The organism is Companilactobacillus kedongensis (assembly GCF_003946625.1).
Taxonomy (GTDB): Bacteria; Bacillota; Bacilli; order Lactobacillales; family Lactobacillaceae; genus Companilactobacillus; species Companilactobacillus kedongensis.
This window is the reverse complement of sequence record NZ_RHOR01000017.1, coordinates 1-46,996: the sequence shown is the minus strand read 5'-3', so window position 1 is coordinate 46,996 and position 46,996 is coordinate 1. Positions and strand designations below refer to the sequence as shown.

Annotated in this window: 47 protein-coding genes, 1 pseudogene and 1 other annotated feature; of the genes and pseudogenes, 24 read left to right on the top strand and 24 right to left on the bottom strand. The window is 37.2% G+C overall.

Going from position 1 to position 46,996, the window contains the following annotated elements:
* Window positions 1–325: 325 nt before the first annotated feature.
* Window positions 326–1,243: an AEC family transporter gene (locus EKM60_RS09450; RefSeq protein WP_125714833.1), complete on the bottom strand. Its 918-nt coding sequence runs from the start codon at window positions 1,241–1,243 to the stop codon at window positions 326–328.
* 164 nt (window positions 1,244–1,407) lie between these two features.
* Here EKM60_RS09450 and EKM60_RS09445 point away from each other — a divergent pair, with 164 nt between their 5' ends.
* On the top strand, window positions 1,408–1,857 hold the full coding sequence (locus tag EKM60_RS09445) for a PTS sugar transporter subunit IIA (RefSeq protein WP_125714831.1): 450 nt from the start codon (window positions 1,408–1,410) through the stop codon (window positions 1,855–1,857).
* 52 nt (window positions 1,858–1,909) lie between these two features.
* Here EKM60_RS09445 and EKM60_RS09440 read toward each other — a convergent pair whose 3' ends face one another.
* Complete coding sequence (locus EKM60_RS09440) at window positions 1,910–2,476, bottom strand: TetR/AcrR family transcriptional regulator (protein ID WP_125714828.1); 567 nt, start codon at window positions 2,474–2,476, stop codon at window positions 1,910–1,912.
* A gap of 165 nt (window positions 2,477–2,641) precedes the next feature.
* On the opposite strand from EKM60_RS09440, the gene EKM60_RS09435 reads away from it, so the two are divergent.
* Window positions 2,642–5,233: a YhgE/Pip domain-containing protein gene (locus tag EKM60_RS09435; RefSeq protein ID WP_125714826.1), complete on the top strand. Its 2,592-nt coding sequence runs from the start codon at window positions 2,642–2,644 to the stop codon at window positions 5,231–5,233.
* A 271-nt stretch (window positions 5,234–5,504) separates the two neighbouring features.
* Here EKM60_RS09435 and EKM60_RS09430 read toward each other — a convergent pair whose 3' ends face one another.
* From EKM60_RS09430 to hisJ, 12 genes are all read right to left on the bottom strand, one after another.
* Window positions 5,505–6,188, bottom strand: coding sequence for a GTP pyrophosphokinase (locus EKM60_RS09430; protein WP_125714824.1), 684 nt, complete (start codon window positions 6,186–6,188; stop codon window positions 5,505–5,507).
* A 548-nt stretch (window positions 6,189–6,736) separates the two neighbouring features.
* Window positions 6,737–7,804, bottom strand: a complete 1,068-nt coding sequence (hisC, locus tag EKM60_RS09425; RefSeq protein ID WP_125714822.1) for a histidinol-phosphate transaminase — start codon at window positions 7,802–7,804, stop codon at window positions 6,737–6,739.
* Window positions 7,805–7,813: 9 nt separating this feature from the next.
* Entirely contained in the window at window positions 7,814–8,146 is a 333-nt protein-coding gene (hisE, locus tag EKM60_RS09420) for a phosphoribosyl-ATP diphosphatase (RefSeq protein ID WP_125714820.1), read from the bottom strand.
* Between the two features lies 1 nt (window position 8,147).
* A complete protein-coding gene (gene hisI / locus EKM60_RS09415) occupies window positions 8,148–8,465 on the bottom strand; it encodes a phosphoribosyl-AMP cyclohydrolase (RefSeq protein ID WP_125714839.1) in 318 nt (105 codons plus the stop codon).
* The gene (gene hisF, locus EKM60_RS09410) at window positions 8,465–9,217 is read right to left on the bottom strand and encodes an imidazole glycerol phosphate synthase subunit HisF (protein WP_125714818.1); all 753 of its coding nucleotides are present in this window, start codon (window positions 9,215–9,217) and stop codon (window positions 8,465–8,467) included. The genes hisI and hisF overlap by 1 nt, the downstream gene beginning before the upstream one ends.
* On the bottom strand, window positions 9,207–9,926 hold the full coding sequence (hisA, locus tag EKM60_RS09405) for a 1-(5-phosphoribosyl)-5-[(5-phosphoribosylamino)methylideneamino]imidazole-4-carboxamide isomerase (RefSeq protein WP_125714816.1): 720 nt from the start codon (window positions 9,924–9,926) through the stop codon (window positions 9,207–9,209). Before hisA ends, hisF begins: the two co-directional genes overlap by 11 nt.
* On the bottom strand, window positions 9,907–10,527 hold the full coding sequence (gene hisH / locus EKM60_RS09400) for an imidazole glycerol phosphate synthase subunit HisH (protein ID WP_125714814.1): 621 nt from the start codon (window positions 10,525–10,527) through the stop codon (window positions 9,907–9,909). The genes hisA and hisH overlap by 20 nt, the downstream gene beginning before the upstream one ends.
* Window positions 10,527–11,111: an imidazoleglycerol-phosphate dehydratase HisB gene (gene hisB, locus EKM60_RS09395; RefSeq protein WP_125714812.1), complete on the bottom strand. Its 585-nt coding sequence runs from the start codon at window positions 11,109–11,111 to the stop codon at window positions 10,527–10,529. Before hisB ends, hisH begins: the two co-directional genes overlap by 1 nt.
* Window positions 11,112–11,122: 11 nt before the next feature.
* On the bottom strand, window positions 11,123–12,409 hold the full coding sequence (gene hisD, locus EKM60_RS09390) for a histidinol dehydrogenase (RefSeq protein ID WP_125714810.1): 1,287 nt from the start codon (window positions 12,407–12,409) through the stop codon (window positions 11,123–11,125).
* Entirely contained in the window at window positions 12,384–13,040 is a 657-nt protein-coding gene (gene hisG, locus EKM60_RS09385; protein WP_125714808.1) for an ATP phosphoribosyltransferase, read from the bottom strand. Before hisG ends, hisD begins: the two co-directional genes overlap by 26 nt.
* A complete protein-coding gene (locus EKM60_RS09380) occupies window positions 13,033–14,181 on the bottom strand; it encodes an ATP phosphoribosyltransferase regulatory subunit (RefSeq protein ID WP_125714806.1) in 1,149 nt (382 codons plus the stop codon). Before EKM60_RS09380 ends, hisG begins: the two co-directional genes overlap by 8 nt.
* A gap of 338 nt (window positions 14,182–14,519) precedes the next feature.
* Window positions 14,520–14,747: a binding site (T-box leader), on the bottom strand.
* Between the two features lie 69 nt (window positions 14,748–14,816).
* Window positions 14,817–15,653, bottom strand: coding sequence for a histidinol-phosphatase HisJ (gene hisJ, locus EKM60_RS09375; protein WP_125714804.1), 837 nt, complete (start codon window positions 15,651–15,653; stop codon window positions 14,817–14,819).
* 116 nt (window positions 15,654–15,769) lie between these two features.
* Between hisJ and EKM60_RS09370 the strand changes: the two genes are divergently transcribed.
* The 5 genes from EKM60_RS09370 to arsA all read left to right on the top strand — a co-directional run bounded on the left by EKM60_RS09370 (window position 15,770) and on the right by arsA (window position 20,047).
* On the top strand, window positions 15,770–16,576 hold the full coding sequence (locus EKM60_RS09370) for an HAD family hydrolase (RefSeq protein ID WP_125714802.1): 807 nt from the start codon (window positions 15,770–15,772) through the stop codon (window positions 16,574–16,576).
* 9 nt (window positions 16,577–16,585) lie between these two features.
* On the top strand, window positions 16,586–17,545 hold the full coding sequence (locus tag EKM60_RS09365; protein ID WP_125714800.1) for a LacI family DNA-binding transcriptional regulator: 960 nt from the start codon (window positions 16,586–16,588) through the stop codon (window positions 17,543–17,545).
* A 109-nt stretch (window positions 17,546–17,654) separates the two neighbouring features.
* Window positions 17,655–17,957, top strand: coding sequence for an ArsR/SmtB family transcription factor (locus EKM60_RS11230; RefSeq protein ID WP_125714798.1), 303 nt, complete (start codon window positions 17,655–17,657; stop codon window positions 17,955–17,957).
* A gap of 17 nt (window positions 17,958–17,974) precedes the next feature.
* Window positions 17,975–18,307, top strand: coding sequence for an arsenite efflux transporter metallochaperone ArsD (gene arsD, locus EKM60_RS09355; protein ID WP_125714796.1), 333 nt, complete (start codon window positions 17,975–17,977; stop codon window positions 18,305–18,307).
* Window positions 18,308–18,316: 9 nt separating this feature from the next.
* Complete coding sequence (gene arsA / locus EKM60_RS09350; RefSeq protein ID WP_125714794.1) at window positions 18,317–20,047, top strand: arsenical pump-driving ATPase; 1,731 nt, start codon at window positions 18,317–18,319, stop codon at window positions 20,045–20,047.
* A 174-nt stretch (window positions 20,048–20,221) separates the two neighbouring features.
* Here arsA and EKM60_RS09345 read toward each other — a convergent pair whose 3' ends face one another.
* Together EKM60_RS09345 and brnQ are read right to left on the bottom strand one after the other, a co-directional pair.
* Entirely contained in the window at window positions 20,222–21,079 is an 858-nt protein-coding gene (locus EKM60_RS09345) for an aldo/keto reductase (protein WP_125714792.1), read from the bottom strand.
* Window positions 21,080–21,247: 168 nt separating this feature from the next.
* The gene (gene brnQ, locus EKM60_RS09340) at window positions 21,248–22,570 is read right to left on the bottom strand and encodes a branched-chain amino acid transport system II carrier protein (RefSeq protein ID WP_125714790.1); all 1,323 of its coding nucleotides are present in this window, start codon (window positions 22,568–22,570) and stop codon (window positions 21,248–21,250) included.
* 127 nt (window positions 22,571–22,697) lie between these two features.
* Here brnQ and EKM60_RS09335 point away from each other — a divergent pair, with 127 nt between their 5' ends.
* Window positions 22,698–23,279 (top strand): GNAT family N-acetyltransferase, encoded by a 582-nt coding sequence (locus EKM60_RS09335; protein ID WP_225427040.1) that lies wholly within the window; start codon window positions 22,698–22,700, stop codon window positions 23,277–23,279.
* A 526-nt stretch (window positions 23,280–23,805) separates the two neighbouring features.
* Here the strand turns inward: EKM60_RS09335 and EKM60_RS09330 are convergent.
* Entirely contained in the window at window positions 23,806–25,383 is a 1,578-nt protein-coding gene (locus EKM60_RS09330) for a peptide chain release factor 3 (RefSeq protein ID WP_125714788.1), read from the bottom strand.
* An 8-nt stretch (window positions 25,384–25,391) separates the two neighbouring features.
* The gene (locus EKM60_RS09325) at window positions 25,392–26,768 is read right to left on the bottom strand and encodes a hemolysin family protein (protein ID WP_225427039.1); all 1,377 of its coding nucleotides are present in this window, start codon (window positions 26,766–26,768) and stop codon (window positions 25,392–25,394) included.
* 110 nt (window positions 26,769–26,878) lie between these two features.
* On the opposite strand from EKM60_RS09325, the gene EKM60_RS09320 reads away from it, so the two are divergent.
* From EKM60_RS09320 to EKM60_RS09285, 8 genes are all read left to right on the top strand, one after another.
* Window positions 26,879–27,349 (top strand): hypothetical protein, encoded by a 471-nt coding sequence (locus tag EKM60_RS09320; protein ID WP_125714786.1) that lies wholly within the window; start codon window positions 26,879–26,881, stop codon window positions 27,347–27,349.
* Between the two features lie 257 nt (window positions 27,350–27,606).
* The gene (locus EKM60_RS09315) at window positions 27,607–28,266 is read left to right on the top strand and encodes an amino acid ABC transporter permease (RefSeq protein ID WP_125714784.1); all 660 of its coding nucleotides are present in this window, start codon (window positions 27,607–27,609) and stop codon (window positions 28,264–28,266) included.
* A complete protein-coding gene (locus EKM60_RS09310) occupies window positions 28,247–28,939 on the top strand; it encodes an amino acid ABC transporter permease (protein ID WP_125714782.1) in 693 nt (230 codons plus the stop codon). Before EKM60_RS09315 ends, EKM60_RS09310 begins: the two co-directional genes overlap by 20 nt.
* A complete protein-coding gene (locus tag EKM60_RS09305) occupies window positions 28,929–29,669 on the top strand; it encodes an amino acid ABC transporter ATP-binding protein (RefSeq protein WP_125714780.1) in 741 nt (246 codons plus the stop codon). Before EKM60_RS09310 ends, EKM60_RS09305 begins: the two co-directional genes overlap by 11 nt.
* Before the next feature lie 24 nt (window positions 29,670–29,693).
* The gene (locus tag EKM60_RS09300) at window positions 29,694–30,548 is read left to right on the top strand and encodes a transporter substrate-binding domain-containing protein (RefSeq protein WP_125714777.1); all 855 of its coding nucleotides are present in this window, start codon (window positions 29,694–29,696) and stop codon (window positions 30,546–30,548) included.
* A gap of 85 nt (window positions 30,549–30,633) precedes the next feature.
* Window positions 30,634–31,422: a transporter substrate-binding domain-containing protein gene (locus EKM60_RS09295; RefSeq protein WP_125714775.1), complete on the top strand. Its 789-nt coding sequence runs from the start codon at window positions 30,634–30,636 to the stop codon at window positions 31,420–31,422.
* A 37-nt stretch (window positions 31,423–31,459) separates the two neighbouring features.
* Window positions 31,460–32,155 carry an amino acid ABC transporter permease gene (locus EKM60_RS09290; RefSeq protein ID WP_125714773.1) on the top strand — a complete coding sequence of 232 codons (696 nt, stop codon included), beginning with the start codon at window positions 31,460–31,462 and terminating at the stop codon, window positions 32,153–32,155.
* Complete coding sequence (locus EKM60_RS09285) at window positions 32,155–32,901, top strand: amino acid ABC transporter ATP-binding protein (protein ID WP_125714771.1); 747 nt, start codon at window positions 32,155–32,157, stop codon at window positions 32,899–32,901. The genes EKM60_RS09290 and EKM60_RS09285 overlap by 1 nt, the downstream gene beginning before the upstream one ends.
* A gap of 47 nt (window positions 32,902–32,948) precedes the next feature.
* Here the strand turns inward: EKM60_RS09285 and ntdP are convergent, their stop codons facing one another.
* Both ntdP and recX read right to left on the bottom strand, forming a co-directional pair.
* Window positions 32,949–33,482 carry a nucleoside tri-diphosphate phosphatase gene (gene ntdP, locus EKM60_RS09280; RefSeq protein ID WP_125714769.1) on the bottom strand — a complete coding sequence of 178 codons (534 nt, stop codon included), beginning with the start codon at window positions 33,480–33,482 and terminating at the stop codon, window positions 32,949–32,951.
* Between the two features lie 83 nt (window positions 33,483–33,565).
* Window positions 33,566–34,342, bottom strand: a complete 777-nt coding sequence (recX, locus tag EKM60_RS09275) for a recombination regulator RecX (RefSeq protein WP_125714767.1) — start codon at window positions 34,340–34,342, stop codon at window positions 33,566–33,568.
* A gap of 64 nt (window positions 34,343–34,406) precedes the next feature.
* Here recX and rlmD point away from each other — a divergent pair, with 64 nt between their 5' ends.
* Window positions 34,407–35,786: a 23S rRNA (uracil(1939)-C(5))-methyltransferase RlmD gene (gene rlmD, locus EKM60_RS09270; protein ID WP_125714765.1), complete on the top strand. Its 1,380-nt coding sequence runs from the start codon at window positions 34,407–34,409 to the stop codon at window positions 35,784–35,786.
* A 355-nt stretch (window positions 35,787–36,141) separates the two neighbouring features.
* Window positions 36,142–37,074 carry an aldo/keto reductase gene (locus EKM60_RS09265; protein ID WP_125714763.1) on the top strand — a complete coding sequence of 311 codons (933 nt, stop codon included), beginning with the start codon at window positions 36,142–36,144 and terminating at the stop codon, window positions 37,072–37,074.
* Here the strand turns inward: EKM60_RS09265 and EKM60_RS09260 are convergent.
* On the bottom strand, window positions 37,071–37,499 hold the full coding sequence (locus EKM60_RS09260) for a MarR family winged helix-turn-helix transcriptional regulator (protein WP_125714761.1): 429 nt from the start codon (window positions 37,497–37,499) through the stop codon (window positions 37,071–37,073). The two genes, EKM60_RS09265 and EKM60_RS09260, sit on opposite strands and share 4 nt — an antisense overlap.
* Window positions 37,500–37,592: 93 nt before the next feature.
* Between EKM60_RS09260 and EKM60_RS09255 the strand changes: the two genes are divergently transcribed.
* Entirely contained in the window at window positions 37,593–38,969 is a 1,377-nt protein-coding gene (locus tag EKM60_RS09255) for an MDR family MFS transporter (RefSeq protein WP_125714759.1), read from the top strand.
* A 324-nt stretch (window positions 38,970–39,293) separates the two neighbouring features.
* On the opposite strand, the gene EKM60_RS09250 is transcribed toward EKM60_RS09255, so the two are convergent.
* Together EKM60_RS09250 and EKM60_RS09245 are read right to left on the bottom strand one after the other, a co-directional pair.
* Window positions 39,294–40,160, bottom strand: a complete 867-nt coding sequence (locus tag EKM60_RS09250) for a DegV family protein (protein ID WP_125714757.1) — start codon at window positions 40,158–40,160, stop codon at window positions 39,294–39,296.
* Window positions 40,161–40,265: 105 nt separating this feature from the next.
* Window positions 40,266–40,577 (bottom strand): hypothetical protein, encoded by a 312-nt coding sequence (locus tag EKM60_RS09245; RefSeq protein ID WP_125714755.1) that lies wholly within the window; start codon window positions 40,575–40,577, stop codon window positions 40,266–40,268.
* Between the two features lie 449 nt (window positions 40,578–41,026).
* Between EKM60_RS09245 and EKM60_RS09240 the strand changes: the two genes are divergently transcribed.
* Together EKM60_RS09240 and EKM60_RS09235 are read left to right on the top strand one after the other, a co-directional pair.
* Window positions 41,027–42,058 carry a branched-chain amino acid aminotransferase gene (locus EKM60_RS09240; RefSeq protein ID WP_125714753.1) on the top strand — a complete coding sequence of 344 codons (1,032 nt, stop codon included), beginning with the start codon at window positions 41,027–41,029 and terminating at the stop codon, window positions 42,056–42,058.
* A 21-nt stretch (window positions 42,059–42,079) separates the two neighbouring features.
* The gene (locus EKM60_RS09235; RefSeq protein WP_125714751.1) at window positions 42,080–43,012 is read left to right on the top strand and encodes an L-lactate dehydrogenase; all 933 of its coding nucleotides are present in this window, start codon (window positions 42,080–42,082) and stop codon (window positions 43,010–43,012) included.
* 480 nt (window positions 43,013–43,492) lie between these two features.
* Here EKM60_RS09235 and EKM60_RS09230 read toward each other — a convergent pair whose 3' ends face one another.
* A complete protein-coding gene (locus tag EKM60_RS09230) occupies window positions 43,493–44,509 on the bottom strand; it encodes a YeiH family protein (protein ID WP_125714749.1) in 1,017 nt (338 codons plus the stop codon).
* 107 nt (window positions 44,510–44,616) lie between these two features.
* On the opposite strand from EKM60_RS09230, the gene EKM60_RS09225 reads away from it, so the two are divergent.
* From EKM60_RS09225 to EKM60_RS09215, 3 genes and pseudogenes are all read left to right on the top strand, one after another.
* Complete coding sequence (locus tag EKM60_RS09225; protein WP_125714747.1) at window positions 44,617–45,480, top strand: LysR family transcriptional regulator; 864 nt, start codon at window positions 44,617–44,619, stop codon at window positions 45,478–45,480.
* 264 nt (window positions 45,481–45,744) lie between these two features.
* Window positions 45,745–46,275: a helix-turn-helix domain-containing protein gene (locus EKM60_RS09220; protein ID WP_125714745.1), complete on the top strand. Its 531-nt coding sequence runs from the start codon at window positions 45,745–45,747 to the stop codon at window positions 46,273–46,275.
* A gap of 5 nt (window positions 46,276–46,280) precedes the next feature.
* A pseudogene (locus EKM60_RS09215) lies at window positions 46,281–46,996 on the top strand (IS3 family transposase); the annotation flags it as partial.

Below are 46,996 nucleotides of genomic sequence, written 5' to 3'. Positions count from 1 at the left end.
CCCGTCCCCAAAGGGGACAAGGTTGCCACAGTAGCCTGCATGAACAAGACACTTAAGTGTCTGTTCTCCATGATTAGAAGCAAGACTAAATATGCTTATGCATATACGGACTCGAAGTCCACAGAGATACAATAATATCTCTATTTCAAATACTAACTCTTACCTTCATAATTTTAAAGCACAAGTTATGAAGTACTGTTTAGAATACTCTCATTTTCCTAGATCATACTTGACTAATCGTAGGAATCGAGTTCTCAGACCTTGGCTGAGAACGGTCCACACAGCAGGTCGACTCCCTCACGTTCGTAGGCGGAAGGCTCACCCTCTATACAAAAGCAAAAACCAACGGAATTGTAACCAAACTCAAAACCGTCGACAAACTCATTAATGATATCGCTGGCCCAGCATCATCATGTGCTTGCAATGTAAATAATACTACGATTCCCGCTACCGGACAGGCCGACATAATAACAGTCGTATACAGTGCGACTTCCGACACTCCTAACATTTTCAATAAAAATACCATCATAATAGGAAAAATAATATTCCTCAGTAAAATAGTCAAACCGATATTTTTATCCAACATCTCTCTTGAGAACTTAATATTAGCCAAACTATTACCAATAATGATCATCGACAAAGGAGTATTGACTGATCCAACATATTTAACGACTTGATTCAAGGTTCCCGGAATTCTAAACGAAGTTAGAAACATTATCAATCCCAAGACTATTGCAATAATATTGGGATTTAATAAAATCTGTTTCCAATTAACTGGTTCATCGTTATCTTTAGTTCTAAATAATGATATTCCATGTGTCCAACTGAAAATGTTAAATCCGGCTAAGGATACGACTGCAAAAAATACACCTTCAGCACCGAATAAGGAACTGACAAGTGGAATGCCCATAAATCCAGCATTGGAATAAACACTTCCATATTGGGTTATCCGGCGCAGATTGGAATTCTTGATCCTACCAAAAATAAAATGTGCAGCAAGAATGGCAATAATATAGAAGATAAGTATCCCGATTGCCACTAAAATGAACTGTTGAATTCTTTTGGCAGAATAATTTTGCTCAAAAGCATTGATGATCAAACATGGTGAAACAACATATAACAAAATATTAGTCAGATCATTTGAGGTTGACTCTTTCATGAAACCAACTTTATTGATCAAAACACCGACTAGCATCAAGCAAAACATTAGGACAATTTGATTAGTTAATTGTGCAACGTTCATGTAATTTCCTCTCTTAGTTATGAAACGGGTTCTACAATAAATTATAACTGAAAATTTTCTTTGCTTGTGTCTGTAAGGGTTTCCAACTTATTTTAAAATCACCCTTGACCTAAAACGCGTTTCACACCTTACACTTCAGTTGAACAAATTTAAAGGAGTGTTTTATGATGAAACTAAATAAAAATAACGTTTACGCAAACTTACCAATGTCAGGTTATGATGAGGTCAAGGCACTATCTTTAATTTCATACGCTGTGGCCAAGAAACTTAATATTTCCGAACAAGAAGTAAAAAGCAGCTTCTTAGCCCGTGAAGCAACTAATACATCATCTATCGGTCAAAAAATTGCTATGCCAAAAGCTAGTGCTAGTGAAGTTTCAGATCCGCAAGTCTTTGTCTTTACTTCAGAAATGCCAATCGATTGGTTAAGCGTCGATAAAAAGCCGGTCAATATCTTCGTTGCCATTGTAGCCGCAGCAGACGTAGAAATCGATTATGACGGTATCAAACAAAAATTATTAAATAATGCCAATGCATTACAAGATGCAAAAGTTGATCCTGATCAATTAACTGATACTATTAATGATTTACTATTACAGGGAGTTGAGAGTTAAACAATCCCACAATAATAAATCCCTCTCACTCATTACGAGTTGGAGGGATTTTTTAGTCTAAGAAGGTCTTTAATCCAGATTGATTCAAACGGATCAAACGATCTTTGAATTCATTTTTAGTTAATTTAACCTGCCCTTTTTCAAACAATCTAAAGAGCATCAAGGTATTTCTGATAATAAAGCTTGCACTGATATAGGCATCAATTTGACTAATATTGAATTCATCTTTCAAGGCGCTGGCAAAACCATCACAGACGATCCGCTCCACTCTTCTTGAGAGGAAACTGTAGTCATCTGACGTGATGATAAATGCATAGAAATCTCGGGATTGTTCAAAATAATCGACTACACTGTCAAACAAATCTCCAGGATGAGTTAATGTATCGTGTAACGGTTTACCAGCAATTATAACTAGTAATTGACTAGCCATTTCGTCAGCAAAGGTATTAACAAAATCATCGATAGAATCGTAATGCAGGTAAAATGTCTTACGGTTTATCTTGGCGTTATCGGTCAGTTCTTTAACGGTTATATCGCGATATTTATGGACTTTAGATAAATCCCTAAATGAATTTTTCAATGCTTGATTAGTTCTTTGTACCCTTTTATCTATTCTCATAATTCGACTCCCTGTAGTACCCACATTTTAACGATGTGGTTTAATCCACACTTTAAGCAAATTTGTTGTGGAATTTTAGTTTCATAGTTATTATTATTTATACTCATGTGAGTATTATATATTCACATCTATAATACAACACTTTTTTGAAATTGGGAGAAAAATATGATTAAAGCAGAATGGCAATATTTGCTGAAACACAAATTTATGATGCTTGTCCTGATTGTTATTATGTTTGTCCCATCGATTTACTCAGTTACATTCCTGAAATCGATGTGGGATCCATATGGAGAACTCAGCAACCTGCCCGTTGCAGTTATCGATAATGATAAATCAGTAACCTATCGTGGTACCAAGTTATCCGTAGGACAAGATCTGGCCAAAAACCTCAAAAAATCTGAAGCTATGGATTTCAAGGTCTTGGATTCTAAAAAAGAAGCCTCTAAAGGATTAGATGAAGGTAAATACTATATGGTAATTACTATTCCTAAAGACTTCTCCAAAAATGCAACAACTCTTTTAAATAAAAAGCCTGACAAAATGGTACTTGATTACAAAACAAGTGCTGGGCATAACTTTATCGCTTCAAAAATGACGGCTTCCGCCGCTAAAACAGCAGCCGAACAAGTTTCAAGACAAGTTACTAAAACCTACTCTAAAACTCTCTTTGCTGCTATTCAAAAACTCGGTAAGGGAATGCAAACTGCTGCTAAAGGTGGAGATAAGTTAACCTCTGGTAGTAAAGAACTAGCCTCCGCCAATGACCAAATAACTTCTGGTTTAAATACATTGGCAAGTAGTTCATTGACCTTCTCTAATGGTGCAACTACTTTAAGTAATGGCTTGAACCAATACATTTCCGGTGTTAATCAGGCTGCTTCTGGTAGTCAAACGTTGACTAGTGGACTTGATTCTTTAAATACTCAGTCGAAAACTTTAGCTGGTGGTGTCAGCCAATTAGCAACCGGATCAGGTACTCTAAGCTCTGGTGTGCAAAGTTATACATCTGGTGTTGATCAACTAAATTCAGCTGCCAATACTTTAAACACTGGAACTAACGCTTTAGTTAGTGGTACTAATACTTTGGCAAGTAGCTCAAATACCTTAAATTCTGGTATTGGACAGCTTTATACAGCCAGCGGTACACTTACTTCTCAATTACAAAAGGTCAGTGACGGCGTTAATAATAGCCAATCACAGCTTAAGCAATTGAGTGGCGCTTTATCCAGTGCCCAAAGTCAGCTTTCAAATTCAACTGCACAGTCAGCTGCGATTAAAACTGATATGCAAGCCTTGCAACAAGCAATTGCAGCACAATCCAACTCAAGTACTTCAAATATTGCAGCTAAAGTTTCTGCAGCCGCAGATGAACAAGGCCTAACCGCAGATCAAAAGGCAGCTATGGTCGCAGCTGTTAATAGTTCTAATACTGGATCTTCAGATACATCCGCTCTTCAAAGTGCTGCCGCAAGTTTAAATAGCGATCTATCAAGTTTGACAAGCGGATCGACTGGCCAATTGTCAGGACTACAGACTGCTTTGACAACCGCTGGTGATTCTCAAGCAGAACTTGCTGCAGCCTTAGCACAGCTTGCTAATGGATCACAAACGATCACTACTCAATTAGGAACCGCCTCAAGTGGTATGAATCAATTGACGCAAGGTATCGGTCAACTAAATTCAAGTAGTTCACAACTTGCCAGTGGGACAAACCAAATCGCAGCTGGTACTGGTAAATTAGCAAATAACAGCTCTACTTTAAATAACGGCGCTGCTACTTTGGCCAGTGGGATCGGTTCAATGAACGGTCAAATGCCAGCATTACAAAGTGGCGTTTCACAACTTGACTCTGGAGCTCATACTCTGACATCTGGTTTAAATACACTTCAATCTAATGGTTCACAATTGACATCTGGTGCTAATACATTAGCCAGTGGAGCAACTCAAATATCTAGTGGCTCCCAGACGCTATCTAGCGGTTCAGCACAAATGGGCAACGGGATCAATCAAGTTTACAATGGTAATAGAGAATTAGCATCACAGCTTTCAAATGGTGCCAAACAAGCCAAGGTAAACCCTACGAAGTTGACTTATAATCAAATATCCAAACCTACAACAACTAAGCATACAGAACGTGACGATGCACCTAATAATGGTACCGGTATGGCACCTTACATGCTGTCAGTTTCACTATTTATCGGTGCGTTAGCCTTCAATCTAATGTTTGATACATATACACCTAGAAAATTCCCTCGTAGTGGTGTTGCATGGTGGGCAAGTAAAGCTTCACTTAATACAGCCTTCGTTGTTGGTGAAACAGTCATCGTCTATTTCTTAATGAAATTCATCGATGGACTAGCACCAGTTCATCCTTTTGCAACCTTTATCATGATTTTCTTAACCGCATTAATGTTCATGATGATAGTCTCCTGGTTGAATCTAGTACTAGGAAAAGTCGGGTCCTTTATCAGTTTAGTCTTATTAGTTCTCCAACTGGGCGGATCAGCTGGTACTTACCCAATTCAATTGTCGGATAAATTCTTCAATGATATCAATCCATGGTTACCAATGTCATACACAGTTAGTGGACTAAGAAATACTCTGATGACAGGTAACTCGGCAATACCACAAATGATCTTTACATCTCTAGTCAGCTTAGCATTTGTCGTTCTATGCTTATTGTTCTTTATTCGTCGTAAGTCACGTATTAAAGAAATTGATTATACTAAAGAAGCATCTGAACATAGTCTTGTTTAAAAGTTCCGCCTACGTTTTAGAATAATTCCACCTGTTGTGCGAACGGAAAACCACCGTTCTACTCCACTTGCACGACTGGTTCCATTATTCTAAATCTCCGGCTCTTATGTGCTTTAATTTTACAAAATAGAACAATAAAAAAACTCCCTAAGAATACAGATTTTTAATAAAATTCTGTATACCTAAGGAGCTTTTTTTATTCTCTATAAACTTCAAATAATTCCGCAAATCTAGCCGAAGAGCGCGAGTGAGTCGACCAGCAGTTAACCACCTAAATATCATGGAAAATATTTTGCATATTCGATTCGATATTATTTATTTCGTCAGCATATCCTTGTAATTCCTCAGAATATTTAGCAACTTTATCAGAAGGTGCATCAGTCTTGTAACGTAATTTATGCTCCAAACTCCCCCACATATCCATTCCGATCGTACGAATCTGAATTTCTACTGGCGTCACTTGCACATTATCAGCTTGAAAAACCGGCACAGATACAACCAAATGCAAACTACGATAACCACTTGGCTTTGGGTTTTTAATATAATCTTTTCTTTTTATAAGTTTAACGTCATCTTGAGCCAATAAATTATCGGCAACAGTATAAACATCATCCAAATAATTAGTAACAACTCTTAGACCACCAATATCAAAAATATGATTAGGAATACTTTCAAAACGTCTGGGAAGTTCTTTCCTCTTTAACTTACCGAACAAACTACCAACATCCTTCATTCGAACTTCGATATGATGAATCGGATTGTGATCGTGGCGAACCTGATAATCAGCATCTAAATTCTCTAGTTTAGTTCCGAATTCTCCAACGGCTGCCCGGCAAAGCTGGTAATAACTGACCAAAGCACTGAACTCTTCAACTTCTTCATTACCATTAAGAATTTCTCCAAGTTCCTTTTTGATCTGGTTAATATTGATCATATTCTCTCGTTCTAATATCACGTAAATGCCTCCAAGGTTGTGTTATATCTACAATATAGCATTAATAAGAAAAGATAGTGGTTAAATTGCCGCCTACGAATTAGAGTAATTCCACCTGTTATGCGAACGTCCCCAGCCTTGGTCTGGGAACTCGATTCCAAGCTTTGCTATCGCAAATCTTAGAATCGTCGGTGTTGTAAGAAGGAAAATCACCTTCTAACATCACTTGCACAACTGGTTCCATTACTCTAATTCTCCGGCTTATATTGAAATATACATTAAAAAGAGAAAGCCATAATGATTGGTTTTCTCTTATTATTTAAACTTATATATTTAATTACAACAAACAGTCTAAATAACTATTTAAATCCAAAATAAACCTGAGCCGGAGGGCGAAAGAAAATTGGTCAGCAGTGAAAATTCCGTTACGGCGATGGTCTTCCGACGTTACGGAATCGACGATTTCGAGATTTGCGACAGCAAAGCTCTAAATCGAGACACGAAACCTCGGTTCGTGTCGGTCGCACAGCGGACCAATTTTCTTTCACTCGTAGGCGGCAAATAAAAGCCTAATAATCCTCAATTAAACTTCTAATTTCAGCATTATCCTCTTTAGTCCCAACCGTCATTCGCAACCAGTTTTCTTTTAAACCAGTCCGGATCAAATATCCATGATGCAACAAATAATCAGCAAATTTATCAGCTTCAGGATACTCAAAGAAAATAAAATTAGCCTGACTGTCGAGATAATGGATTTCTTTATCATCAAAGAAGTTCTGCATTTTTTGACGTTCCAAAGCATTCTTATCGACCACTTTTGTGACAAATTCTTGATCCTTAAAAGCGGCCACAGCCGCAACTTGAGCAATTGAATTTATATTGTATGGCAAACGAACTTTTTGAACATCGTCGGCAACGTCTTTAGAAAATACTGCATAACCGACACGATAATTTGCTAAACCGTATGCCTTAGAAAAGGTTCTCATAACGACAATATTAGAATATTTTTTAGTCAACTGCATAGCTGATATTGGTTCTTCACAGGTTACAAAATCAATATAGGCTTCATCAACTAAAACCATTACATTATCAGGAACTTGCGAAACAAACTTTTCAATTTCATCCACTGTTTCATAGGTTCCAGTTGGATTATTAGGATTACAGATCCAGATCAATTTAGTTTCTGGTGTAATAGCTTCTAACATGGCTGAGAAATCTATTCGACCATCTTTTTTTGTGGCGACTTTTTGAATATTTGCTTGTTCGATTTCAGCATGCAAGGCATATTCAGAGAATGTTGGTACGGAAACCATTTCGGCATCCCCAGGTGATAGAAAAACTCGTGACAGCATGACGATAACTTCGTCTAACCCCACGCCAAAAACTAATTGTTCTGGATCTAAATCAAATTTTTCAGATACCAATTGACGCAACTGATTAGCGGCACTGTCAGGATAACGATTACTGTGACCTGTTTTAGCCCAACTAATAACTGATTCTCTGACTGACTGTGAGGTTCCATATGGATTTTCGTTAGCTGACAAACGTACTAATTTATCCAAACCTAATTCATCTCGTAATTCATTCAAAGGTTTTTCGGGGATATATGGACTTAAATCTTGAATGATTTTTTTCATATTGACCTCCTATAAATCCTTGATTTCGGGACGATCTTTAAATTCACTCATCAGACCTTCACGTTTAGCTAATTCTTCTTTGATCTGATCAAAGGTAACACCTTTTTCAGCCCACAAAACACACAAGTGATACAAAAGATCAGCTGATTCATAAACCAACTCATCATCCCCACGGGGTTTATTTTCATTCTTAGCAGCGACGATAACTTCAGTTGACTCTTCACCAAATTTTTTAAGGATCTTGTCCAATCCTTTACCAAATAAATAATCGGTATATGAACCTTTTTGGGGATTCTTTTGCCTCTCTTTAATAACTGCATATAATTCATCTAAATTTTGCATCTTACTTACCCTCTTGTTCTACGTTTTGAAAGAAACAGCTGCGATGACCAGTGTGACAGGCTGGACCATGTGGATTAACTTTAATAAGTAAAGTGTCCAAGTCACAATCTAGTGTCAGATCAACAACATCTTGGAAATTCCCACTTGTTTCACCTTTGTGCCAAAGCTCTTTTCTGGATCGTGACCAAAACCATGTCTGACAACTTTCAAGAGTACGTTTGTAACTCTCTTCATTCATCCAGGCCACCATCAAAACATCTTTTGTCTTTGCATCTACCACAACAGTAGTTAATAATCCTTTAGAAAAATCTGGTTTTATCATCTGACAACTACACCTGCTTTTCTGACTGCCTGTTTCACATCATCAATGGACAACTCGCCAAAATGAAATACAGAAGCAGCTAAAGCCCCGTCGACATCAGCTTCCTCAAAAACTTCTGTAAAGTCTTCAACTTTTCCTGCACCGCCAGAAGCAATGATCGGTACATTAACTACTTCATTTATAGCTTGATAAAGCTCAATATCAAATCCATCTTTAGTACCGTCTTTATCCATACTTGTGATCAATAACTCACCAGCACCACGTTTTACCACTTCTTTGGCCCATTCAATAGCATCAATATCAGTTGCATTTTTGCCACCATGAGTATGGACTAAATATTTTCCAGCTGTTTTTTTAACATCGATTGCCACAACGATACATTGATTACCAAATTTCTCCGCACCCTTAGTGATAAGTTCAGGATCTGAAACAGCAGCAGAGTTAATCGCCACTTTGTCGGCTCCAGCTTTTAGTAATCTCTGAATATCTGTCACATCGTGTACTCCACCACCGATAGTTAAGGGCATAAACACTTGTGAAGAAACACTTTCAACAATATCTGCCATAGTTTTTCGATGTTCATTAGTAGCCGTAATGTCCAAAAAAACTAATTCATCTGCGCCTTGTTTTTGATATTCCGCAGCAATTTCAGTTGGGTCACCAACATCAGTCAAATTGACGAAATTAACGCCTTTCTTAACTCGACCATCGTCAACATCTAGACAAGGAATAATTCTTTTAGCTAACATTTTCTACCTCCGCAATCTGCTCTAAGGTAATTGTCTTTTCATATAATGCCTTGCCAATGATCACGTCACGAATTCCTAAAGCTTTTAATTGATGAAGGTCTCTAAGATCACGGACACCACCACTAGCTACTACATTTATCTGCGGTAACTTTTGGGTCAAACTCATCAATAAATCTAGATTTGGGCCAGTCATAGTTCCATCACGATTTACGTCCGTTACGATAAATGACTTAGCACCGAAGTTGACCATTTCTGAAATAAGGTCAGACATTTTTATCTGTGACTGATCCAGCCAACCATTGACGGCAACTTTACCATCTTTACCATCAATTCCGATTACAATGCGATCTCCACCATATTCATTCAACAATTTTTTAACCAGTTTAGGATCTTCAATAGCTGCCGAGCCGATAATAATTCGATCAATTCCCATATCGAGATATTCTTTGGCCGTATTATAGTCACGAATACCGCCGCCTAACTCCAAGAAACCTCCAAAATTTTGACGAATCTGTTTAATGATCTCAAGGTTTTCAGGAACACCTGATTTAGCTCCGTTCAAGTCTACTAAATGAAGTTGTTTTACAGTTTGAAAAATCTCCTTAGCCTGTGCGACAGGATCTTTATTGATCAAAGTTACTTCTTTATAATCGCCTTTAAACAAGCGGACACTTTGGCCCTTATATAAATCAATTGCTGGAAAAATCATTTGTCTTCACCATCTTTTGAAAAGTTTTTAATAACTCTAAGCCAACATCGCCGCTTTTTTCAGGATGAAATTGCATCCCAATAACATTTTTATTCTGGACGATACTTGGGATCAAGATTCCATAATCTACTGCTGAAATAATATTTCTCCGATCACAATTGGCATAATATGAATGAACGAAGTAAGTAAACTGTCCATTTACGCCATTAAAAGGACTATTTTGAATGATCCTATTTTGATTCCAACCCATTTGAGGGATTTTCAACCCGGTATCAGGAATCTGTTCAACACTACCAGTGATCAATCCTAGTCCGTTGGTTAACCCATATTCCTGACTGCTATCGAACAATAATTGCATTCCTAAACAAATACCTAAAATTGGAGTTTTATTAGCTGCTACCTTTTTTAAAGTATTTACTAAATCTCTCTTTTCCAGTTCCACCATAGCTGCCTTAAAAGCACCCACTCCCGGTAGAATTACTGCTTCTGCTTGTAAAATCTTTTCTTTATCATCTGTTAGTTCATTGTCGATCCCTAAATAATTAAGGGCCTTCTTTAAATTACGAGTATTGCCGGTATCGTAATCAACAATGGCAAACATTAGATGACACCCTTTGTAGAATTGACTCCGATAATATCGGGATTGATCGTCACTGCCTCACGCATTGCCCGGCCGAATGCTTTGAAGAGACTTTCAACTTTGTGGTGTGTATTTCTTCCATAAAGGATTCTTGCATGAAGATTCATCTCAGCTGCAAAAGCGGCCGCTTGGAAGAAATCTTCAACTGTTTCGGTGTCTAGTCCACCTAGTCTAGGATTAGTAAATTCAGCATCGAAGACCAAATATGACCGCCCAGATAGATCAACACTGACTTGTCCTAATGTTTCGTCCATTGGTACAAACTGCGTACCATAACGTTCGATCCCAGCTTTGTCACCAAGAGCTTGCTTGAAACATTCACCAAGTACGATCCCAGTATCTTCAGTCGTATGGTGCGGATCGACATCCAAATCACCATGAGCTTTAACAACTAATCCAAAGCGTCCATGTTTAGCAAAGAGATTCAGCATGTGATCCAAAAGACCAATCCCGGTATCAATGTCGATCCCCGTCTGTTCATCAAGGTTTAAACTGATTTTGATTTGAGTTTCCTTTGTCTTTCTTTCAATAGTTGCTTGTCTCATAGTGTTCTCTCCTAGTCGTAAAATTTTCCAAAGCGTGATTCGATAGCTCTAGCATGACCTTCCAAACCTTCGACCCGAGCCAAAGTTGTGATTGCTTTAGCTTCTTTTTGTAGGGCTGATTTAGTGTATTGAATAAATGATGTGCGTTTAACAAAGTCATAAACACCTAGTGGTGATGAGAATCTAGCGGTTCCACCAGTTGGTAAAATGTGGTTTGGTCCGGCTACATAGTCACCTAATGGCTCACTGGCATATTTTCCTAAAAAGACCGATCCAGCATTTTTAATTTGATTGAGATATTGAGTCGGATTTTCGACTTGAACTTCCAAGTGCTCTGGAGCAACGGTATTCATCAAAGTAAACATATCGTCAATTTCTTTAACAACGGCAATAAAGCCTTTGTCGTTGACTGATGCAGTAGCGATTTCTTCTCTTGGTAAAACTTTCAACTGACGATCAACTTCTGTATCAACTGCTTTGGCCAACTCCAAATTATCAGTGATCAAAATTGGACGTGCCCGTTTATCATGCTCTGCTTGTGACAATAGATCAGCAGCAATCTGTTTATAGTCAGCTGACGAATCAGCAATAATTCCAATTTCTGATGGACCAGCGACCATATCAATATCGACTTGTCCAAAGACTTGTTTTTTAGCCGTCGCAACAAAAACATTTCCTGGTCCAACAATTTTATCTACACGTGAAATTGATTCAGTTCCAAATGCTAAAGCAGCAATAGCTTGCGCCCCACCGACTTGATAAATCGAATCAACACCGGCAATTTTGGCAGCTGCCAAGACAGCTGGGTTAATACCATCTTTTTGCGGTGGTGTCACAATGACAACCTGATCAACACCCGCGATTTTAGCAGGTAAAGCACTCATTAAAATAGTTGAAGGATACGCAGCAGTACCACCAGGTACATATAATCCAACGCGTTTTAATGGCAAGACTTTTTGACCTCTCAAGACACCCTTTTGTTCAGAATCAATGAAACCAGTTGCCTTTTCCTTTTCGTGGAAACTAGTGATATTCTTCTTTGCTAATAACAAGGCATCCTTAACCTCAGGGTCCAGATTATCGTAGGCAGAATCGATCACCTCTTGAGATAATTTGAAATCAGAAATTTTTACTCCATCAAATTTTTCTTCATATTCTTTTAAAGCAGAATCTCCGTTTTCAATAACATTTTTTATGATGTCACTAACTGTTGTTTCTACCTTTAAGTCACTCAACTGCATCGTTTTTCTTTGAACGATCTGTTCCAATTCACTAATACTCTTTTGATAAATTTTCATCTTTAATGGCTCCTTCTAGTTTGTCTACTAACGCATAAATTTCTTTTGAGTGTTGTTTTAAAGACATCCGATTAACTACTAATCGTGTTGACACCTTATCTAAATAGTCATAAATTTTGAGATTATTTTCTTTTATAGTTGTTCCGGTTTCTGTTATATCAACAATGGCATCTGCTAAACCGGTTAATGGTGCCAATTCGACTGAACCTTCTATTTTAATGATCTCAACATCTTGTCCTAACCTGTCAAAATATTTCTTAGTGATATTAGGATATTTCGTCCCAATAATTTTTCGTTTCGGTTCATCGGGATCAAAGTTCTTAGTGGAAGCTAAAACAAACTGGCAATCTCCAGTTTTAAGATCTAACAACTCATATTGAGTACTGCGATGTTCTACTAAAATGTCACTGCCGACGATGCCAATATCAGCAGCACCACGTTCAAGAAAGGTAGTAACGTCTGGACCTTTGGCTAAAATAAATTCATATGGCTGTACCGGTGAGTCAAAAATCAGGCGACGCTTTTTTTGCCTTATCTGGTCACAATTGATACCGGCCTTTTCTAGGAGTGGCACAACTTGTTTTTCCACTCGCCCTTTTGTCAAAGCAATTTTGATACGATTTTCATTCAAGTCTGTCATCTCCTGTCAAATCTAATAGTGTCGCATTGCTGTTTTTAGCTTCTACTTCCGCTTCATTTTTAGTTTCCGATAATGACAAAACGCTATTTGGTAATTCCTTTAATTTAGCTTCAGCCTCTTGCCACTGATCCTTGTCAAAATAAATCATGGTTTTCTTTGATTTATTAGCTGGGATAGTTAAGTCGGCAATCATATCGACGTCGATTCCCATACCGACAGCTGGTTCTGTTTGATCTTGAAAATTAGCTAAAAGTTTGTCATAACGTCCACCACTGAATAAATAATCATTGCCATCTTGGTAAAATCCTCGGAAAGTCAATCCGGTGTAATAGCTTTGTGGAGCACGACTGCTAAGATCAACTGATACTTTTTGTTCCGGCATGACTCTTTTGATCCAAGCAATAATCTCTTTTAAATCGCTTATTTTGGACTGCAATTCAAACGACAAATCAAAGTTATTCAATTCATCAAAAACAGTCGTTGGATCACCGAATAATCGCGGCCATTTCTTTAATAATTTATATTGTGGTAAATCTGAATATTGTTGAATCAGCTTTGAATATTCAGGGATGTTTTTGTCATAAAGTGCTTGTGCAATTTGATTCTGTAATTCTTTATCCGTAGTTAAAAATTCCAATAAAGTTGGTGCAAAATCAGCAATACCTAATTCTATTTCCACGTTCTTTTTTAATAATTCTTGGCTTAATTGATTAATTATCATTAAACATTCTAGTTCGGCTTTCATGGAGTCATAACCGATCAACTCAATACCAGCTTGTGTTAACTGGTTGTATGAACCAGATAATCGACGACTGATCCTAAAGATATCGCCTACATAAAAGAATTTTTGTGGTAAAGGGATATTAGTTGAGCTTAGGAATCTAGCAATCGGTAATGTCATATCTGGACGAAGGACGATAGTATCACCTTCTGAATCCAAGAAACGGTACATCTGGTAATTTCCCAACTGATATTGATCGAATACTTCTTGTTTTTCTAATAATGGCGTTGAGATCACTGAGAACCCACGTTGATTTAGATGTCGTTGGATCACCGAAATTATTTTTTGCTTAGCGACTGCACGTCTGCCAAATTCATCACGCGTGCCTAATGGTAATAAGTTGTTCTTCATGTTCAACGCCTCCTAGTTAATTTTGATTCATTTTTGAAGATTGATTCGTTAAGAGATTGAAGTGTACTAGTTTAAACTGGCTCCGGGGAGTGACTCTCTGCGCTTACTACGAATAACGAGTATGGCATGAACCGCCATTCTCGTTATTCTAGGTAATGCTCAGAAGCTAACCACTCCCACTTCACCCTCTAAACGGGTTACACAAGGCAACTCTCTGCGCTTACTACGAATAACGAGTATGGCATGAACCGCCATTCTCGTTATTCTAGGTAATGCTCAAGAGTTAACCGCCTTGTTCCACCCTCTATACAAAAAAAGTCCCCTTAGCAAATAAATGCTAAGAGGACGTATAAACGCGGTTCCACCTCATTTTATCTAATCCTTGCGAATTAGACCTCATGTTGGCTGAGTCAACTTGGATAACGAACCAAATATCGGTAAAGCCTACTGAATTCAGCTCTACAGTTCATAGGTGTGTGTTCAATAATAACTTCCGTCTTGTTTCCAGCTACCAAGGCTCTCTGTTTGATTGGTCATTACTTACTTTTCCTAATCACAACTTTTATTAAATTTAAATTAGTTTTTCTAACTAATATTTAATTTAGTGATAACTATAGAAGTTGCGATTTAGTTTGTCAAGCAAGAATTGCGGAATCTAACAGATGGAATCCATGACCAACGGATTCTATGTCATGTGCATCGGAACCGTAAACCATTGGTATATTCATCTTTTGAGCCATTTCAGTTATTTGCTTACCAGGATAGTAATCATTGCAAAGAGGTTTATATAATCCGGCCAAATTCAGATCTAATTCTCGGTTCTGTTGTTTAATAATATTCAGGATCTCACTGATCTGTTGGATAGTTTGTTTATCATAATCTTCTGTTAAATTAAAATAATCTTGAAATTTTCTAATTAAACTCATATGTCCAATTCTCTGCGGTGCATATTCGCCTAAATCAGCTTCAACTGATTTTCTAACCGTGTCATAATAAACTTGGAAGATATGTTGCGGATCATCCAAATAATCAGCAAATCCAGTTTGATAATTATTAGTATCGTAATCAATACACCATTCTTTGTTGTTAGTTCCCTTCATAAAATGCACTGATAGGATACTTTCCTGTGTTTCTGGACCATATTCATCTAAGAAATCTTTAGTCCAGTTCTCGAATCCTTCTAAGTAGTCAACTTCAAATCCAATCGTAATTTTAATGTCAGATTGATATTTTTTCTGAAGTCGGCGTGTTTCCTTAAAGTATTTTGGCAAGTCATCCATGGCAATACCCGCGGTTTCGTAACCATCTGGTGTTCCAGAGTAAACTTTCTCAAAATCTTTAGGGATCGGTGCATGTTCTGTGATGCAATACTTTTTAAAACCAAGTTGGATTGCCCGTTGAATCATTTTTTCGACGGGTTCGCCACTTCCGTGTGGGCAAAATTCTGTATGTGTATGTCCGTCTGTTAACATCTCATCACCTCATTTTTTCTAATTGAACCATAATTCTAAACTATTAACAAAATCAAACTTGACCTGAAACGCGTTTCAGAAACTAAAATAAAACTATAAATCGATTGGAGAATACTATGATAAAGCACATTTTTTCTGATATGGATAACACACTTCTAAATGCCACTGGAGTAGTAAGCGAAGGCAATATCAAAGCTATCAAAGAAAGTAAGATCCCTTTTACTCTTGTATCAGCCCGAGCTCCCATGGAAATGCAAGATACGATCGATAAATTAAATTTAACCAGTGCTCAAATTGCCTTTAATGGGGGACTGATTTTCAAACCTAACAATGGTTCCATCGAAAAAATATCTGAACATCACTTACTACTAAGTACCGTTCAAGAAATCATCGAACATATCAAAACAGATTTTCCTGATGTAAGTATCAGCTGTTACGATACCGACAATTGGTATTCAGAAAAAGTTGACTTTGGTATTAAATATGAATCAAAAATAACTTCAATTGATCCTACCATAGTTAATTTTGAAGAACTTTTCCAAAATGCCAATATCAATTTCTTCAAAATCATGTTAATAACACCAACCGCTAAAGAAGTTAAAGTTTTACACAAGTTTATAACTGATTTGAAAATATCCGATATTACAGTACAGCAATCCGGTAATAACTACTTGGAAGTTACTAATAATAAGGCTCAAAAATCCCACGGTATCAAATACGTGCAGGAACTGAATAATTTGAAAAGATCTGATTTAGCCGCCTTTGGTGATGGTCACAACGATATTCCTATGCTAAAAATGGTTGAAACACCGATCATTATGGAAAATGCCGTTGATGAAGTGAAACAATATAGCAACTTGATCACTAAAAGTAACGTTGAAGACGGTGTCGCCTTCGGAATCAAAAAATATCTCACACATTAGGAGGTAGTCATGAATATACATGATATTGCAAAGTTGAGCGGTTACTCTGCTGCAACAGTATCTCGTGTCATCAATTGTCGCAAATATGTTTCGGATGATGCCAAACTAGCAGTACAAAAAGTTATTAAAGAATACGATTATGTTCCTAACGATGTAGCACGTGATTTGAGCAAAGGGAAAACTCACAATATCGGTGTTGTTATGCCACATACCAAACATCCCTACTATACTGGGATAATCAACGGAATTATGGACGCTGCCTTTCCAGCCGGTTATCGAATAGTTTTATTACCATCAATGTATAATGCTGACATTGAAATGAACTATCTGAATAGATTGCGACGTAAGGCTTACGACGCAATTATCTTTACATCCCACGGGGTCAGTCTAGATGACCTGGTAAATTATCAAGCCTATGGTTCAATTGTTTGTTGCCACGACCCGGGAAATTATAAAATTTCCGCTGCCTACACCGAAAGAATTGCTTCATATTTGGCAGCTTTTAAGTGGGCTAAAAAACAATCTGTTCATGATGTGGCAATTTTTTTAAGCCGTGATTTCACATTGAGTGCTACCAGCCAACTGACTCGCAAAGCATTCATTGAAGTATTTGGTCATATACCCACAAATGACCTATTGAGAACCGGAGTAGTTACTTATGAAGAGGGCTATAAATCCGCCCGATCACTCTACGAAAATAAAAAATATCCAGATATGATCTTTGCAAACGGCGATGATATTGCCGCTGGTGCACGTCAATTTTATCTGGATAATAATCTACCCATACCACTGCTTATTGGACAAGAAAATCAGTTATCTGGTCAATTACTAAGACTGCCAACAATCGATCATAATTTTCACGAAATAGGAAAATTGGCATTTGAATTAGCACTCGAAAATAAAACCAGACAAGTTTCTGTCGAATCAAAATTTATCCTTAGAGATCAAAAAAGCTGTCCTGATAACTAATATCAGAGCAGCTTTTTTATTTTGTGATTAATTTATCAATTACTTATTGACTTCATATAGATAAGCGTCTATGTTTAATGTAAGGGCATTCAAAAAAAGGAGTTTTTTAATGGACTACGAAAATTTTAGCAAACAATTAAAGGCAATCTCGGATCCAAACCGACTAAAAATAATCGATCTATTATCTTGCGGCACACTCTGTGCTTGCGATCTTTTGGAGCATTTTGAATTTACACAGCCTACATTGTCGCACCACATGAAAATACTTCAGGAAGCCGGGATCGTCAGCGCTAAACGTGTTGGAAAATGGCAACATTACACTTTGGAATCATCATTTATTGCGGGTTTTAATAACAATGTTTCTACTCTTTTTGAAAATGGCCCTGAATGTGCTTGTCATTGTAAAAAATAAAACTAAGGAGAATTGATATGAAAAAAATTCAAGTATATGAACCAGCATTATGTTGTTCAACTGGAGTTTGTGGACCATCTGTCGATCAGAATCTCATCACGATCACTTTAATTTATAATAAATTAAAAGATAATCCTGACGTTGAATTTGAAAGATATAATCTGAAATCAAATCCTCGTTCTTATATTAATAATTCAATGGTTTTAGCAGCTATGCACGAAAAGGAAGATGATGATCAATTACCGATCACAATTGTTGATGGTGAGATCGCCAAAAAGGGAGAATACCCAACAGTACAGGAGTTTGAAAAATACACCGGTGTATCTTTAGCCAAAGTAGCAAATAGTTAGGAGGAAATCATGGAAAAATATGATCCACTAACAGACAGCCTGACTCATTATCTCTTTTTCACTGGCAAAGGCGGTGTTGGTAAAACATCTATTGCCAGTGCCACCGCATTACAACTAGTAGATAATGGTTTCAAAGTGGCAATGGTCTCTACTGACCCGGCAAGTAACCTACAAGATGTTTTTGAAATGAAACTTGGTAACAAATTGACTAAGGTCGATCAAGCAAAGGGACTACAACTGGCCAATTTTGATCCCGTTACTGCCGCCAATGAGTATAAGGAAAGTGTTCTAGAACCATATCGCGGTAAATTACCTGATTCTGCTATCAAAAATATGGAAGAACAACTCTCTGGATCATGTACAGTCGAAGTTGCTGCCTTCAACGAATTCGCCAATTTTTTAACTGATCCACAGATCGATGACGAATTTGATTATATTATTTTCGATACAGCACCAACTGGTCACACGATCAGAATGTTGCAATTACCTTCTGCTTGGAACAATTATTTGGATGAGAATGACCGCGGGGTATCTTGTTTAGGACAACTTTCAGGACTAAATGACAAAAAGAAAATGTACGAAAAAGCTGTTTCCACTTTGACAGACTCATCAAAAACCACTTTGATTCTAGTAACTCGTCCTCAACTCGCTTCACTAAAGGAAACAAAGCGTTCCTCAATGGAATTGGCTAACATTGGTATGAATAATCAAAAATTAGTTATCAATGGTGTCATGGAAAAATTCGACGACGAGTTATCTGAAAGTATCTTTAACCAACAGAGAAACGATTTAACTGAATTTGAAAACTTTATCAACAAGTTGATAACTTCTAAAGTTCCACTACGTCCATACGATATCTCCAGTCTAAGTAATATTCGATTAATGCTTGATTCACAACAACCAGCAGAAACTGATATTACCTTGCCTGACAATAATTACCAAAACGTTAATGTCATTGTTAATAGCCTGATAGAAAGTAATAAGAAACTGGTCTTCACTATGGGCAAAGGCGGCGTTGGTAAGACTACCGTTGCGGTCCAAGTTGCCAATAAATTGGCCCAACAGAATAAATCTGTTCGTTTAATAACAACTGATCCGGCTGATCATCTATCATACTTCAATATTTCTGATCCTAATATTCATATCAGCCACATTGATGAGAAAACAGCTCTTAAGAAATATCAAGATGAAGTCTTAGACGATGCTAGAAAAGCTCTGAACTCTGACGATGTTGACTATGTGGCTGAAGATCTGCGTTCACCTTGTACTCAGGAAATCGCCGTCTTTAGGGAATTTGCTAGTCTAATTGCTGACGATAGAGATGACATAGTCGTTGTCGATACAGCACCGACTGGACATACCTTGTTGTTACTCGATTCGACACAAAGATATGCTCAAGAGATCAAGCGTACTTCTGGAGAGATCCCTCAGTCAATGATAGATCTGCTACCTAAATTGCAAGATCCCAAACAAACTGAAATCGTCATGGTTACTCTCCCCGAACCAACACCATTTTACGAATCAATGCGTCTGAATGATGACTTGAATCGTACTAAGATTGCCCACACTTGGTGGATAGTCAACCAGAGTTTCTTTGCTTCAAATACTACTAACAAATTTCTCAAGATCCGCGCCAACAATGAAATCGAGTGGATTCAGAAAGTGGCGGACATTTCTGACAGTCACTTTGCAGTAGAGAGATGGAATCCCCATTTTGAAAAAGAACTGTTAAGTATTTAGATTAAAGAGAGCGCGACAAAACATGGTCAGCTTTCGAGCATTAAGACAAACAAGACTAGTAATCCGATTTTGGATTACTAGTCTTGTTTGTCTTAAGCGGAAAAAGCTATGTTCCGTTGCACGTTTATGCTACATGTTTAAGGTGAAAATAGTTATGTCACAGCTCCTTTTAGTTTATTTTAATTGAGCCAAACTTGATCCAAATATTTGTTCAATTGTTACTGGATCACGATGATCGAAGAATTGACTTTCACCTTTATCAAGACTGCCCATAATTTTCATCTCATCATCTGTTAACTTAAAGTCAAAGACATTGATGTTTTCTTCCATACGATTCTTGTGAACCGACTTAGGGATGACTGTGATGCCTCTTTGAAGTAACCATCTCAAGATAACTTGACCATTAGATTTGTTATATTTATCAGCAATTTCTTTGATAGTTTCATTGGTAAAGATATCATGCTTACCTTCAGCAAATGGTGCCCAAGCTTCAACACGAACATCTTCACTTTGATTAAATTCAACCTCGGTGTTCTGCTGATACCAAGGACTAACTTCAATTTGATTGATAACTGGTTTTACTTCGTTGGATAATTCAAGGTTCTTCAATTGATCAGCATAGAAATTAGAAACTCCAATGGCACGAATCTTTCCAGCTTTGTAAGCTTCTTCTAAAGCACGCCATGCTCCGGCAACATCGCCATAAGGTTGATGTAACAAGTACAAGTCTAGATAATCAACTCCAAGATTATTAAGTGAGGTTTCGATACCTTTCTTTGCTCTTTCATAACTAGCATCAGAAACCCAAAGTTTTGATGTGATAAAGAGTTTCTTACGATCCACACCGCTACGTTTAATGGCACGTCCAACTGCTTCTTCGTTTTGATAAGCTGCGGCTGTATCGATCAAACGATATCCAGAGGCAATCGCATCAACGACTGCCTGTTCACATTGCTCTAAATCGGTTACTTGAAATACACCGAATCCTAATTGTGGCATTTCAACTCCATTATTTAATTTAACTGTATCCATATTTGTTTACCTCTTCTTTTAATTCATGAGTTCATTATATGGTCATAAGCGTACTTTGAAAATTACCAAATGGACATGCTACTATACATCAAACGCATAGTAATATAACTTCTGTAGATATCAAAAAAGCTTCAATCAGACAAACAATACTAGCCTGATTGAAGCATTTTAATTATTTTTTATACGTTTAAATATTAATCCTATAACCAATCCAATAATTGCCGGTACGATCCAACTTAATCCTATATTAGACATTGGCAAATAATTATTTAAATTTATCAACCAATCTATTTGTAAATTTTTTGGCATGACTACTGCACCAGATAAAATTGCCGGAATAATTGTAAATAGTGTCGTCATCCCATATACCCATCGTGAGTCTCCTAATACTGGTGACAAAACAGCCAACAATATTAAAACGATTGCTAAAGGATAAATGAACATCAACACTGGTGTTGAATATTTAATAATATTAGTCAATCCTACATTTGCGAAGATACATGGCACAATACTTGCGAAAATGATCAAAAATCTATATGAAAGTTTAGGAAACATATCATGGATCGATTCCCCAAAAGCAGATATCAATCCTATTGCTGTCTTCAAGCAAGCAATTATTACAATCAAGGCTAATAATATACTACCAAATGATCCAAAATAATAATTGAAGATTTGAGCCAGCGTGATGCCGCCATTTTCTGCTCGCGTAAATTGTCCCAAACTCATCGTACCGATCAAGGCTAGTAATGAGTATATCGCTCCCATCAAAATAACGCTGATGACACCAGACTTGATCGTATCTTTAGCAATTTGAGTAGGTTCAGTCACACCAAGATTTTTAATTGCATCTATCACGATCGTCCCAAAAGCCAATGAGGCCAATGCATCCATCGTATTATATCCTTCTGTAAATCCACTTAAAGCTGGACTAGTTGCATAATTTTTAGCAGGTTGAAACGATAAACTCCCCATCGGCTTAATTAATGCCACTACTATGAGGATTCCGAGTAAGATCAAGAACATTGGTGTCAGCCATTTTCCAACATAGACCATTAACTTACTAGGTTTTCGAGCAAAGAACCAAGCTACTAGGAAAAATATCACTGAAAAAACTGCTAAAACTAATTTTTCCTGACCAGCATTTATAAACGGTACTATCCCCATTTGAAAGGACGAAGTTGCTAGTCGTGGTGTTGCAAAAAATGGTCCTATCGTTAAATAAAGCAAGATCGTAAACCCATACGCATATGGGCGATTGACCTTCGTTGCTAATTCAAACACATTGTCACTGCGAGTCATCCCCATGCCAGCGACACCTAATAATGGAAATCCGATTCCAGCGATCAAAAAGCCAATAATTGCTATGATTACTGTATTACCAGCTTGCTGTCCTAGAAAAACAGGGAAAATAAGATTTCCCGCTCCAAAAAACAATCCAAACAACATTGAACCGATAAATATCAAATTACGCCATGATAATTTTGATTTCATTTTCAATTAAACTCCCTAAAAAAGCACTATTACCAAGATACCAATTTTTCAAAATTTAATACAGCTTTTTTAGATTAAAATGTATTTTTCAACTTTAAACTTTTATAAATTTTAAAAATAGAATAGAATGAAATTAATTCTGGGAGATGATGGCATGAAGCATGTTGGAACTATACCGCTTGAAACTGACCGCTTGATTTTACGACGATTAACGATTGAAGATTCTAACGAAATGTTTAACAATTGGGCCAGTGACTACAAAGTTACTAAATATTTGACTTGGCATACTTATCAGTCAGTCGAAACAGCCCAAGATTTTTTAGTTCAAATGGAAAAGGATTACTTTGATTTATCCACGTACGTCTGGGGTATCATGATCAAAGAAACACACGAATTGATCGGAACTATTTCCGTAGTCAATATCGATGAAAAAACTTATACCATGGAACTAGGTTATTGTATTGGCTCACTATGGTGGGGACATGGATATGCACCCGAAGCATTGGAAAGAATTATCGAGTATCTGTTCGATATGACTGATGTTAATCGCATTGAAACCAAACACGACGATAACAATCCTAATTCTGGACGAGTTATGACTAAGTGTCATATGAGATTTGAGGGAATCTTGCGTGACAAGGGTTTAAACAATAATGGCGTTTGCGATGAGGTTTGTTATTCTATATTGCGTCGGGAATATAGGTATTGAGTTTTCTTTTCCGCCTCCGATTTTTAGTAATTCCACCTGTTGCCGGACCATCTTCAGCCAAGGTCTGAAGATTCGATTTTGAGCTTTGCCTACGCAAATCTCAGAATCGTCCATGCCGTAAGAACGGAAAATCACCGTTCCAACGCCATTTTGGCGACTGGTTCCATTACTAAAAATCTCCGGCTATATAACAGGATAAAATATTAATATAGTATCTCTTAAGCTATACCATTTTTACTGGGTGTAATTTAGGAGATTTTTTTTACCTAATTTTGGACAAAAAAATTCCTCAATAGGAATCTATCAAGGAATATATTTTTTATTTACATGTTATCTAAAGCCGGAGGAAACGAGGGTGCGTGCCAGCAGTGACAATTCCGTTAGAACGGCGTTAGCCGTACTTACGGAATAAACGATTTCGAGATTTGCGACAGCAAAGCTCAAAATCGAGGCATCAGACCTTGGCTGATGCCGGTTCCACAGCAGGCACACACCCTCGTTTCCGTAGGCGGTTCACACCACAATACTACAATTTAGAAGTTAATTTTACATCTGGATACTTATTGGCAAACCAATTCTCAGCAAATCTGTTTTCAAACAAGAACAATGGTTGATCATCAAGATCTTTAACCAACATATTACGTGTCGAAGACATTGATGGATCAAGTTGTTCAGGATCGATCCAACGGGCTGTTCTAGAACCGATTGGCTTCATTACAACATCACAGTTATATTCATTCTTCATTCTGAATTGGAAAACTTCAAACTGCAGTTGACCAACGGCACCCAAGATGTAGTCATTGGTCGTATAAGTCTTATACAACTGAACGGCACCTTCTTGAACAAGTTGTTGCATTCCCTTGTGGAAAGATTTTTGTTTCATAACGTTTTTAGCTTGAACTTCCATAAACATTTCTGGTGTAAATTGTGGAAGATCTTCAAATTGAACTGACTTTTTACCAGTGTAGATCGTATCACCGATTTGGAAATTACCAGTATCGTATAAACCAACGATATCACCGGCAACAGCTGTCTTAACTTGCTCTCTTTGATCGGACATGAATTCAGTGGCATTATTCAAACGCATAACTTTGCCAGTTCTTTGTAAAGTTACATCCATACCCTTTTCAAATTCACCTGAACAGATACGTACAAAAGCGATTCTATCACGGTGATTAGGGTTCATATTAGCCTGGATCTTAAAGACAAAGGCTGAAAACTCTGGGTCATCTGGTTTAACGACCGCTTCACTATCTTGCATCTTATGTTCAGCAGGAGCTGGTGCCATATCAAGGAATGTATCCAAGAATGTTTGTACACCAAAGTTTGTCAAGGCTGAACCAAAGAAAACTGGCGTCTGATCACCATTTTGGATTTTTTCAAGGTCGAAAGTATTTCCGGCTTCTTTAATAAGATCAACTTCACCAATTGCTTGTTCATAAACCCCTTCGCCTTCTAATTCTTCGTTCCCGGCAGGAAGTTTACCATCAGTTAATGGTAAATAACGATCGTCGCCTTCTTTACGGTAAAGTTCAACACGATTATTGGCAATATCGTAAAGTCCCTTTAATTCCTTACCCATACCGATCGGCCAGTTCATTGCACAGCCTTCAATATTGAGTAGGTCCTCTAGTTCAGCAATCAAATCTAGCGGATCACGACCATCACGGTCTAACTTATTCATAAAGGTAAAAATTGGAATACCACGTTTTTTAACAACTTTAAATAATTTCTTGGTTTGTGGCTCGATACCTTTAGCAGAATCAATAACCATGACCGCAGCATCGACCGCCATCAAAGTACGATAGGTATCTTCTGAGAAGTCCTCATGTCCTGGTGTATCCAGGATATTAACATCTTTATCGTGGTAATGAAATTGCATAACAGAACTGGTAACAGAAATACCACGTTTCTTTTCGATTTCCATCCAGTCACTGGTAGCAAATTGACCAGATTTTTTGGCCTTAACAGTACCGGCAGAACGGATTACCCCACCAAAATAGAGCATTTGCTCTGTAATTGTTGTCTTACCAGCATCCGGGTGAGAAATAATTGCAAATGTTCTACGTTTGTTAACTTCATTTTCTAATTGTTTTTGTTCCATATTATCTCCTAGTAACTCTTCTTAAACATGTTGCTTGTAACTATTTTTACTTTTTCATTGGGGATGGTTACAATAACATCCTCGATCTTTGATCCGTCCATTTTACCTGAAGTTATCTCAACACCATCTTCCAAAGTAAACGATTTGGGATGATTATTGTCAGGAATTTCACCGACATTCATAATCAAAAATCCCGCAATTGTGTCAACATCATCAACATGAATATCCTCTTCAAACATGTCATTGAAATCTTCGATCGACAAACGACCAAAAACTGAATACTTATCAGGACTGATCCGTTGATAATTAGATGTTGCTTCATCATATTCATCATCGATCTCGCCGACGATCTCCTCTAAAATATCCTCGATCGTGGCTAAACCAACGATACCACCGTACTCATCGACAACCATACTGATCTGTGTCTGAGTGCTGCGCATCTTTAATAAAACGGCATCAATATTAGTTGATTCCTGAACAAATAAAGGGTCCGTCATAATGTCTGTTAGATTAATATTATCAAACCCAGACTCACGAGCCTTTTTTAGTAGATCTTTAATGTGCACGATCCCGATAACTTTATCTTTATCACCACCATAGACCGGAATTCTGGAATATGGTTGGTTCAAAATAGCATCGATGTTTTCATCGACGGGATCATTTATATCAATCATGAACGCATCGATCCGAGGAACCATAATTTCTCGAACCGTTTTGTCACCAAAGCGAATAATTCCTTGTAACATTTCAAACTCATCAGAATTAATCGTTCCACTTTGACGTGATTTTTGGATGGTAGCCAACATCTCATTTCGACTCACTGGCTCATCTTTTTGACTAAAGTCAATTGGTGTGATCTTCATTAAGAGCTCAATTGTAGCAGTTAACAGCCAAACAAATGGTTTTAAGAATTTTCCAAAAACAGTAATCATTGGTTCAGTAAAACTTGCTACTTGATAAGGACGATGTAATGCGATCCTTTTGGGATATAGCTCACCGAATACTAGTGATATATAGGAAAGTATCACTGTAATAACAACAATAGAAACTTCTCGGCTACCCGGGAAAGTTCCAATCAAACTTTCAAACCTGGTACTCAAACTTGTTGCAGCACTGGCAGATGAAAGGAAACCTGCTAAAGTAATTGCTACTTGAATAGTTGATAGAAAACTATTCGGATTATTTATTGCCTTTAAAACTCTAGCAGCACGACGATTTCCGTCGCTCACTTTCTCCTCAACCTTGGTTTTATTAACCGAGACAATTGCCATTTCGCCAGCAGCAAAAAAGGCATTCAAAAGTGTTAGAACAACAATTAAGATCAACTGACCTAAAAGCGTCGCTCCGGTAGGATCATCACTCATTAAATTTTCACTCTCTTTCATAAAGAACTTTAAACAAAATTGATAGAATCATTATAGCAGGTGTTAAAGTTTTCAACAATAAAGCTTTTTCATGCTAGAATTAAGATATTAATAGATTTGAGGTCCTAATAATGTCTAATAAGAAAATTGCAGTCATTTATCTTTTCTTTTTCATCATCCCTTACATTGTCTGTATGGGAGTAGTTGGTATTGCTTATAACGCTCTAGTCCTACACGCTCTAACGTGGCGCGTCGTGGCTGGTGGTGTTGTCGGTGCTTTTGGAATGTTTGCAGTCAAAGTTATCGCGCAACGTCCAGTTTTAATTATGTATCGTTCATCGACGACCAAATTTCTCAGAGGACTATTAAATTTCTTTATCCTTGAAAGAAAAAGATCCACTATTGGATTAAATTTAATTGTCGATTTTCTTTTATCGATCGCTAGTATTTACATTGTGGCAGAATTAATTCCCTTATCCACAATTATTGGTTCAGCTATTGGTTGGTTAGTTTTAACGCTTATGGTCTCACTAACGATTGCCTCATATATGGAATTTGATTCACTTTCAATTTATACAAGTAAAAAGAAAAATGAGAAATAAAACACTTGACTTAGAGAAATTTTAATAATAGTCTGTAAACAAGAAATTAATCAAGGGAGGTATTAGACATGAGAAATTTAAACAATGTAAAACAAATGCAAGCTTGTTGTTGTGTAGTAATGATGCAAAATACATTACTATACTATTTCAGCATGCCTAATACCACTCTCAATTAATAAACACGTAGTGTAAAAAATTAAGGAGAGCTGACATTAGTCAGTTCTCCTTTTTTTTATACCTACAGAAGGGGGAAATTTATGAGTTGGGAAATTATCAAACAAAGCTTGCCAATGTTTCAGCAAGGATTTGTCTTAACGCTTTACTTATCATTGGTCGGGATTATTGGTTCAGCAATCGTTGGAATAATTTGTAGCTTGGTTCAATATTTCAAAGTTCCAATTTTAGACAAAATTCTGCAAGTTTATATCGAGATTTCTAAAAACACACCGTTATTAGTTCAGTTATTCTTCTTGTACTATGCTTTTCCAGCTATGGGGATCAAGTTAAGCGCCCAACTTTGTGGGATTATCGGTTTGATTTTCTTAGGTGGCAGTTACATGGCGGCTGGTTTTAGCGGTGGCTTCAATGGTGTTAGCAAAAAACAAGTTGAATCTGGTAAAGCTATCGGACTTAGCAACTGGCAATTAGCAAGATACGTCGTTTTTCCACAAGGATTTGCATTAAGTATCCCTGCTTTGGCCGCAAACATCATCTTCTTGATCAAGGAGACTTCGATTTTTACCGTCATCGCAATACCAGAGCTGACTAATACAGCTTTGGACTTGATCGGTCTGTACTACAATTCGAATGAATATTTATTCGTCTTAGTGGTTGCATACGCAATCATCTTAATCCCGTTATCAATCATTTTGACACTGTTGGAAAGGAGGGTCCGTTATGGCACATTCGGGAATTAACGTTTTGTTTGAGGGAACAAATTTTACACGTCTGCTCTTAGGGATGTGGACAACTTTTAAGATTGCCGCCATTGCCATAGTAATCGGTTTGATCATCGGGATCATTCTAGGAATACTTCGGACTTTCCATAATAAACTATTGAGATTTGTCTTACGGATCTATCTCGAATTCTTCCGGATCGTTCCAACAGTTGTTTTATTATTTTTGTTCTATTACATTTTGCCCAGACAACTGAATCTTCATATGCCAGGTACACAAGTGGCAATGCTTGTCTTTGCTTTATGGGTCGCGGCTGAAATGAGTGATATTGTCAGAGGTGCTTTGATTTCAGTACCAATCCACCAAAGGGAATCTGGTTTGGCGATCGGTTTAACACGTTATCAACTCTATCGCTATGTTTTAGTCCCACAGGCAGTTTCATTAGAACTTCCAGCTACGATCAACTTGATAACACGTGTTATCAAAACGACATCGCTTTTGATGCTGATCAGCGTCATGGATGTAGTCAATATTGGTCAGCAAATCGTTGAAGCCAATAATCAAAAATATCCAACCGGGGTCTTTTGGATCTATGGATTAATATTCTTATTATATTTCTTGATCGACTATCCGCTATCTTGGTGGGCGGGACGATTAGAAAAGAAGAGATTGGAGCAAGCAAATGGCGAATGAAGTTTTAAAGGTTGAACACCTTGAGAAGTATTATCAGAAGAAACACGTTTTACATGACATCAACTTCTCCATTTCTAAGGGTGAAGTTATTACATTACTTGGACCTTCAGGATCAGGTAAAAGTACATTGATCAGATGTCTCAATGGTCTTGAAGACTTTAGAAATGGTGAGATAACTTTTGAGAATAAAAAAGTTGTCCCCAGTGAAAAGAACTGGCAACAGTTAAGACAAAAAATTGGGATGGTCTTTCAAAGTTACGACCTCTTCCCTAATTTAACTGTTTTAGACAATATCATGTTGGGACCAACTAAAGTACAAAAGAGAAATGTTGATGAAGTAAAAAAAGAAGTTGATGAATTACTCAAAAAAGTCGACTTGCTAGACTACAAAGACGCCTACCCTAGACAATTATCAGGTGGTCAAAAACAACGTATTGCCATTGTCAGAGCACTCGCTTTGCATCCAGAATTTATGCTCTTTGACGAAGTAACTGCATCACTTGATCCAGAAATGGTTCGTGGCGTTTTGAATATCATTCAAGACCTCGCAGATCAAGATGATATGACAATGATTATCGTCACACACGAAATGAATTTTGCACAACAAATAGCTGATCGAGTTCTATTTTTGAAGGACGGCAGTATTCTTGAAGATACTCCGGGCAAGAAATTCTTCAAAGATCCAACCACTGACCAAGCAAAAGAATTTTTACAAAGCATGGACTTTTAGTTTTTATATATTGGGGGAAATATTATGAAACATAAAATATTGGTTAAATTACTCGCATTAGTTGGTATCATTGCCAGCATCAGTTTGGTCCTTGCCGGATGTGGATCTTCATCCTCATCTAGTGCTGACAGCAATAATTCCAGCAGTGTTGAAAAAATAAAAAAACGTGGTACCATTCGAGTTGCTGTCTTTGGCGATCTGCCACCTTATGGTTGGGTAAATAAAGACGGTAAACGTGTTGGTTACGATATTACTTTAGCCAGAAAAATTGCTAAAGATCTAGGCGTTAAGATCAAGTTTGTTCAAGTAAACGCTAATAATCGTGTTGACGCTTTAAATTCTAATAAGGTAGATATTGTTCTAGCAAACTTCACCGTTACACCTGAAAGAAAAGATGTTGTAGATTTTGCTAAAGCCTACATGAAGGTCTCTGTCGGTATTGTTTCACCAAAGGACAAACCGATCACTAGTGCTAGTCAACTACAAGGTAAAAATTTGATAGTTACCAAAGGTACTACCGCCGAGAATTACTTCACTTCTAAGCAAAAAGGCGTTGACCTCTTGAAGTTTGATTCTAAAACTCAACAATTTAATGCTCTAAAGAACAATCGTGGTGTAGCCTTAGCTGATGATAACTCATACCTATATGCTTGGGTAAAAAATAATCCTACCTATACTGTAGGTATCAAGAATATTGGACCTAAGCAATACGTCTCACCTGCCGTTAAAAAGGGTAACAAGTCATTACTCAACTGGACTAACAAAGAAATCAAGAAACTTAACAAACAAAGCTTCTTTACAGATGACTATAATAGTCAACTAAAACCATATTTTGGTGACGAAGTCAAACCATCAGACATAATTTTGCCACAAAAGTAAAATTAAAAGTCATATCCTTTCTATGATATTGTTATTTATGAGAAAATAGAAAATGGAAAATTTTTATATTGGGAGATTATTTAAGATGAAGAAACGAATTGCACTAATCATAGCCGCTGCATTTGCCTTGATTTTGGTCTTAACTGGCTGCTCAAGTAACAATGCTAATAACGACACTAAAACAAAAGGAACTTTGACCGTTGGACTTGAGGGAACATTTGCACCTTATTCATATCGTGAAAATGGCAAGTTAAAGGGATTTGAGGTTGAATTAGCCAGAGATGTTGCTAAAGAATTAGACTTGAAGGTTAAGTTTGTACCTACAAAGTGGGACTCACTTATCGCCGGATTAAACTCAAAAACATTTGATGTTGTTTTCAACAACGTTGCTATCAACCCTTCACGTGAAAAACAATACATTTTCTCAACCCCATACATTTACTCAAAATCAGTTATCGTTACTAAAAAGGATAATACTGAGATCACATCTATCAACGATGTTAAAGGTAAAAAGTTAGGTGAAGGTACTGGTACTGATAACTACAATAAAGCTAAGAAATTTGACGCTGATGTAGTTCCATCATCAGATTACCAAACAACACTATCAATGATCGACCAAGGTCGTATCGCTGGTACTATCAATTCCAAAGAATCATTCTTAACATGGAAGAAAGACGGTCACAAGAACACTGACTTGCACTATATCGAAATTCCATCTGATAAGATTGCTACATCTAAGATCGCACCTATCTATAACAAGAATTCAAAACACTTGCGTAACAGAGTTAACAAGGCACTTAAGAAGCTTGAAAAAGATGGTACATTAACTAAGTTATCTAAGAAATACTTTACAGATGACATCACTAAAAAATAATTTCTAATTTAAGTCAGCGAGAGGAGCACTCTATTCCATGTGGAATATTATCATAACGTCGCTTCCGGAAATGGTTGGAGCTATGCTTCAATTTACAATTCCGTTAGCCGTCATATCATTTATTCTAGGTTTGATCCTAGCCGTTTTAACAGCACTAATTAAATTTATTGAACCCAGTGAAAATAAGGCTATCCGTTACCCTTACTTATTATTGCGCGCTATTGCCAACTTTTACGTTTGGTTATTCCGTTCAACACCACTACTAGTTCAATTATTTATCATATTCTTTGGACTTCCAAGTATTGGCGTTCAACTATCAGCCTTTACTGCGGCCGTGATCGGATTTTCATTGAACACTGGTGCCTATGCATCTGAAACCATCCGTTCTGCCCTATTATCTGTACCGCAGGACCAATGGGATGCCGCCTACACATTGAACTTTTCAACTAGACAGACATTGATGAAAATTGTTTTGCCACAAGCCGTAAGAATTGCTTTACCACCACTATCTAACTCATTTATTGGTTTGGTGAAGGATACATCTTTGGCCAGTTCGATCACTATTTTGGAAATGTTCCAGGTCAGTCAACAGATCACAGCTAAAAACTATCAACCATTATTGATGTATACAATAGCTGCTGCACTTTATGCAATCGTCTGCTCACTACTAAGCTGGTTGCAACACTACCTAGAACGCAGAACATCTAAATACGTGAAAGGGAGTGAAGCATAATGATCTCAATGAAAAACATCATTAAAAAGTACGAAGGTAAAACCATTTTGAATGACATCAGTGTGGACTTCCCTAGTGGCAAAACTTCGGTTATCCTTGGACCTTCAGGTTCAGGTAAATCAACCTTGTTACGTTCATTAGATTTGTTGGTCCGTCCTGAAAGCGGGTCAGTCAGTTTTCCAGACCTATCAGTTAATTACGCTGAACCTATCAACAAAAAAGATAGTTTCAACCTTCGTCGTAAAACTAGTATGGTTTTCCAAAACTGGAACCTATTTCCTAATTTGACAGTTATAGATAACATCACGGCTGCTCCAATTACTGTTTTAAATCAGTCTAAATCTGAAGCTGAAAAGAATGCCAAATCACTACTAAAACAAGTTGGTTTGGCAGACTTAGAGGATCGTTATCCCAGTCAATTATCTGGTGGACAACAACAACGTATCTCTATCTGTCGCGCGCTGGCCATCAATCCAGAATATATTTTGCTTGATGAACCTACCAGTGCTCTTGACCCTGAGCTGGAAACACAAGTTTTGAAGATTTTGGAGAAACTTGCCGATGAAGGTCAATCAATGGTTATTGTTACCCATAATATGGAATTTGCACGTTTAGTTGCTGATAAAATCGTCTTTATTGAAGACGGAAATAAAGTATTTGACGGTGAAACAAAGGAATTCTTCGAGCATCCATCTCCTAGGATCAAGGAATTCTTATCCGGAATCTCACTTGAAGCTGAAAATTAGAAATAAAAAAGACCGCATAAGCGGTCTTTTTTTTATATCGAGCAATCCTAATGGTGCGACAATTCATTGTATCGTTGCATCCACAGATCAACATAAGTCTGCGAGAACGGGCCCTTGCCTTTATCAATCCAATCGATTAAAACGTCGACATTGCGATGTAAAATCGTATCTATTTCTGGCGGATAATTCCACATTTGGCTGTGAGCTGCATATTCGTCCACATCTAATAAACGCTTCTCTCCGTCAGGAAAGACCTTAACATCTAAATCATAATCAATATATTTGATAGCCTCTTTATCTAAAGCAAATGGTGTCGCTAAATTGCAGTAATAAGAAACCCCACTCTCACGGATCATAGCTATTATATTGAACCAGTAGTGCTTGTGAAAATAAACTAACGCTGGTTCTCTTGTAACCCAACGGCGACCGTCAGATTCAGTAACAAGAGTGTTCTCATTGCAACCAATAATTTCGTTTTCACTTGTCTTTAACACCATTGTTTCACGCCAAGTACGATGTAAATGACCATCGTGCTTATAACTCTGGATTGCCACGTAATCTCCTTCTTTAGGGATCTGCATAAATTACCCAGCTTTCCAATTCTTGTTCACGAAAAATTATAACAGAGCTGTGAAACAAATAAAAGCTAATCTGATGTTAAATGTTAATCGGTTTCATCCTCATCCAACACTTGTTTAATAGCATCGTAACGATAACCCTTACCCATCAAATAAGTAATCAGCTTAGATCGGTTATCATAGCGATGGCTAACTTTATTAACCATCTTGCGAAGATTATCTAATTCGGTATCGTCATCTTTCTCCAAATCCAAATTATCTATTGCTTCATTAATAATGTCACCGCTATATCCTTTTTGATAAAGACTCTGTTTAACCTTAGTCATCTGCTGTTGAAATGATGCTCGACGCTGCTTTCTAGCCTGTTTTTCGGCGAATTTAGAAGCATTTTCCAACAAGATATCTTCATCGACCTGTGCCATTTTATCTTGAATGATCAAACTGGGAACACCTTTTTGAACCATTTTCTGTTCAATGATTTTGGGACCATTGACAGTGGTGTTCAATTGCGTATTGATAAAACTCTTAGCATAGGCTTCATCATCCAAATAATGCAGGTCGATCAATTTTTTAAAAACGGCCTCAATTGTTGGATAGTCGTATTCTTTTTTGTAGAGGTAATCTCTCATCTCTTTTTTGGTCCGCAATTGATAACTCAAATAATTTGCGGCATCCCCGTAAGCTTTATTGATATTCTCACGATTTTTTATTTCATTGATCTGAGAATCGGTCAATTCTTCATCTTTCATCAGACGAAATTCGACTAAAGTTGTTTCAGATACGGGAAATGCATAACTTCCGTCAAGAAAAACATTGTATCTGCCTTTACGTTTTTGTGCTTGGACCTTCGTTACTTTTGCCAATATACTTACCTCACATGTTATACTCAAGTGTAAGTTTAACCTAGATTTGAAAAAAGGAAAAATAATGAATACAAATATTACAAGTGAATTAAAAGTTGGGGATCGTTTCCCTTTAACAATTAAACGAATTGGTATCAATGGCGAAGGTATCGGCTTTTTCAAGCATGTCATCGTCTTTGTTCCTAAAGCTGTTCCAGAAGACGTTATTGTCTGTGAAATCGTTGATCTACATGAAAAATTCATCAACGGTAAAATCCACAAACTGAGAACTCCTAGTCCCTTCCGTAATCCAGATGTTCCAGAACTAGCTAGTGAAGTTGGCGGTTTGGAATTTGCCCACATCAAATATGAAGATCAACTAAAGTTTAAGGCTGATATTTTGCGCGAATCACTCGAGAAATACAAACCTTATGCCTACGAAAAATACAACATCAAACCAACTGTTGCCTCAGTTCAACAAGAAAAATATCGTAATAAAGCTCAATTTCCGATTCAAGAAGTTGATGGTAAGATTCTCTGTGGATTATACAAAAACGGCACACAAACATTAGTTGATCTAACTGAAATGCCAACTCAAATGGACTTAACTATGTCAGCAATGAGAAAACTTGTCGGCATCATTAAAGAACTTGGTATCCCCGTCTTTAATCCTGAGCAAAAATCCGGAATTTTACGTATGATCGTGATTCGTGAATCTGTTGAATTTAACAAGTTACAAGTTACATTCATTACTCGTTCACCTAAATTCATCAAAGAACGTCAGATAATCGAAAAAATCCAAGCTGAGATTCCTGAAGTAAGTTCGATCTCACAAAATATCAATACTGACGACAAAGGTAGCGTATGGGGAGACGAAACTAAATTGATCTGGGGTGACGAATATCTTCAAGAAGATATCAACGGTTATATCTTCAACTTATCACCTCGTGCCTTCTTACAATTGAATTCACTTCAAACAGACAAGTTGTACGATTTAGCAACACAAGCTCTCAATCCTAACGCTGAAGATGTCTTATTAGATGCTTACTGCGGTGTTGGTACGATCGGTATAACCTTAGCTAACCGCGTTAAACACGTGTACGGAATTGAAATCATCCCCGAAGCAATCGAAGATGCTAAAAAGAACGCTGAAATGAATGAAATCAAGAATGCTGATTACTATGTAGGTTCCGTTGACCAAGTTTATCCACAATTATTGACTGATGATATTCATCCAAATGCCGTTATCGTCGATCCTCCACGTGTTGGACTAGATGGCAAACTAATTGACACTCTATTGCGTCATCGTCCTGAGAAGCTGGTTTATATCTCATGTAATCCATCAACACTAGCCAAAGATCTAGCTAGACTAACAAACAAATATCGTGTCGAATATCTTCAACCAGTTGATATGTTCCCACAGACACCTCACGTTGAAACTATCGTGAAATTGGCCCGTAGATAAATTTATAAAATAGGAGCTGCATCATACTTGAAATAAAGTATGATACAGCTCCGTTTTTTAGTTAACAATTTAAATCAGTATGAACCATTTTTTAGTCGGAAGATCTGAGAATATTTACCAACTGTGGCAGTGGCGTTGGAGCTTTAGCTCCCGCACAATCGGGCGCGTTTGAAGACTTGTCGAACTTTACAAGGCTTCAAACCGAGATTCGAGACAACGGCTAGGATCGGTCCGCATAGCAGGTAAATATTCTCAGACCTGGAGACAAACTAACTCAAAATCAACTTTATAACCCTTTTGTTTAGCGCTTACAAAGATTAATATATAATTATCGAATAAAAAGGGGCGTATTACTATGGATAAGACTTTACCAGCAGTAGCACTAGGAACTTGGGCTTGGGGTGCCGAAAAAACTTTCGGTGACAATTTAACTGAAACCAAATTAAAGCCAGTTGTTACTTCAGCTATGAAGATGGGCTTGAACCTTTGGGACACAGCAGCGGTCTACGGAATGGGAATCTCAGAAACTGCCGTTGGAAATCTTTTGGAAAATTATGATCGAACTTCTTATTACCTATCTACTAAGTTCAGTCCTCAAATAGCTAGTGATCACGAAAATGCTATGGAGGAAATGCTTGATGGCAGTTTAAAGAGACTGAAAACTGACTATGTCGACCTTTACTGGATTCACCGTCCATCAGATGTTGAAAAATGGACTAAGCAATTGATTCCATTAGTTAAAGCCGGCAAGATCAAAAATGTTGGTGTCTCTAACCACAATTTAGCTGAAATCAAACAAGCTGAAGGTATCCTTAAAGGAGCTGGCATCAAATTAGCTGCCGTTCAAAATCACTTTAGCCTACTGTATCGCTCATCAGAAGAAGCCGGTATCATCGACTATTGCAATAAAAATGACATCACTTTCTATTCATATATGGTCCTTGAACAAGGCGCTCTAAATGGTCAATATAATACTAAGAATCCTCTACCTAGCGGTTCTGAACGTGCTGAAAAATACAATAAAATGTTACCAGAACTCGAGACTTTAACAAATAAAATGTCCGAGATCGGTAAAAAATATCATGCCAATGTTGCACAGATTGCTGAAGCTTGGGCAGTAAACAAAAATACCACACCTATCATTGGATTAACGAAGGAAAAATATCTAACTCCAACTAAGGAAATGCTAGATATTAAATTAACTTCTGAAGAAATGAAACAACTAGAAGACCTTGCTGCTGCAACCAATGTTGAGACTAAAGGCTTCTGGGAACACGCTATGATTTAACTTAAATTAACCTTTTTTTGAATAAAGTCCATGGCTGAGATAACCTGCTCTATTTCTTGGTCGGACAAATCTGAGAAGAGCTGATCAACTTGTTGGTCGGCTCTTTTATTGATCGTATTTAAAGTATTATGACCTAAAGTGGTCAATGCTAATAACTTAGAACGTTTATCGGCATCATCGATCGTCTGTTCAATATAGCCGCGTTTTTGCAAGCTCTTCAATACTCGACTCAAATATCCTTTATCAATATCTAATAAGGCCACCAATTCGTTAGCGGTTCGTAATTTATTTTCATATATTTCTAACAACAGTCTGGACTCTAGAACAGTCAAACCAGTTCCCAAATGATACTTATTAGTAAGTTGAAGTGTACGTGTGTAAAAACGATTAAATTGTCTGACCTCATTAATTTTATCGGCATCCATAGCTTATTACTCCCTATATTTGGTTGACAAAAACAACTAGTGACATTATCATTAAAAAAGTTGCTTTTGTCAACTAATTAGGAGGCGTATTTAATGTCGAAAGAAACCAAGCTGTCACTGTGGATCGTAACCATAGGGAGCTTTTTTGGAGTCCTAAGTTCTACTTTGATGAGTACAGCTTTGCCTTCAATTATGACAACTTTCGGAATCACGGCCTCGTCCGGTCAATGGTTAACTAACGGATATATCATGGTCAATGCCATTATGATCCCGACGAGTGCCTTTTTAATGAAACGATTTTCCTTTAGAAAACTCTATTTAATATTCTCGATAATATTTCTCTTGGGAACTATTTTTGGAGCCTTTGCTCAACAATACGTACTTTTAATTATCGGTCGTATGATCCAAGCTATTGGTGCTGGGGTCATGATGCCATTGGTCAACGTACTGGCTATGAGTGAAGCCTCCAAAAAATCTCGTGGTGCCATCATGGGGATCATCGGTTTAGCATTCAATTTTGCACCAGTGCTTGGACCAACCTTATCAGGATTTATCCTGTCACAATTCTCGTGGAGATTTCTCTTTATATTCGTAATACCTTTTACCGCTATAAATATTATTTTAGCAATCATGTATCTACCCGGACTATCTAAAAAACAAGACGTTACTTTCAATACACTAGGCTTGATCCTTTCCAGTTTTGGATTGCTGTTCTTACTATTCGGTCTATCAAACATCGGAACAACTAACAGTCTATCTTTCCGTGTCGTCGGTTCGATCATAATTGGTTTAATAATTTTGACGGTCTTTGTCTTAACTCAAGCCAAGGCTCACAGTCCTTTCATCAATCTAAAAGTTTTTGGTCGAAGACAATACGATGTTGCAACTGTCATCAATATGCTATTAATGATCACAATGTACGGAAATACCATCATCATCCCCTTACTAGTCCAAAACGTTATGCATTACAGCGCCCTAGTATCCGGTTTGGTTATCTTACCCGGTGCCACTTCAACCGCTATTTTATCACCAATAAGTGGCCGTCTATATGATAGATTCGGTATCAAACGCCTAGTCGTTATCGGATTATCAATTGATGTCATAGGAACAACTATGCAGTCATTTGTTACCAAAGATACTTCTATTTTGATGGTTACTTTAGGTCAATTTGTCCGTCAGTTAGGATTGGTCTTAGTCCTTATCCCCATCCAAACCCATGCCCTATCGTCTGTTCCAAATATGATGATATCTGATGCCGTAGCAATGTTTAACACCTTGCGCCAAGTAGCAGCCTCCGTCGGAACAGCTATCTTAGTTGGTATCATCAGTGTAACCGAGAACTTAACTCCAGCTCATCAATTAGTCGGCGAACTAAGCGGGATCAAAGTCGGTTTTGTAGTCTCGATCGGTATGATTTTGTTATGCTTAGTTATGACTATATGGTTAAAGACCGAAGATGAATTTGATTAATTCCTATATAAAATTGTTCAATATCTTTTTTACTGAGAAATATAAATAGGAACCTCACGCTTGAGATAAAGTGTGAGGCTCCTATTTGCGTTATAGATAAGCAAAAAAATCCTTCATCAGCAATCGGATAAAATTAATCCAACACCAATAAAGGATATCTAAAATTTATTAATTTATAAAGAGACGGAGGTAACAATGAAGTTAGCCCGCTGTGACAATTCCGTTAGAGCGGCGTAGCCGTACTTACGGAATCGATGATTTCGAGATCTTGGTTCGGGTCGGTCGCATAGCAGGACAACTTCATTGTTACCGGAGACGGAAACCCTAAATCATACTCTGCCAGTCACGACTCCACAATATTCCCATTGTCTTTTCACCAGTATGAACACTGATTGATGGTCCCAAATGACTGATAGTAACACGTACATTGGGGAAAGTTTCATGCAATTCATTGACCCAAGCTTCTGATAGCACTTCATTGTTAGCATCAATTACAGTCGCATGAATCTTATAATCTGCTTGTTCAAGGTCCTTTTGCAATTCCAACAGCATTAAACGTAAACAACGTTTCATGGTTCTTTCTTTGCCAATAGCAATTATCTTTCCTTCAGCATTAAAAGTTAATAGTGGCTTGATATTTAATAAGTTACCAATAACGGCTGAGCGATTGCTCAAACGTCCAGTTCTCATTAAGTGTTTCAAGTCATCAACGGCAAAATAAACATTAGTTGTATCTCGCAATTTTTCCAATTCTGGAATGATCTCTTCTGCTTCTTTACCCTCTGCTACCAAGGCTCCAGCTAATAGGCATAAATTAGCTTCACCGGCACTGGCGGCCAATGAATCCACAGGAAAAACTTTAGCTCGTGTATAACTTTTACAAAACATGCGTAAATTATCCATAAAGGAAGTTATACCGCTAGATAAATGGATAGAAATAATTTTATCCACACCGCTGTCAACAAGTTTGTCATAAGCTTCTTCAATTTGTCCCATTGAAACTTGCGAAGTAGTTGGCAACTCTTTTTCATTTTTTAGATAATCATAAAAGGTATTAAGATCTAATTCTTCTGTTTCTTTATACTGTTTACCATTTAAAATGACCGTTACTGGCAACACAGTAATGTGATATTTCTCGATTTGTTCAGGTGTTAAGTACGCTGCTGTATCTGTCACAACTGCCGTTGTCATAGATTGTCCTCGTTCCTTATATCAAATTTAGTCCAAAAGTAATGCCTAAATCATAACACAAAAACAAATTTTTCAAGACTAAAAGATAATTAGTTTAATTAAAACTTACCATATAGGAGCGAATATCAAACCGCCCCAACCGTGGCCGAATTTTGTTCGTGACAATTTCTTTAGTTGGCGATATATTGCCATAGATTTATCAGAAAAATGATAGTGCTGCCTGGAAAGGTAGATAAAGTCATCTTCCAAGTTATCAATTGCCTCTGGAACTTCTTTACATTTAGAAGAAATTCTTTCTGGTTTATTGATTTTAATATAAGCTCTGGTTACTGATTCCTTAGCAAACTTGTTATCTAAACCAGCATTCAATTCATTCAACAGCTTATTTACCAAATTGACCTTTTCTTCCTTTTTCATAACCTAGCCTCCGATATTTCATAGTGCTTATTATACTTCATAGTCCCATGGGGACTACTATATTTGGCGTTCTGTCCACCTTAAGTAGGCCTATTTCTAATCTTTATTAGAGTCCTTCTAACAACTATACCAATTTTCTACGAATACCATCATATCAATAAATTTGTAATTTATTATTGACAACCACGCTAATCAAGACTTATTATGTGTCTAACTTAATTTTAATAAATTTCTAATCAAAGGAGGTACTACTTATGATGTTATCAATTATTATTCTAATTATTTTGTTAGTCATTATTAAGAATATCAACTTGCATTCTAGTCGTACCTTCAGTGAGGGACTATTTTAATCCCAATTGATCGGAGCTAACGAATGATCAAGTTGATATCTATTCAACTTGGTCATTTTTTATTCTAAATTAAGAACACATTCAAGGAGATAATTGTATATGGCAAAAGCAGATGCATCAAAATTAGATTGGAATAACTTAGGTTTCGCATATATGGACTTACCTTATCGATTCCTAGCAACATGGAAAGATGGAGAATGGTCAGACGGTGAATTAACTGAAGATAATACTTTACACATCAGTGAAGCTTCAACTATCCTACACTATGGTCAAGGAGCTTTTGAAGGGTTAAAGGCCTACCGAACACCCGACAATAAAGTTCAATTATTCCGCCCCGATCAAAACGCTAAAAGATTCCACAATTCTTGTGAAAGATTATTAATGCCAGCTTTCCCAGAAGATAAATTCGTCGAAGCTGTTAAAAAAGTCGTTAAAGCCAATGAAGATTTCGTACCTCCATATGGTACTGGCGGTACTATGTACTTACGTCCATTAATGATCGGTGTTGGAGATCAAATTGGTGTTAGTCCCGCACCAGAATATTTATTCACAGTCTTCGCACAACCTGTTGGTGCTTACTTCAAAGGTGGTATGACACCAATGAACTTTACAACATCACAATTTGACCGTGCTGCTCATAAAGGTACCGGTGAAGCTAAAGTTGGTGGTAACTATGCTGCCAGTTTATTACCTCATAAAAACGCTGCCGAGGGAGGCTTTGCCGACTGTGTTTACCTAGATCCAGTTGAACATAAGAAGATCGAAGAAGCTGGTGCTGCTAACTTCTTCGGTATCACAAAAGACGATGTTTTTGTTACTCCTAAATCACCTTCTATCCTACCTAGTGTCACAAAGTATTCATTACTTTGGTTAGCTGAACACAGATTAGGTTTAGGTACAGAAGAAGGCGATGTCTACATTGACCAATTAGACAGATTTAAAGAAGCTGGTGCCTGTGGTACTGCCGCTGTAATCGCACCTATCGGTGGTATCGAACATAATGGTAACCTACATGTCTTTTACAGTGAGACTGAAGTAGGACCAGTAACACAAAAGCTCTACGATGAATTGACAGGAATTCAATTCGGTACCGTAGAAGCTCCAGAAAATTGGGTACAGCAAGTAGACTAAAAGAGTGAGGGGATCATTATTATGAGAAAATTCGGAGTTATCGGTGTAGGACACGTAGGAGTTACCGTTGCATATACATTAGTTACTAAAGGAATCGCAGACGAACTAGTCTTGATCGACAAAAATGAAAAACTAGCAGTAGCTGAACAACTTGATTTACAAGATTGTCAGGCTCGACTAGATACAACGACTAAAGTTAAGATTCAAGATTATAGTGAATTAAAAGATGCTGACGTATTATTCGTCACAGCTGGAAATATTCATGCTTTGGATCATAATTCAGGAAATCGTTGGGCTGAATTTGAATATACTAGAGAAATCGTTAAAGATATTGCACCTAAAATTGCTAAATCAGGTTTTAATGGTGTCTTAGTGGACACTATGAATCCTTGCGATGCAATTGCTCAATATCTTCAAAAAACAGCCGGATTCACTGCCGAACAATGCTTAGCTACTGGAACGTTCCTAGATACAGCTAGAATGCAACGTGTCGTGGCCGAACAATTCGGAACCAACTCGAAGAATGTTGGCGGTTATGTTTTAGGCGAACATGGTGAGTCACAATTTGTAGCCTGGTCAACTGTCACAGTTAACAATCATCCCCTAAAAGAATTTGCCAAATCAAAAGGTAAAGATTTAGATCTTGATAAGCTAGAAGACGAAATCAGACACGGCGGCTGGGCCATCCATTCTGGTAAAGGTTATACCAGCTTTGGAATTGGTACATGTGCCGTCAAGTTAGCTCAATCAGTTATCTCCGATGCACAACTAGAATGTCCAGTTTCTACTTATAATAAGAAATACGATACATATTTAGGGCAACCTGCCGTAGTAGGAAAAGGCGGAGTCCAGTATGTTAATGAATTACATTTGACTGATGAAGAAGAAGCCAAGTTAAAAAATTCTGCTGATACAATTAAAGAAAAGTTTGCTACTATGTATCAGGAAGCTTAACAAGCGTTATATTTTCGCTTCCGGTAGCGAGTAATTCCATCTGTTATGCGACCGTCCCAGCCTTGGTCTGGGGACTCGATTTTGAGCTTTGCTTACGCAAATCTCAGAATCGTCGGCGGAGTAAGAACGGGAAACCACCGTTCAACTCCCCTTGCACAACTGATTCCATTACTCACTACCTCCAGCTTGTTTGATACTATTATGTTTAGTAAATTAAATTTTAAATTTGAAAAGGGTAATTCTGAGAACTTTAATAATTCTCAGGATTACCCTTTTTTGTTTATAAAATGGATGATCAATATTAGCTGAAGATCAAAAAAGATAAGACCAGCCGTGGCTAGTATTGTTAGCGATTCATCGCTTACAATACTGGACGTATTTTGAAATTTGCGGTCTTTGCAAAGCTCAAAATCGAGATCTGAGACTATGGCTCAGGTTGTTCCACACGGCAGGCCTTCTCTTTTTTGACCGTAAGCGACATTAGAAAAACGCCTTACTAACTACGATCATAAATCCTAACAAAACAACTGATACAACGGATGCCGCTAAAACAGCCTTTTTACCACTAGTAACGAAAACTTTAAAATTAACACTCATACCCAAGGCAGCCATTGCCATTCCTAAAACTAAGTAGGCTAGTTTAACTAATCCGTTTAAAAGATCCGCTGGCATTGGAATAAATGTACCTATAATACTGGCTAAAATAAAACCACCCATGAACCAAGGAATTGGTAATTTCTGTTTAGCTGTTGATCCTTTTGATTCCGTTTTCTGATACCAAATCCCAATAATCAAAGCAGCTGGGGCTAACATCAAAACTCTGGATAATTTTGTAATGATAGCTGAACTTAAACTGATTGCTCCACCGGCTCCACCAGTCGCAATTGCATGGGCTATTTCATGTAATGAACCACCAGCCATAACTCCAAACTGTATAGAACTCATATGTAGCAATGGCTTAATAGCAATTTCAATCAAAGTAAACACTGTTCCCAAAATTGCCACAATGGCCACTGCTAACACTTCATCATCTTTTTTCTGTGCCTCTTTATCAGCATTAACTTTGATCTGTGGAGAAACCCCCATAACAGCAGCTGCCCCACAAATGCCAGTTCCACTAGCGGTAAGAATAGCCAATTCTTTATTAACACCAAATCTTCGAGCAATATTATAAGTTAGAATAATCACTCCAGTTACAACGATCATAGCTACCAGAATCGTTCTGATACCTGCATTAGCTAAATCAATCAAATTTAATTTAAAACCTAATAAAATAATTCCCAATCGTAGAAATTTATTTGAAATAAATCCGATGCCAGAACGTGCTGTGTCAATCACCGGTTGATGAATTTGAAATATCATCCCCAACATTAACGAGATCACTAACGCTCCAATAATCGTTAAATATGGTAAACTACCCAAAATCGTTCCCAAAACTGAACATATTAAGGTAAGAATAAATGCATAATAAAAACTTCTTGTCTTAAAAATCCCCATAATTATATTCCTCTCTCTATCAACATGATTTAAATGATAATATAGAAATGATATAAGTAAAAATTAGTAATTATTTTTATACCATAAATAATACTTATGAGGTAATTATGTTAGATAAAAGATTTAAAACTTTAGCACTCTTGTCGGAGACTCTCTCCTATACTAAAACTGCACAACAATTATTCGTTACGCAACCTGCTGTTTCTCAACAGATAAGCTCTTTGGAAAATGAATTGAATTTAACTTTAGTAACTAAGCACAATAACAAAATTAAATTAACTCATTCTGGAATTGAACTAGCTGACTATGCTAAAAAAATTTCTTTAGAAAGTGCTCGTCTAATCGACTCACTGCAAAATGAAAAAAATTCAAATCAACTAAAAATGGGCTGTACTCTATCACTAAGTACGACCCTACTACCTGATTTCATTAAAAAATTATCTGGTAAATTCAGGATCACGACCACCGAGATCAACAATACCAAACATGTTTTAGCAAAAATACGCGATGGCAAAATTGATTTTGGCTTGATCGAAGGTAATTTTAATAAAAAAGAATTCGATTCGATCCAGATCAAACGTGAACCATTTATCTGTGTAGCTAATCCTGAATTGGATTTTGAAAAACCTATCTCGATCGATAAGTTATTTGATCAAAATATTTTGGTTAGAGAGCCTGGTTCCGGAAGTCGAGATATTTTGGAAAATTGGCTGGCCATTCAAAATTTTCAAATCAACGATTTCCAAAACATTTCCGAAATATCTAGTCCAACGACTATTATTCAGTTGTTAAAACAAAACTTAGGGATAAGTTTCATGTACAAGTCACTTGTGGAAAACGAATTGGATCACGGATTGTTAAATCAAGTCTTGATCAAAGAATTTCATATTGAGCATCCTATTAATTTGGTGTTTTTGAAGGATAGTTATTTTGTTGAGATGTATCGGGAGGCCGCTTCCGATTTCGAGTAATTCCACCTGTTATGCGGCCGTACCCAGTCTTGGTCTGGTGACTCGATTTTGAGCTTTGCTAACGCAAATCGCAGAATCGTCGGTGTTGTACGAACGGAAGACCACCGTTCTACAACACTTGCACAACTGGTTCCATTACTCGAACTCTCCAGCTCAATTTGTGGATAATTATATAAAAGTCGATATTACATTACAAACGGAGAAGCTCTTGAAGTGCCCTAAAATTGTTAGACATAATCTAACAACTTTAGGAGCACTTTTTTTATGACCAAATACTCTTCAGAATTCAAAGTCAAATTGGTAAACGAATATTTCGATGGGCAAATTTCTATACTTGGATTATCAAAAAAGTATGGATTGCCCAGTGAATCTCCAATTTACCGTTGGGTCCACGAGGCAGAGGTAAATGGACTTAATTATTTGATAACTAAAAAATCTCGTAAGGAATATTCTCAGGACTTAAAACTATCCGTGATAGAATATTATAAATTACATGAGATCAGTCGCCTTGATACTGCAATTTATTTCAAAATATCACCTAGCCAGGTTAATTCATGGATATATAAATATAATCATTATGGTGTTATTGGATTGAGGCGTCGTCCCAGAGGGAGACGACCGTTAATGGCCAAGAAGAAGAAACAAGTACGTTTGGATTCCACAAAAGAAGAGAAATACAAACAGGAAATCCTTAATTTAAAAGCTAAACTACACGATACCGAAATGGACCGTGATATTTTAAAAGCACTAAAGACCTTGCGAGAAAACAATCCCGGTTCGAAAAAGCAAAATTAGTCAAATCATTACTTAATAAATACACGTTGAACGAGTTATTGATTAAGGTAGATTTGCCAAGATCAACTTATTATGAGCGTCTTAGTAAGATTGATAAAACAGATAAATATGCCCAATTAAAAGAATTTATTGTCAAGATATATCACGATTCAAACTCAACCTACGGTTATCGTCGAATATGGAAAGAATCCCTCAAGGTCGGATTCAAAAATTCTCCAGAAACGATCCGGCATTTAATGACAAAATTGAAATTAAAAGTAACTGTTTTTTCAAAGCATACATCTGGATATTGTTCCTATAAGGGTAGTGTTGGGAAAGTAGCTCCTAATACTATAAAGCAGAAATTCAATGAGATAGAACCGTTAAAAGTGTTACATACAGATGTAACTCAAATACGTTTACAAAAAGATAAATGGGGTTATGTATCCGCCGTGCTGGACCAGGCCAGCGGCGAAATATTGTCTTATTCAATAAGCTTGAGTCCTAACAAATTACTCATACTAGATACCCTAGAAAAATTAAAACAAAATATAGACCCACATTTGAACCCCATCCTCCACTCTGATCAAGGGTGGCATTATCAACTTAAGTATTATCGAGATGCCCTAAAAACAATGGGTATTGAGCAAAGTATGTCTCGAAAGGGCAATTGTCACGACAATGCCCCCATTGAGAGTTTTTTTAACCTACTTAAAAGAGAATGTCTTTACAGATATAATAT

What these genes read in the sequence shown, in the direction of transcription:
- EKM60_RS09285 (WP_125714771.1), top strand. Translation starts at nt 32,155, where the DNA reads ATGATCTCAATGAAAAACATCATTAAAAAGTACGAAGGTAAAACCATT.
- EKM60_RS09245 (WP_125714755.1), bottom strand. Translation starts at nt 40,577, where the DNA reads ATGAAAAAGGAAGAAAAGGTCAATTTGGTAAATAAGCTGTTGAATGAA.
- ntdP (WP_125714769.1), bottom strand. Translation starts at nt 33,482, where the DNA reads ATGCAGATCCCTAAAGAAGGAGATTACGTGGCAATCCAGAGTTATAAG.
- hisB (WP_125714812.1), bottom strand. Translation starts at nt 11,111, where the DNA reads ATGAGACAAGCAACTATTGAAAGAAAGACAAAGGAAACTCAAATCAAA.
- EKM60_RS09220 (WP_125714745.1), top strand. Translation starts at nt 45,745, where the DNA reads ATGACCAAATACTCTTCAGAATTCAAAGTCAAATTGGTAAACGAATAT.
- EKM60_RS09325 (WP_225427039.1), bottom strand. Translation starts at nt 26,768, where the DNA reads ATGAAAGAGAGTGAAAATTTAATGAGTGATGATCCTACCGGAGCGACG.
- hisJ (WP_125714804.1), bottom strand. Translation starts at nt 15,653, where the DNA reads ATGTTAACAGACGGACATACACATACAGAATTTTGCCCACACGGAAGT.
- EKM60_RS09370 (WP_125714802.1), top strand. Translation starts at nt 15,770, where the DNA reads ATGATAAAGCACATTTTTTCTGATATGGATAACACACTTCTAAATGCC.
- EKM60_RS09335 (WP_225427040.1), top strand. Translation starts at nt 22,698, where the DNA reads ATGAAATTAATTCTGGGAGATGATGGCATGAAGCATGTTGGAACTATA.
- EKM60_RS09345 (WP_125714792.1), bottom strand. Translation starts at nt 21,079, where the DNA reads ATGGATACAGTTAAATTAAATAATGGAGTTGAAATGCCACAATTAGGA.
- EKM60_RS09315 (WP_125714784.1), top strand. Translation starts at nt 27,607, where the DNA reads ATGAGTTGGGAAATTATCAAACAAAGCTTGCCAATGTTTCAGCAAGGA.
- EKM60_RS09380 (WP_125714806.1), bottom strand. Translation starts at nt 14,181, where the DNA reads ATGAAGAACAACTTATTACCATTAGGCACGCGTGATGAATTTGGCAGA.
- EKM60_RS09310 (WP_125714782.1), top strand. Translation starts at nt 28,247, where the DNA reads ATGGCACATTCGGGAATTAACGTTTTGTTTGAGGGAACAAATTTTACA.
- arsD (WP_125714796.1), top strand. Translation starts at nt 17,975, where the DNA reads ATGAAAAAAATTCAAGTATATGAACCAGCATTATGTTGTTCAACTGGA.
- EKM60_RS09225 (WP_125714747.1), top strand. Translation starts at nt 44,617, where the DNA reads ATGTTAGATAAAAGATTTAAAACTTTAGCACTCTTGTCGGAGACTCTC.
- EKM60_RS09435 (WP_125714826.1), top strand. Translation starts at nt 2,642, where the DNA reads ATGATTAAAGCAGAATGGCAATATTTGCTGAAACACAAATTTATGATG.
- EKM60_RS09440 (WP_125714828.1), bottom strand. Translation starts at nt 2,476, where the DNA reads ATGAGAATAGATAAAAGGGTACAAAGAACTAATCAAGCATTGAAAAAT.
- EKM60_RS09365 (WP_125714800.1), top strand. Translation starts at nt 16,586, where the DNA reads ATGAATATACATGATATTGCAAAGTTGAGCGGTTACTCTGCTGCAACA.
- EKM60_RS09305 (WP_125714780.1), top strand. Translation starts at nt 28,929, where the DNA reads ATGGCGAATGAAGTTTTAAAGGTTGAACACCTTGAGAAGTATTATCAG.
- EKM60_RS09445 (WP_125714831.1), top strand. Translation starts at nt 1,408, where the DNA reads ATGATGAAACTAAATAAAAATAACGTTTACGCAAACTTACCAATGTCA.
- EKM60_RS09240 (WP_125714753.1), top strand. Translation starts at nt 41,027, where the DNA reads ATGGCAAAAGCAGATGCATCAAAATTAGATTGGAATAACTTAGGTTTC.
- hisH (WP_125714814.1), bottom strand. Translation starts at nt 10,527, where the DNA reads ATGTTTGCCATTGTTGATTACGATACCGGCAATACTCGTAATTTAAAG.
- EKM60_RS09235 (WP_125714751.1), top strand. Translation starts at nt 42,080, where the DNA reads ATGAGAAAATTCGGAGTTATCGGTGTAGGACACGTAGGAGTTACCGTT.
- hisC (WP_125714822.1), bottom strand. Translation starts at nt 7,804, where the DNA reads ATGAAAAAAATCATTCAAGATTTAAGTCCATATATCCCCGAAAAACCT.
- EKM60_RS09290 (WP_125714773.1), top strand. Translation starts at nt 31,460, where the DNA reads ATGTGGAATATTATCATAACGTCGCTTCCGGAAATGGTTGGAGCTATG.
- EKM60_RS09230 (WP_125714749.1), bottom strand. Translation starts at nt 44,509, where the DNA reads ATGGGGATTTTTAAGACAAGAAGTTTTTATTATGCATTTATTCTTACC.
- EKM60_RS09330 (WP_125714788.1), bottom strand. Translation starts at nt 25,383, where the DNA reads ATGGAACAAAAACAATTAGAAAATGAAGTTAACAAACGTAGAACATTT.
- EKM60_RS11230 (WP_125714798.1), top strand. Translation starts at nt 17,655, where the DNA reads ATGGACTACGAAAATTTTAGCAAACAATTAAAGGCAATCTCGGATCCA.
- EKM60_RS09260 (WP_125714761.1), bottom strand. Translation starts at nt 37,499, where the DNA reads ATGGATGCCGATAAAATTAATGAGGTCAGACAATTTAATCGTTTTTAC.
- EKM60_RS09320 (WP_125714786.1), top strand. Translation starts at nt 26,879, where the DNA reads ATGTCTAATAAGAAAATTGCAGTCATTTATCTTTTCTTTTTCATCATC.
- rlmD (WP_125714765.1), top strand. Translation starts at nt 34,407, where the DNA reads ATGAATACAAATATTACAAGTGAATTAAAAGTTGGGGATCGTTTCCCT.
- EKM60_RS09295 (WP_125714775.1), top strand. Translation starts at nt 30,634, where the DNA reads ATGAAGAAACGAATTGCACTAATCATAGCCGCTGCATTTGCCTTGATT.
- EKM60_RS09255 (WP_125714759.1), top strand. Translation starts at nt 37,593, where the DNA reads ATGTCGAAAGAAACCAAGCTGTCACTGTGGATCGTAACCATAGGGAGC.
- EKM60_RS09265 (WP_125714763.1), top strand. Translation starts at nt 36,142, where the DNA reads ATGGATAAGACTTTACCAGCAGTAGCACTAGGAACTTGGGCTTGGGGT.
- EKM60_RS09300 (WP_125714777.1), top strand. Translation starts at nt 29,694, where the DNA reads ATGAAACATAAAATATTGGTTAAATTACTCGCATTAGTTGGTATCATT.
- hisE (WP_125714820.1), bottom strand. Translation starts at nt 8,146, where the DNA reads ATGCAAAATTTAGATGAATTATATGCAGTTATTAAAGAGAGGCAAAAG.
- hisA (WP_125714816.1), bottom strand. Translation starts at nt 9,926, where the DNA reads ATGATTTTTCCAGCAATTGATTTATATAAGGGCCAAAGTGTCCGCTTG.
- brnQ (WP_125714790.1), bottom strand. Translation starts at nt 22,570, where the DNA reads ATGAAATCAAAATTATCATGGCGTAATTTGATATTTATCGGTTCAATG.
- arsA (WP_125714794.1), top strand. Translation starts at nt 18,317, where the DNA reads ATGGAAAAATATGATCCACTAACAGACAGCCTGACTCATTATCTCTTT.
- hisD (WP_125714810.1), bottom strand. Translation starts at nt 12,409, where the DNA reads ATGAAAATTTATCAAAAGAGTATTAGTGAATTGGAACAGATCGTTCAA.
- hisF (WP_125714818.1), bottom strand. Translation starts at nt 9,217, where the DNA reads ATGTTAGCTAAAAGAATTATTCCTTGTCTAGATGTTGACGATGGTCGA.
- EKM60_RS09450 (WP_125714833.1), bottom strand. Translation starts at nt 1,243, where the DNA reads ATGAACGTTGCACAATTAACTAATCAAATTGTCCTAATGTTTTGCTTG.
- EKM60_RS09250 (WP_125714757.1), bottom strand. Translation starts at nt 40,160, where the DNA reads ATGACAACGGCAGTTGTGACAGATACAGCAGCGTACTTAACACCTGAA.